Source organism: Pseudoduganella lurida, from assembly GCF_007830455.1.
In the GTDB taxonomy this organism is placed as follows: domain Bacteria; phylum Pseudomonadota; class Gammaproteobacteria; order Burkholderiales; family Burkholderiaceae_D; genus Rugamonas; species Rugamonas lurida.
Genome location: NZ_VLLB01000003.1, coordinates 514,551 through 572,022 on the forward strand (window position 1 = coordinate 514,551; position 57,472 = coordinate 572,022).

Annotated in this window: 46 protein-coding genes and 1 riboswitch (2 of these 47 only partly in view); of the genes, 20 read left to right on the plus strand and 26 right to left on the minus strand. The window is 67.1% G+C overall.

All coding sequences use genetic code 11. The annotated features are described in order from the left end of the window. From IP91_RS11765 to IP91_RS11790, 6 genes are all read right to left on the minus strand, one after another. Positions 1–108, minus strand: partial view of an ATP-binding protein gene (locus IP91_RS11765; RefSeq protein ID WP_199754575.1) — the 5' end (the start) only. It extends 2,085 nt beyond the left edge of the window; the window shows 108 of its 2,193 coding nt (coding positions 1–108); it begins with the start codon at positions 106–108; its stop codon lies beyond the left edge, outside the window. Then, entirely contained in the window at positions 105–698 is a 594-nt protein-coding gene (locus IP91_RS11770; RefSeq protein ID WP_145649145.1) for a biliverdin-producing heme oxygenase, read from the minus strand. Before IP91_RS11770 ends, IP91_RS11765 begins: the two co-directional genes overlap by 4 nt. Positions 699–714: 16 nt before the next feature. Further along, complete coding sequence (locus IP91_RS11775; RefSeq protein WP_145649146.1) at positions 715–1,707, minus strand: FHA domain-containing protein; 993 nt, start codon at positions 1,705–1,707, stop codon at positions 715–717. Further along, complete coding sequence (locus tag IP91_RS11780; protein WP_145649147.1) at positions 1,704–3,125, minus strand: S1 family peptidase; 1,422 nt, start codon at positions 3,123–3,125, stop codon at positions 1,704–1,706. The genes IP91_RS11775 and IP91_RS11780 overlap by 4 nt, the downstream gene beginning before the upstream one ends. A gap of 121 nt (positions 3,126–3,246) precedes the next feature. Next, positions 3,247–3,924 (minus strand): GTP cyclohydrolase II, encoded by a 678-nt coding sequence (gene ribA, locus IP91_RS11785; RefSeq protein WP_145649148.1) that lies wholly within the window; start codon positions 3,922–3,924, stop codon positions 3,247–3,249. Positions 3,925–4,060: 136 nt separating this feature from the next. After that, positions 4,061–4,762, minus strand: coding sequence for a pirin family protein (locus IP91_RS11790; RefSeq protein ID WP_145649149.1), 702 nt, complete (start codon positions 4,760–4,762; stop codon positions 4,061–4,063). Positions 4,763–4,896: 134 nt separating this feature from the next. Between IP91_RS11790 and IP91_RS11795 the strand changes: the two genes are divergently transcribed. Both IP91_RS11795 and IP91_RS11800 read left to right on the plus strand, forming a co-directional pair. Next, positions 4,897–5,817, plus strand: a complete 921-nt coding sequence (locus tag IP91_RS11795; protein ID WP_145649150.1) for a LysR substrate-binding domain-containing protein — start codon at positions 4,897–4,899, stop codon at positions 5,815–5,817. A gap of 252 nt (positions 5,818–6,069) precedes the next feature. Further along, on the plus strand, positions 6,070–6,972 hold the full coding sequence (locus IP91_RS11800; protein WP_145649151.1) for a DMT family transporter: 903 nt from the start codon (positions 6,070–6,072) through the stop codon (positions 6,970–6,972). 398 nt (positions 6,973–7,370) lie between these two features. On the opposite strand, the gene IP91_RS11805 is transcribed toward IP91_RS11800, so the two are convergent. After that, positions 7,371–7,727 (minus strand): KGG domain-containing protein, encoded by a 357-nt coding sequence (locus IP91_RS11805; protein ID WP_145649152.1) that lies wholly within the window; start codon positions 7,725–7,727, stop codon positions 7,371–7,373. A 298-nt stretch (positions 7,728–8,025) separates the two neighbouring features. Between IP91_RS11805 and IP91_RS11810 the strand changes: the two genes are divergently transcribed. Next, a complete protein-coding gene (locus tag IP91_RS11810) occupies positions 8,026–8,415 on the plus strand; it encodes a PPC domain-containing DNA-binding protein (protein ID WP_145649302.1) in 390 nt (129 codons plus the stop codon). A 62-nt stretch (positions 8,416–8,477) separates the two neighbouring features. Here the strand turns inward: IP91_RS11810 and IP91_RS11815 are convergent, their stop codons facing one another. Continuing rightward, complete coding sequence (locus IP91_RS11815) at positions 8,478–8,693, minus strand: DUF3820 family protein (protein ID WP_145649153.1); 216 nt, start codon at positions 8,691–8,693, stop codon at positions 8,478–8,480. Between the two features lie 109 nt (positions 8,694–8,802). Here IP91_RS11815 and IP91_RS11820 point away from each other — a divergent pair, with 109 nt between their 5' ends. Beyond that, positions 8,803–10,008 carry an MFS transporter gene (locus IP91_RS11820; RefSeq protein ID WP_145649154.1) on the plus strand — a complete coding sequence of 402 codons (1,206 nt, stop codon included), beginning with the start codon at positions 8,803–8,805 and terminating at the stop codon, positions 10,006–10,008. 3 nt (positions 10,009–10,011) lie between these two features. On the opposite strand, the gene IP91_RS11825 is transcribed toward IP91_RS11820, so the two are convergent. Both IP91_RS11825 and dgt read right to left on the minus strand, forming a co-directional pair. After that, positions 10,012–11,067 carry an acyl-CoA dehydrogenase family protein gene (locus IP91_RS11825; RefSeq protein WP_145649155.1) on the minus strand — a complete coding sequence of 352 codons (1,056 nt, stop codon included), beginning with the start codon at positions 11,065–11,067 and terminating at the stop codon, positions 10,012–10,014. Beyond that, on the minus strand, positions 11,060–12,274 hold the full coding sequence (gene dgt, locus IP91_RS11830) for a dGTP triphosphohydrolase (protein WP_145649156.1): 1,215 nt from the start codon (positions 12,272–12,274) through the stop codon (positions 11,060–11,062). The genes IP91_RS11825 and dgt overlap by 8 nt, the downstream gene beginning before the upstream one ends. A gap of 90 nt (positions 12,275–12,364) precedes the next feature. Between dgt and IP91_RS11835 the strand changes: the two genes are divergently transcribed. Further along, positions 12,365–13,840: a sodium:solute symporter gene (locus IP91_RS11835; protein ID WP_145649157.1), complete on the plus strand. Its 1,476-nt coding sequence runs from the start codon at positions 12,365–12,367 to the stop codon at positions 13,838–13,840. A 36-nt stretch (positions 13,841–13,876) separates the two neighbouring features. Further along, positions 13,877–15,766, plus strand: a complete 1,890-nt coding sequence (sppA, locus tag IP91_RS11840) for a signal peptide peptidase SppA (RefSeq protein WP_145649158.1) — start codon at positions 13,877–13,879, stop codon at positions 15,764–15,766. A gap of 270 nt (positions 15,767–16,036) precedes the next feature. Here sppA and IP91_RS11845 read toward each other — a convergent pair whose 3' ends face one another. Together IP91_RS11845 and IP91_RS11850 are read right to left on the minus strand one after the other, a co-directional pair. Beyond that, the gene (locus IP91_RS11845) at positions 16,037–17,548 is read right to left on the minus strand and encodes a tetratricopeptide repeat protein (protein ID WP_145649159.1); all 1,512 of its coding nucleotides are present in this window, start codon (positions 17,546–17,548) and stop codon (positions 16,037–16,039) included. 96 nt (positions 17,549–17,644) lie between these two features. After that, positions 17,645–19,036, minus strand: a complete 1,392-nt coding sequence (locus IP91_RS11850) for an MFS transporter (protein WP_199754576.1) — start codon at positions 19,034–19,036, stop codon at positions 17,645–17,647. A gap of 463 nt (positions 19,037–19,499) precedes the next feature. Here IP91_RS11850 and IP91_RS11855 point away from each other — a divergent pair, with 463 nt between their 5' ends. The 4 genes from IP91_RS11855 to IP91_RS11870 are packed head-to-tail and all read left to right on the plus strand — an operon-like array spanning position 19,500 to position 28,841. After that, positions 19,500–21,053 carry an efflux RND transporter periplasmic adaptor subunit gene (locus IP91_RS11855; RefSeq protein WP_145649160.1) on the plus strand — a complete coding sequence of 518 codons (1,554 nt, stop codon included), beginning with the start codon at positions 19,500–19,502 and terminating at the stop codon, positions 21,051–21,053. Further along, positions 21,050–24,172: an efflux RND transporter permease subunit gene (locus tag IP91_RS11860; protein ID WP_145649161.1), complete on the plus strand. Its 3,123-nt coding sequence runs from the start codon at positions 21,050–21,052 to the stop codon at positions 24,170–24,172. The genes IP91_RS11855 and IP91_RS11860 overlap by 4 nt, the downstream gene beginning before the upstream one ends. Beyond that, on the plus strand, positions 24,169–27,426 hold the full coding sequence (locus IP91_RS11865) for an efflux RND transporter permease subunit (protein ID WP_145649162.1): 3,258 nt from the start codon (positions 24,169–24,171) through the stop codon (positions 27,424–27,426). The genes IP91_RS11860 and IP91_RS11865 overlap by 4 nt, the downstream gene beginning before the upstream one ends. A gap of 8 nt (positions 27,427–27,434) precedes the next feature. Then, positions 27,435–28,841, plus strand: a complete 1,407-nt coding sequence (locus IP91_RS11870) for an efflux transporter outer membrane subunit (protein WP_229474274.1) — start codon at positions 27,435–27,437, stop codon at positions 28,839–28,841. 81 nt (positions 28,842–28,922) lie between these two features. Here the strand turns inward: IP91_RS11870 and IP91_RS11875 are convergent, their stop codons facing one another. The 3 genes from IP91_RS11875 to IP91_RS11885 are packed head-to-tail and all read right to left on the minus strand — an operon-like array spanning position 28,923 to position 30,568. Beyond that, on the minus strand, positions 28,923–29,642 hold the full coding sequence (locus IP91_RS11875) for a siderophore-interacting protein (RefSeq protein ID WP_145649164.1): 720 nt from the start codon (positions 29,640–29,642) through the stop codon (positions 28,923–28,925). A 19-nt stretch (positions 29,643–29,661) separates the two neighbouring features. Continuing rightward, positions 29,662–30,015, minus strand: coding sequence for a hypothetical protein (locus tag IP91_RS11880; protein WP_145649305.1), 354 nt, complete (start codon positions 30,013–30,015; stop codon positions 29,662–29,664). 10 nt (positions 30,016–30,025) lie between these two features. Continuing rightward, positions 30,026–30,568 carry an RNA polymerase sigma factor gene (locus IP91_RS11885; RefSeq protein ID WP_145649165.1) on the minus strand — a complete coding sequence of 181 codons (543 nt, stop codon included), beginning with the start codon at positions 30,566–30,568 and terminating at the stop codon, positions 30,026–30,028. A gap of 248 nt (positions 30,569–30,816) precedes the next feature. On the opposite strand from IP91_RS11885, the gene IP91_RS11890 reads away from it, so the two are divergent. Then, entirely contained in the window at positions 30,817–32,979 is a 2,163-nt protein-coding gene (locus IP91_RS11890) for a S46 family peptidase (protein ID WP_371860615.1), read from the plus strand. 230 nt (positions 32,980–33,209) lie between these two features. Here the strand turns inward: IP91_RS11890 and IP91_RS11895 are convergent, their stop codons facing one another. Both IP91_RS11895 and IP91_RS11900 read right to left on the minus strand, forming a co-directional pair. Next, on the minus strand, positions 33,210–33,629 hold the full coding sequence (locus IP91_RS11895) for a DUF1810 domain-containing protein (protein ID WP_145649166.1): 420 nt from the start codon (positions 33,627–33,629) through the stop codon (positions 33,210–33,212). 78 nt (positions 33,630–33,707) lie between these two features. Beyond that, positions 33,708–35,675: an alpha/beta hydrolase family protein gene (locus IP91_RS11900; RefSeq protein WP_158643129.1), complete on the minus strand. Its 1,968-nt coding sequence runs from the start codon at positions 35,673–35,675 to the stop codon at positions 33,708–33,710. Between the two features lie 161 nt (positions 35,676–35,836). Between IP91_RS11900 and pnuC the strand changes: the two genes are divergently transcribed. Next, a complete protein-coding gene (gene pnuC, locus IP91_RS11905; protein WP_145649168.1) occupies positions 35,837–36,460 on the plus strand; it encodes a nicotinamide riboside transporter PnuC in 624 nt (207 codons plus the stop codon). Then, complete coding sequence (locus IP91_RS11910; RefSeq protein WP_229474283.1) at positions 36,457–36,984, plus strand: AAA family ATPase; 528 nt, start codon at positions 36,457–36,459, stop codon at positions 36,982–36,984. The genes pnuC and IP91_RS11910 overlap by 4 nt, the downstream gene beginning before the upstream one ends. A gap of 99 nt (positions 36,985–37,083) precedes the next feature. Here IP91_RS11910 and IP91_RS11915 read toward each other — a convergent pair whose 3' ends face one another. Continuing rightward, on the minus strand, positions 37,084–39,168 hold the full coding sequence (locus IP91_RS11915) for a TonB-dependent siderophore receptor (RefSeq protein WP_145649170.1): 2,085 nt from the start codon (positions 39,166–39,168) through the stop codon (positions 37,084–37,086). An 81-nt stretch (positions 39,169–39,249) separates the two neighbouring features. Further along, positions 39,250–39,357, minus strand: a riboswitch (TPP riboswitch). A 148-nt stretch (positions 39,358–39,505) separates the two neighbouring features. Between IP91_RS11915 and IP91_RS11920 the strand changes: the two genes are divergently transcribed. The 4 genes from IP91_RS11920 to IP91_RS11935 all read left to right on the plus strand — a co-directional run bounded on the left by IP91_RS11920 (position 39,506) and on the right by IP91_RS11935 (position 42,635). Beyond that, the gene (locus IP91_RS11920) at positions 39,506–39,859 is read left to right on the plus strand and encodes a ferritin family protein (protein WP_229474285.1); all 354 of its coding nucleotides are present in this window, start codon (positions 39,506–39,508) and stop codon (positions 39,857–39,859) included. A gap of 95 nt (positions 39,860–39,954) precedes the next feature. Next, entirely contained in the window at positions 39,955–40,410 is a 456-nt protein-coding gene (locus IP91_RS11925) for an Imm26 family immunity protein (protein ID WP_145649171.1), read from the plus strand. A gap of 240 nt (positions 40,411–40,650) precedes the next feature. After that, a complete protein-coding gene (locus tag IP91_RS11930) occupies positions 40,651–41,064 on the plus strand; it encodes a GFA family protein (RefSeq protein WP_145649172.1) in 414 nt (137 codons plus the stop codon). A 122-nt stretch (positions 41,065–41,186) separates the two neighbouring features. Then, on the plus strand, positions 41,187–42,635 hold the full coding sequence (locus IP91_RS11935) for an HD-GYP domain-containing protein (protein WP_145649173.1): 1,449 nt from the start codon (positions 41,187–41,189) through the stop codon (positions 42,633–42,635). Here IP91_RS11935 and IP91_RS11940 read toward each other — a convergent pair. Further along, positions 42,620–43,108, minus strand: a complete 489-nt coding sequence (locus tag IP91_RS11940) for a VOC family protein (protein WP_145649174.1) — start codon at positions 43,106–43,108, stop codon at positions 42,620–42,622. The genes IP91_RS11935 and IP91_RS11940 overlap by 16 nt on opposite strands. 36 nt (positions 43,109–43,144) lie before the next feature. Further along, positions 43,145–43,969 (minus strand): DODA-type extradiol aromatic ring-opening family dioxygenase, encoded by an 825-nt coding sequence (locus tag IP91_RS11945; RefSeq protein ID WP_229474287.1) that lies wholly within the window; start codon positions 43,967–43,969, stop codon positions 43,145–43,147. Between the two features lie 266 nt (positions 43,970–44,235). Here IP91_RS11945 and IP91_RS11950 point away from each other — a divergent pair, with 266 nt between their 5' ends. Both IP91_RS11950 and IP91_RS11955 read left to right on the plus strand, forming a co-directional pair. Continuing rightward, a complete protein-coding gene (locus IP91_RS11950) occupies positions 44,236–46,602 on the plus strand; it encodes a TonB-dependent receptor (RefSeq protein WP_145649175.1) in 2,367 nt (788 codons plus the stop codon). Positions 46,603–46,683: 81 nt separating this feature from the next. Beyond that, the gene (locus IP91_RS11955; RefSeq protein ID WP_145649176.1) at positions 46,684–48,264 is read left to right on the plus strand and encodes a carboxylesterase/lipase family protein; all 1,581 of its coding nucleotides are present in this window, start codon (positions 46,684–46,686) and stop codon (positions 48,262–48,264) included. Between the two features lie 554 nt (positions 48,265–48,818). On the opposite strand, the gene IP91_RS11960 is transcribed toward IP91_RS11955, so the two are convergent. The 5 genes from IP91_RS11960 to IP91_RS11985 all read right to left on the minus strand — a co-directional run bounded on the left by IP91_RS11960 (position 48,819) and on the right by IP91_RS11985 (position 55,423). Beyond that, positions 48,819–49,691 carry a hypothetical protein gene (locus IP91_RS11960; protein ID WP_145649177.1) on the minus strand — a complete coding sequence of 291 codons (873 nt, stop codon included), beginning with the start codon at positions 49,689–49,691 and terminating at the stop codon, positions 48,819–48,821. A 677-nt stretch (positions 49,692–50,368) separates the two neighbouring features. Continuing rightward, positions 50,369–51,571, minus strand: a complete 1,203-nt coding sequence (locus IP91_RS11970) for a multidrug effflux MFS transporter (RefSeq protein ID WP_229474289.1) — start codon at positions 51,569–51,571, stop codon at positions 50,369–50,371. Between the two features lie 499 nt (positions 51,572–52,070). Further along, a complete protein-coding gene (locus IP91_RS11975; RefSeq protein ID WP_145649179.1) occupies positions 52,071–52,904 on the minus strand; it encodes an oxidoreductase in 834 nt (277 codons plus the stop codon). 28 nt (positions 52,905–52,932) lie between these two features. Next, positions 52,933–54,465, minus strand: a complete 1,533-nt coding sequence (locus IP91_RS11980) for an ABC transporter substrate-binding protein (RefSeq protein ID WP_145649180.1) — start codon at positions 54,463–54,465, stop codon at positions 52,933–52,935. A gap of 76 nt (positions 54,466–54,541) precedes the next feature. Further along, positions 54,542–55,423, minus strand: a complete 882-nt coding sequence (locus IP91_RS11985) for a TauD/TfdA dioxygenase family protein (RefSeq protein WP_145649181.1) — start codon at positions 55,421–55,423, stop codon at positions 54,542–54,544. A gap of 498 nt (positions 55,424–55,921) precedes the next feature. On the opposite strand from IP91_RS11985, the gene IP91_RS11995 reads away from it, so the two are divergent. Beyond that, positions 55,922–56,890 carry a helix-turn-helix domain-containing protein gene (locus tag IP91_RS11995; protein WP_145649183.1) on the plus strand — a complete coding sequence of 323 codons (969 nt, stop codon included), beginning with the start codon at positions 55,922–55,924 and terminating at the stop codon, positions 56,888–56,890. Between the two features lie 141 nt (positions 56,891–57,031). Here IP91_RS11995 and IP91_RS12000 read toward each other — a convergent pair whose 3' ends face one another. Beyond that, on the minus strand, positions 57,032–57,472 hold the 3' portion of the coding sequence (locus IP91_RS12000; RefSeq protein WP_145649184.1) for an aromatic ring-hydroxylating oxygenase subunit alpha. It continues 771 nt past the right edge of the window; only the last 441 of its 1,212 coding nucleotides appear in the window; its start codon lies off the right edge, out of view; its stop codon occupies positions 57,032–57,034.

Below are 57,472 nucleotides of genomic sequence, written 5' to 3' on the forward strand. Positions count from 1 at the left end.
CGCGCCATGCGGCTGCACCAGGCCGGGGATGTGGATCGGTTCGTCCGCGCAGTTGTCCAGGCCGACCGGGCCGGCCGTGTCCTGCGGGGTGATGGTGCCCGCGCTCATGCCGCGGCCCGTTCCGGCGCGGCGGCGCGGCGCAGGTCCAGCAGGCTGTCGAATGCGTCGCACGCACCCTGGCAGGCTTGCGCGATGGCTGCCTCGTCCTGCACGTTCGCGCGCAGCAGGCGCATGAACTGCTGCCAGCGCGGGCCGGGCGGCACGCCGTTCGCATGCAGGTAGCGCAGCGGATGGGGGGCCAGCTGCGCATGCAGGCGGCGGTGCAGCACGGCGCCGCCAAGGCGCGAACCTTCGATCACGTAAGCGACGCCCCAGCGGTAGGCGGATGCACCGGAACCCTGCCACGCGGCCGCCTGCGCGAGCGGCGCGGCTGCCGGCGGGAGGTCGGCGAGGTCGGCATCGATGGATGGCAGGTGGGGATCGGCGGCCAGCAGCGCCGGATCCTGCGGACCGTCGGTGAAACCGGCCTCCCACGCCTCGATCGGCGCCAGCCAGCTGCGCAGCAGCGCCAGGTGCTCGCGGTAATCCGCCAGCGTGACCGCGGGGCGGGCCAGGGGCATGCCCTGGTCCAGTTCCGCATGCCGGTCCGCCGTGGCGATGCGCAGGGCGGCGAGGATGTCCGTGGGGTCGATGGTCATCGTGACATTGTACAGGTCACTTGACCTCCCCGTCGTCCGCTTCGTCGTCGTCGTTGCCGTCGGTGCCACGCTGCCGGTCCGCATCGGCGCGCTCCTGCAGGCGTGCCGCACCGCCCATGAAATCGTCCACGCTGTGATCGGTGCTGGCGCGCAGCGATGGCGGCAGCAGCACGGCCATGTAGGGCTCGTCAGCCACGTGGCCCTTCAGTTCCAGGTTGCTCATCAAAACCAGCCCCGTGCCCAGGCCCAGCAGCACGCCGCAGCCGGCCAGCATGCGGCGCGGCCGCAGGTGTGGCCGGATGGTGCGGACATGGAAGTACACCATGCCGCACACGATCAGCAGCACGACCAGGTTGCCGTAGCGCGTGAAGATCTCGGCCGACCAGGCATAGGCCAGCACCGTCGACAGCACGCGCCAGGCGCCGATGGCGATCAGGCCGGCGCCCAGGATGAACAGGTGGCGGCCCATGCGCGCATGGCTGCCGAACAGGCGGTTGACGAGCGCCCAGATACCGCTCCACGCCAGGCCCGCGGCCAGGCCGGAAGCGATCGTCAGCAGATAGCGGATGGCCTGGAACGAGGCGGTGTCCGTCAGCGCCTCCTCGACGCCGATGAACAGCGCCACCAGCGCCATGCCGGCCAGCGCCGGTGCGCCGCCTTCCCACGCATGCATGGTGGTGTCGGTGAGCTCCGGCGCGACGGGGAAGCCCGCATCGCGCACGCGCAGCCGGGTGTGGCCGAGGCGCACGACGGTGCTGCCGTCCAGTGCTGCCGTCTGCTCCCGCCGGCCATGCAGCACGATGCCGTTCTGGCTGCCCAGGTCGCGCAGTTGCAGGGCGCCGTCCGCATCGGCTTCCAGCACCGCGTGGTGCGGCGCCGCGTGGGCGTCGTCGAGCACGAAGTCATTGTCGTAGGCGCGCCCGATCGTCACGGGCAGCGTGGCGCAGCGCTGGCGCGCGATCACGTCGCCATTGCGCGCCAGGATCTCGATGAAGTAGTGCGCCGTCATTTGGCGTCGCCCGTGCGCGCCAGCGCTTCGAGGAAGGCGCGTGCCGAGCGCATGCCGTTGTCGTACGAGACGCCGCGCGCATCGAGCCGGCTTTGCAGGTTCATCAGGCTGTCGTCCGTGCTGGCCGTGAGCAGGGAGAAGTCGTACAGGCCGGCGAACTTGCGGTAGGCGCGCACGCACAGCACGGCGCGCATCGACAGCGTGCCGTTCTTCACGAACTGCTCGGTGCACTGGGGCGCCGTCATGCGCGTGTCCTTGTAGCTGCCGAACGACTCGTTCCGGAACGAGTCGGAAGACAGCCGCGCGAACCGCACCGCATCGAGGCCGGTGCTGCGCAGGAACTGGTGGCGGATCGCCACCTGGCCCGTCTGCAGCGCATTCGACACGAACACGGCGGATTCCATCGAGCACGCGGTGGTGTCGACGGCGTATGGCTTCTTCTCGCGCGTGGCCTGGGCGCTCGACTCGCCCCAGCAGCGCATCTGTTCCGTCTCGCGCACCGGCACTTCGTAGGGGCCCATCGCCTTCTGCGTGAGGGGGCCTGCAAGCAGCTGGTCCACCATCGCCTTCTGGTGCGCCAGCAGCTGGCGCGTGACGACGGCCGTGAAGTCCTTCGGCGCTGCGGCGCGCGCTGCCGCCACCTGCTGCAGCAGCTGCTGCGCATAGCGGATCGGCACGAGGAAGCTGACCAGTTCTCCGTCCAGTCGCTTCGACACATTCACGCCGGCCACTTCGCCGTCCGCCGTCACGCTCGGGCCGCCGCTCATGCCCGCGTTGATGGGGCCCGTGAACATCAGCTGGTCGTAGAAGCTGCGCGTGATGACGCCGTTGTAGGCGCCCTCGGAAATGGCGAAGCCCAGGTCGAGTGGATTGCCCAGCGAGTACAGGTACTGGCCCTGCGTGAGCCCGGCATCGCCTTCCGGCAGCTTGAAGAAGCCGGTGCCGTAGCGGTTGACGCGCACCACGGCCAGGTCGTGCAGGACGTCGACGGCCAGCAGCTCGATATTGCCGCGCTGGCCGGCCGTGTCGACCCATTCGCCCGTGTAGGTCTCCGGGTCGAGCGCGAACTGCGAGACCACGTGGTAGTTCGTCAGCACCAGGTTCGAGGTGCCGACCAGGAAGCCGGAGCCGACCGAGGACTGGGTGCGGCCGGCCTTGAGCAGCGAGCGCACCTGCAGCAGGTCGCCCTTGGCGGCGGCGTACACTTTCTGGGCGGCGGAGGAGGGCGGCTTGAGGGGCGCTTCGCCTTCGGGCCGCTGCGCGGGTGCCGTGGTGGCGGCTGGCTTGCCCTGCTGCTGGTCCGGCAGTTTCGCTGCCGGCGGGGCGGCGGGCGGAGCAGCCGGCGGCGCGGCGGCGGCGGCGCCGCAGGTCAACGACAATCCAAGTTGTACGGAAGTGGCAAGCCGGCGCAGTTTCATGCAGTCCTTCGATTCAGCGGTACTGTGGTCCGGCGGACAGTGTACCTCAGGAATTGCGGGCTGCAAGGGGCGGCGGGCGTGGCCGTTACGTTTGCTTACGCTTGCGAAGACGGGGGAATCGTTACTGCTCGCCGTCGCTGGTGGCGGTGGCCACGACGGGCGTCATCATGTGGCCCAGCTTGAGCGCCTTGGTGTTCAGGTAGTGCTGGTTGAAGACGTTGCGGTTCACCAGCAGCGGCACGCGGTCCGCCACGGGGATGCCGAGCTTTTCCATCGCGGCGATCTTGCGCGGGTTGTTCGTCATCAGGCGCAGGCTCTGCACGCCGAACTGGTGCAGCATCGGCGCCACCAGTTCATAGTTGCGCTGGTCCGGCTTGAAGCCCAGCTGCTCGTTGGCCTGCACCGTATCGGCACCGGCCTCCTGCAATCGGTAGGCGCGCATCTTGTTCAGGAGGCCGATGCCGCGGCCTTCCTGGCGCAGGTACAGCAGCACGCCGCGGCCCTCGGCGGCGATGCGCTGCAGCGCGCCTTCCAGCTGGGCGCCGCAGTCGCAGCGCTGCGAGAACAGCACGTCGCCCGTCAGGCACTCGCTGTGCACGCGCGCCAGCACCGGTGCGCCGTCGCCGATCTCGCCCAGCACCATCGCCAGGTGCTCCTTGCCGGTCGAATGCTCGACGAACGCGTGCAGCGTGAACTCCGCCCACGGGGTGGGCAGCGCGCACGAGGTCACGTATTCGAGATCATCGGCGGCCGAGGTGGTCTCCAATGCGGTGGCGGGAATTTCTGCGGCGGGCTGCATGACAGTGTTCTTTCTAATAACCGAAGCCCCTCATGATAGCAAATATTGCGCTTTCGGCCCGGGGCCTCCAACGGCCGAGCCTGTGTCCACCCTGGGGTCAGACCCCGACATGGACACAGGCTCGGCCATGGCGCAGTTACTGCGGCAGGTCGAAGACCAGCACTTCGGCGGCTTCGGCATTGGTCAGCGCGACCTGCGTTTCGCGGCTCAGCTTCAGGGCGTCGCCACCTTTCAGCGGGGTGCCGTTGACGCTCACCGTGCCGCGGATCACGTGGACATAGGCCAGGCGCTCCTCATCGAGCACATGGGTGGCGCTGTCGCCTTCGTTCAGCAGCGTGGCGTAGATCGCCGCGTCCTGGTGGATGGTGACGGAGCCATCGCGGCCATCCTGCGACGCGACCAGCCGCAGCTTGCCCTGTTTCGAGGCGGGCGAGAAGTGCTTTTCCTCGTAGCCCGGCGCGATGCCGGCGGCCGATGGCTGGATCCAGATCTGCAGGAAGTGCACGCGCTCGGTGTCCGAGTGGTTGAACTCGCTGTGGCGCACGCCGGTGCCGGCCGTCATGCGCTGCACGTCGCCATAGCGCAGGACGGAGCCGTTGCCCATGCTGTCCTTGTGCTCCAGCGCGCCTTCCAGCACATACGAGATGATCTCCATGTCGCGGTGGCCGTGCGTGCCGAAACCCTGGCCCGGCATCACCTTGTCCTCGTTGATCACCAGGAGCGGGCCGAAGCCGGTGTGGCGCGGGTCGTGGTAATGACCGAACGAGAAGGTGTGGCGGGAATCGAGCCAGCCATGGTTGGCAACACCGCGTTCTTCGCTGCGACGGACTTCTTGCATGATAAGCTCCTTTGATTGTTGGCGATTTCGAACACCGGGTTTTGATGTTCGCGTCTCGGATGAAAAGAGTATAGGCCCCTGTTCGCCAATCAAAAAACGGAAAATTTACCCTTCAATTATCGAAAACTTCGACAATGCTCAGACTTAGCCTGGAAGCCCTGCAGATCGTGGATGCCATCGACCGCCGCGGCTCGTTTTCCGCCGCCGGCAAGGAGCTGCACCGCGTGCCCTCGACCATCTCGTACACCGTCGGCAAGCTGGAGGACGATCTCGGCGTGCAGGTCTTCGAACGCAACGGCCCCCGTGTCGAACTGACGAAGGCCGGCCGCGAGCTGCTGAAGGAAGGCCGCTACCTGCTCAAGGCGGCGCAGGACCTGGAGCACCGCGTGCGGCGCGTCGCCTCGGGCTGGGAAACGGAGCTGGCCCTCGGCCACGACTCCATGTTTTCCAGCATCGCCTTTGCGGACGACATCCGTGCCTTCTACGACGTCGCGCAGCAGACCCGCCTGCGCATCGTGCGCGAGGCGCTGTCCGGCACCTGGGAAGCGCTGCTGGACCGGCGCGCCGACCTGGTGATCGGCGCGCCGGGCGACGGTCCGGCCGGCGGCGGCTACGTCTCCGAGCCGATCGGCACCTTGCGCTGGATCTTCGCGGTGGCGCCATCGCACCCGCTGGCCGCCATCGACCGCCGCCTGGGACGGGCCGACCTGCAGCAGCACCGCGCCGTGGCGATGGCCGATTCGGCACGCCAGAGCGCCCCGCGCACCGTCGGCCTGCTGCTGGGGCAGGATGTGCTGACCGTGCCGGACATGGCCGCCAAGATGCAGTACCAGATAGCCGGCCTGGGCTTCGGCTTCCTGCCCGAACCGGGCGCGCGCGCCGCGATCGCCGCCGGCCTGCTGGTCGAGAAGGAGGTCGACGAGCCGAAGCCGGACGAGACCTTCCACCTGGCCTGGCGCACGGGCGAGACGGGCGCCGCGCTGCAGTGGTGGCTGGCGCGCCTGCGGCAGCATCCGCCGTTCGAGCAGCTGTGCCGGCATATGTCGGGCAGCTAACCAGTGGCTCCAGCCAAGCGGCCATCCGTGGCCCTTCAAAGGAGCCATCCGGTAGCCCAGAATGTGCCCACCAACCACCAGGGACGCCATGCACTTTCTTACACACCAGCCCGTGTCAACTTCGGGGTCAGGCACCAGACAGGACACGGACCCGGCAATGGGGCGCGCCATAGTCGTGGCCGGGCCCGTGTCAACTTGCGTGACTGACCCCGAAGTTGACACGACCTCGGCCGTCATCGCGGGAGCGCGGCCATGAAGCGCAGCGACGGCATGCAGCTGGTGCTGGTGGCGGCCGTGTGGGGCGCGTCGTACCTGTTCATCCGCATCGCGGCGCCGGCGTTCGGGCCGGTGGCGATGGCCGGGGCGCGGGCGCTGCTGGCGGCGGCAATGATGGCGCCCCTGCTGCTGTGGCGCGGCCTGGTGGGCGAGACGCTGCGGCACTGGAAGGGCATCACGCTGGTGGGCGTGACGAACGTGACGCTGCCATTCCTGCTGTTCAATTACGCCGCGCTCGTCATTCCGGCCGGGCTGTCGGCGATCCTGGCCTCGACCACGCCGCTGTTTGCCGCACTGGTGGGGGTGATGTGGCTGGGTGAACGTCTCACCATGGGGCGCATGGCGGGACTGGCGATCGGCTTCGGTGGCGTGGTGCTGCTGGTGGCGGACAAGATCCACCTGCAGCAGGGTGCACTCTGGCCGACGCTGGCCGCGGCCTGGGCCTGCCTGTGTGCCACGCTGCTGTACGGCTTCACGGGCAATTTCACGCGCCGCTACCTGGCGGCCGTGTCGCCGGTCGCCGTGGCGGCGGGCAGCCAGGTGGTGGCCGCGGTACTGCTGTTCGTACCGATGCTGCTGGCCTGGCCGGACGCGCCGCCCTCCACGCGCGCCTGGTCCGCGCTGCTGGCGCTGTGCGCGCTATGCACCACCTTCATCTACGTGGTGTTCTACGGCCTGATCGCGCGGCTGGGCGCCAGCCGGGCCATGAGTTCGCTGTTCCTGATTCCCCCGTTCGGCGTGCTGTGGGGCGGCCTGTTCCTGGGCGAACGATTCACGCTGCGGATGGGCGCCAGCTGCGCCGTGATCCTGCTGGGCTGCGCGCTCACCACGGGGCTGCTGCGGCTGCGCACGCCGGGGAGCGTGAAGCTCGAGACGTGACAGGCGCCGCCGCCCAGTGTGTGGAGTCTGCCCCGACTTACCAGCCTCCGGTGACAGCGCCAATGACAGGCGCCGTCACCATTGCGTGTGGAATCGCCGCGCTCCGTCATCCCTAGCGGCATTCCACAGCCTCCGGTGACAGCGCCAATGACAGGCGCCGTCACCATTGCGTGTGGAATCGCCGCAGTCCGTCATCCCTAACGCGCGGCATTCCACTGCCGCCGGTGACATCGCTCCCCGCTCCGGAGTTTGCGGCCTAGCTGCCCAGGCCCGAAGCCGGGCCTCCAGGATATGCTACAGCGCCTGGTGACCACGCCAATGAAAAGCCGCCCTTGCGAGCGGCTGATGGTGGAAGTTGCCTGCCTCCGGCACTGGCGCCGGCATCGGGTCACGTGCGCCTAGCGCTTGTCGTCGTTCTTGTGGCTCTGGCGGCCGGCCTGCGCGTGCTGTTCGGGCGTGCCGCCACGCGTACCCGCCGTGCCACCCTGATTGGCCTGGTTGCCCTGGCCGCCAGCGCCGCCGGAACCCTGGGCACCGCTCTGGCGGTTCCCGTCGTTCTTGTGGCTCATGCTGCCGGCCCGGCGTGCTTCCTCGGACGTGAATTCATGGGCGTTGCCCGAGGCATGGGCCGCCCGTCCCCCTTCGGAAGCGATTTCGCGCTGGCGCTGCGGGTCCATCGATGCGAAGCCGCGGTTGCTGGTATCGCCGCTCTGCTTGCTGCCCTTGCCGCCACCGCCTTGATTGGATGATGCCATGGTGATCTCCTGTGAATGAACATTGCACATCCTTTAAAAAACCTGTTCTCACGCCGGAAATGGCATGCAAGTCAAGTAAAGGAATGCCCATCTTAGGCCGATCGGCTGGACCTTTTTATAAGAACTGAGGAGAGAGCTTTGTAGGACAAACGCTCACCCAAAAGTAACACGACAGTAGCGCCATCTTACAATTCTTCATTCTGCGTTGCCCTGCAAACGCAGAGCGTTCCCGGCCGACACAAGGGTAAAATCGACTTCCTCCATTCCTACAAATTTTTCCGCCGAGGTCACCATGACGATGCAAGCCTTCCCCCTCCGCCTGCTGCCGGGCGACGACCTGCGCGGCGCCATCGAAACCGCGCTGGCGGGGCAGGACGCCGCCTTCGTGCTGCAGGGCATCGGCTCGCTGTCGGTGGTGCGCCTGCGCTTCGCCGGCCGGCCGCAGGCGGACGAATTCCGGGGCGACTACGAGATCCTGACGATTGCCGGCTCCGTCTCGGCAGACGGCGCGCACCTGCACATGTCCGTCTCGGATGCGGACGGATTGGTGCTGGGCGGCCACGTGGCGCCGGGCTGCATCGTGCGCACGACGGCAGAGCTGCTGGCCGCCACGCTACCCGGCCACGCGTTCACCAGAGAGCACGACCCCGCGACCGGCTATCCCGAGCTGGCGATCCGGGCCCGCTAGCACGCGTTCACCCGAGAGCACGGCGCCGCTAACGGCGATCCCGAACGGGCGATCCGGGCCCGCTAGCGCCGGGCGCGCAGCGGATCGAGCAGGCCGCGCAGGTTGTTGTGGTCGAGCTCGTACATCAGGGCCAGCAACGCACCCAGTTCGCCGCGCGGGAATCCTTCGCGCGCCATCCAGCCCAGGTAGTGGCCGGGCAGGTCGGCCAGCTTGCGGCCCTTGTATTTACCGTAGGGCATGTCGAGGAGGAGGAGTTTGCCGAGTGCTTCGCTGTTCATGATCGGTGATGATTGTTGCGGTGGAGTCAAAGATCTTCTGCCTGAGGACGGCTTTTTCCGGGCATCGACTTCCCGGATACTGCACCGCTCGACTTTAACAGGAGCAGCCATGCCCATCGCCCTGCTGGCGCTGACGATCAGCGCCTTCGCCATCGGCACCACCGAATTCGTCATCGTCGGCCTGCTGCCGACCATTGCCGCCGACCTGCAGGTTACGCTGCCATCCGCCGGCCTGCTCGTCAGCCTGTACGCCCTCGGCGTGGCGGTCGGCGCGCCCGTGCTGACGGCGCTGACCGGCAGGGTGCCCCGCAAGCTGCTGCTGCTGGCACTGATGGTGCTGTTCACTGCCGGGAACCTGCTGGCCTGGCAGGCGCCCGGCTACACCTCGCTGATCGCGGCGCGCATCCTCACGGGGCTCGCACACGGCGTGTTCTTCTCGATCGGCTCCACCATCGCCACCTCGCTGGTGCCGAAGGAGAAGGCGGCCAGCGCCATCGCCATCATGTTCACCGGCCTGACGGTGGCGCTGGTGACGGGCGTCCCGCTCGGCACCTTCATCGGCCAGCACTTCGGCTGGCGCGAAACGTTCCTGGCCGTGTCCGCGCTCGGTGTGATCGCCTTCCTGGGCAGCCTGCTGTTCGTGCCGAAGACGATTCCCCATGCCCCGCCGGCATCGCTGCTGGCGCAATTGCAGGTGCTCGGCCAGCCGCGGCTGCTGCTGGTGTATGCGATGACGGCCGTCGGCTACGGCGGCTCGTTCACCGCCTTCACGTTCCTGGCGCCGATCCTGCAGCGCGTGTCCGGCTTCGGCGAGAGCGCCATCGGCCTCGTGATGCTGGTGTACGGCGTGTCCGTCGCAGTAGGGAATATCTGGGGCGGCCGGCTGGCCGACCGCCGTGGTCCCATCGCCGCGCTGAAGATCATCTTCCTGGGCCTGGCCGCCGTGCTGGTGACACTCACGTTCACCGCGCCGCATCCGTGGCTGGTGGTGCTCACGGTGCTGCTGTGGGGCGCGGTCGCCTTCGGCAACGTGGCGGGCCTGCAGGTGTACGTGGTGCAGCAGGCGGAGCACTACACGCCCCGCGCGGTGGACGTGGCGTCCGGCCTGAACATCGCCGCGTTCAACCTCGGCATCGCCGGCGGCGCCTGGGGCGGCGGCGCCATCGTCGAGCATCTGGGCCTGGTGCACACGGGCTGGATCGGCGGCCTGGTGGTGCTGGGCGCGTACGGCCTGACGGCCTTCAGCGGCCGGCTCGACCGCCTCGACCCACGGCCTGCCACGGCAGCGAAGCCGGTGCACGTGGTGGCGCACTGAGGCTCAGTCCGGCAACAGCAGCAGGTGCTGGGTGGCCGTGTGAAAGTCGCGCCACACGCGGTTGATGGCCGTGTCGTCGCGCGCCGCCTGCAGTCCGCAGTAAGGATACAGGCAATCGACGGCGGCGCGGCAGGTAGCGACGAGTCTTAGCGAAGTGTCCTTCAGCGCCGCCGCATCGGGCGGCGTTTCGCACAGCACGTCCTCCCAGCCCTGGTCGAGGGCGGCGTAGAACGCGGCACGGTCTGTGGCCAGCGTGGTCTGCAGATTCTCCACCAACCTTGCGACAGAGGCTACCTCGATCACGGGCACACCGGTGCTGTGCTGGCGCCGTTGCGCCATCAGCGGCAGCGCCAGCGCGACGAAGCGGCCGGCCATGCCGAGCAGGTTCGCGGCCAGCGTCACATACGCGAGCGCCATGAACGGAAAGCGGTACAGCGGTCCGTCCGCCGTGGCGTGCGCCGCATCGATGGCGAAGCCGTGGCTGGCCGGCACGCGCGCACCATGCAAGTGGTAAGCATGCGAGGCGGAGGCGCGCATGCCGGTCGTCCCCCACGAGGCTTCGTGCGTGACCAGCGCAGCCGGCACGATGAAGGCGCGGATGCTTGGCTGGCCTTCGTCATCGCGCAGCACTTCGCCATCCGCGCGCAGGATGGCGTTGAGCGTGAAATGCGTGGCCATCGGCGCACCGCTGGCGTACTCCCAGCGGCCCGTGATCGCGAAGCCGTCATCCTGCACATTGGCGTAACCGGTCGGGGCGCCGCTGCCGGCGATGCAGACATTCGGCGTGGCCAGGATCTCGCGGGCCAGGGCCGGATCGAGGAAGCCGGCAAACCAGCCGGCGCCGGCGCACAGCGTGACGACCCAGCCCAGGCTGCCGTCCGCCGCGGCGATGCGTTCTTCCAGCCGCACGACTTCCGGCAGCGGCAGCTCGCCACCCCCGACGGCGCGGGGCGCCAGCATGCGCAGCCAGTCCTGCTGGTGCACCAGCGCCTGATGCGAGGGATGCAGCCAGCCCGCCGCATCGGCCGCGGCCAACGCTCCTTCGTCGAGCTCAATCATAGATGCGTTCCAGGCTGCCCTTGCCGAAGTATTTTTCGTATTCGGCCGCCGCGTTCACGTCCATCATGCCGGCGATATAGTCCAGCACCAGCCGTTCGCGCGGGTCCTGCAGGCAGCGCAGTTCCGGCGGCAGCAGCACATTGTCGCGGTTGTAGCGGCGGTCCGTGAGCACCTCGAACAGGCCGCGGATGATTTTCTCGCCCCGTTTTTCGTACAGCTGCACATCCTTCTTGCGCAGGATCGCCTTCCACAGCAGGCTTTTCAGGCCGGTGGCCAGCGATGCCATCGACCGGTAGCCCAGCTGCGGCCCGAACTTGCCGTCGACCACATCGATGTCGCGGCACAGTTCGTGGACGATCTGCGACGTCATCTCCTTGCGCAGCACGATCGAGTACTCCTCCGAGCTGGCCTGCGCTTCCGACTTCAGCGCCTCCTCGTGCGCGCCGTGCGCGATGCGCGAGAACGGCTCGAAGGCGGCGGCGAACTCGCGGCTGATGCGGAACTCGTGCAGGATCTCGCCCCAGGTGATGATGCCGAAGCTCATTGCGTCTTCCAGGTCGTGCGCCGCGTACGCGATCTCGTCGGACAGGTCCATGATCTGCGCGTCGATGCTCTTGCGGGACGTGATGCCGTGCCGGTCCAGTTCCGCCGTCAGGAAGGCGTAATCGTCGTCGTACAGGAATTTCTTCGGATTCTGGTCGCGGCGGTAGAAATACTTGGTGATGCCGGCCAGCGTGCGCACCGTCAGGTTCAGGCCCGCGTACGCGTGATGCTTTTTTTCCAGTGTGCGCAGGATGCGGAATGCCTGCGCATTGCCCTCGAAGCCGCCGAACTGCGTACCCAGTTCATCGAGGATGCGCTCGCCGTGGTGGCCGAAGGGCGGATTGCCCAGGTCGTGCGCCAGCGCGCTCGTCTCGGCCACCACGCTGCGCTCCAGGCCCAGGTCTGCCGCGATGGAGCGGGCGATCTGCGCCACTTCCAGGCTGTGCGTCAGGCGGTTGCGGTTGAAGTTGCTGGCATCGACGCCCAGCAGCTGCATCTTGCCCTGCAGCCGGCGGAACGACGAGGAATACAGCACGCGCGCGTAATCGCGCATGCATTCCTCGCGGCCCTCGCGGCCGTCCTGCTGCGCGTGGACGCGGTATTCGAGCGGCAGCACCAGCGCTTCCTGCGCGCGGGCGAACTCTTTGGTGGTGGCGGAGTACATGATGGGATTCCCTGTGGACGGTGCGATTCTAGCCGACCCGCGCCGCTGAGAGTATATTGCTGCCGGATTCAACTTCGCACCGGATGCACCATGTCGCCAGCCTTGCTTTTCTTCGTCGTCTTTGCCTACTTCGGGCTGCTGCTCGCCGTGGCGTGGGGCACCTCCCGCAATGCGGACAATGCCAGCTTCTTCATCGGGAACAAGCGCTCGAACTGGGTGCTGGTGGCGTTCGGCATGATCGGCACCACGCTCTCCGGCGTCACCTTCATCAGCGTGCCCGGCGCGGTGGGACAGAACGGCTTCGGCTACCTGCAGATCACCATCGGCTACGTGCTGGGCTACCTGGCGGTGACATATGTACTGCTGCCGCTGTATTACCGGCTGCAGCTCACGTCCATCTACCATTACCTGGACGTGCGCCTGGGCCGCCGTTCCTACCAGAGCGGCGCGACGTTCTTCCTCCTCTCGCGCACGCTGGGCGCCACCGCGCGGCTGTACCTGGTCGTGAACATCCTGCAGGCGACCATCCTGGACCGCCTCGGCATGCCGTTCTGGGTCACCAATTGCATCATCCTGCTGATGATCGCGCTGTACACCTACGAGGGCGGCGTGAAGACGATCGTCTGGACCGACACGCTGCAGACCACCGGCATGCTGCTGGGCCTGGGCACCTGCGTGTGGTTCCTGCTGCACACGCTGGGGCTCTCCGTGCCGGACAGCCTGGCGCAGATGGAGTCGGCCGGCCTGGCGCGGGTCTTCGACTTCAATGTCGACAGCCCCGGCTACCTGTGGAAGCAGATCGTGGCCGGCGCCTTCATCACCATCGCCATGACGGGCATGGACCAGGAATCGATGCAGAAGAATATCTCCGTGCGTACGCTGGCCGGGGCGCAGAAGAACATGCTGCTGCTGACGTTCATCCTCGTCTTCGTGCTGGCACTGTTCCTGTTCCTGGGTGGCCTGCTGCACCTGTACGCGGCCCAGGCCGGCATCACGGCCACGGGCGACAAGCTGTTCCCCACGATCGTCGTCGAGCACCTGCCGGCGGCGATGCAGCTGATCTTCTTCATCGCGCTGGTGTCGGCCCTGTTTCCCAGTGCGGATGGCGCCATCACGGCGCTCACGTCCTCCGTCTGCATCGACCTGCTGGGCGTGCAGCGGCGTGCGCTTCCCGAGGCGCAGCAGGTGCGCTGGCGCCACCGCGTGCACCTGGCGTTCTGCGCGCTGTTCCTGCTGCTGGTGATGGTGTTCAAGTGGATCGACAGCCCCAGCATGATCGGCGTGATCCTGAAGCTGGCCGGCTACACCTACGGCCCGCTGCTCGGCCTGTTCGCCTTCGGCCTCGTCACGCGCCGCGCCGTGAAGGATGGCTGGGTGCCGTGCATCGCGGTGGCCGGCCCGGTGCTGTGCGCGCTGCTGGAGCACTGGCAGGGGCTGTTCTTCGGCAGCTACCGGCTGGGCCTGGAGCTGCTGGTGGTGAACGGCCTGTTCGTGTTCATCGGGTTGTGGCTGGTCTCCACGCCGCAACAGCATGGCAGCGGAGCCGCCGCGGCGCCCGCGCTCTGATACAGTCTCGGTATTCATATTGACAAGGAGTAGCTTGTGTCGCGATCCGCTTTTTCCTATGTGCGCGGCGGCTTCGGCCGGGTGTGGCGCTTCATCGATGGAAGCCGCCGTGCCGTCATGAACCTGATCTTCCTGGCGATCGTGATCGCGCTGCTGGTGGCGATCTTCGGCGGCGGCGTCAAGCCGCTGGGCGAGAAGACGATGCTGGTGCTGAACCTGCGCGGCCAGCTGGTCGAACAGACGCCGGGCGGCGCCAAGCTGGCCGCGCTGGCCAATATCGGCGACGAGGACGGCCGCCGCTTCGTGCAGCTGCGCGACGTGCTGAAGGTGCTGGACAATGCCGGCCGCGATCCGCAGATCGGCGGCGCCGTGCTGCTGCTCGACGAGCTCGATGGCGGCGGGCCGGCCATGCAGCGCGAGATCGCCGGTGCGCTGGACCGCTTCCGCGCCACCGGCAAGAAAGTGGTGGCCTGGGGTTCCAGCTACAACCAGCGCCAGTACCAGATCGCCGCGCACGCCAGCGAGGTGTACCTGCACCCGATGGGCGGCGTGATGCTGGATGGTTACGGCAAGTACCGCACTTACTACCGGGATGCGCTGGACAAGCTGGGCGTGACTGTCAACCTGCTGCGCGTGGGTACCTTCAAGAGCGCCGCCGAACCGTTCATCGCCAACGGCCCGTCGCCCGCCGCGCTGGAGGCCGAGGCCTACCTGAACAACGACCTGTGGCAGCGCTACCTGACGGATGTGGAGACGGTCCGCAAGCTCCCCGCCGGGACTATCGCGCGCGGCATCGACAACCTGCCGGCGCTGATGCAGCAGAACGGTGGCGACCTGGCCAGGCTGGCCGTCGGCATCAAGCTCGTGGATGGCCTGAAGACGCGCGACGAGATCCGCACGCTGATGATGAAGCGCGGTTCGCTGGACACGGAAGGCAAGTCGTTCCGCCAGGTGAGCTATGACGAGTACCTGGCGCGGCTGCGCCCCGCGCTGACGGGCGATGCGATCGGCGTCGTGATGGCGGTCGGCGAGATCGGCGACGGCGTCGCGGCCCCCGGCTCGATCGGCGGCCTGTCGACGTCGAACCTGATCCGCATGGCGCGCGAGGACAGCAGCATCAAGGCCATCGTGCTGCGCGTCGATTCGCCCGGCGGCAGCGCGTTCGGTTCGGAGCTGATCCGCCGCGAGCTGGAACTCACGCGCGCGGCCGGCAAGCCCGTCGTCGTCTCGATGGGCAACCTGGCGGCATCGGGTGGCTACTGGATCTCGATGGCCTCCGACGAGGTGATCGCCGATCCGTCCACGATCACGGGTTCGATCGGCGTGTTCGCGCTGATCCCGACCGTCGACAAGGCGCTCGACAAGGTGGGCATCCACAGCGGCGGCGCACCGACCACGTGGCTGGGCGATGCAGGCGACCCAACGCGCCCGCTCGATCCGCGCTTCGCGCAGGTGATGCAGTCGTCGATCGACCACGTGTACGGCGAGTTCACGCGCAAGGCCGCGCAGGCCCGCAAGACCACGCCGGAGAAGATCGATGCGGTGGCGCAGGGCCGCGTCTGGACCGGTGCGCAGGCGCAGGAACGGGGACTGGTCGACACCTTGGGCAGCTTCGGCGACGCGCTGCGCGCCGCCGCCCGCCGCGGCAAGCTGGGCACCGATGCGCGCGTGGTCTACATCGAACGCGAATCGTCCAAGTTCGACAAGCTGATCGAATTCTTCGGCGGCTCGACTGCGATGGCCTCGATCGACGCGATGGTCGACAAGGCCGTGGCACGCCAGGCAAAGGCGGTGCTGGCACCGACCGGCATTCCGCTCGGCGTGGCGGGGCAGGTGGTTGGCGAGATCAACTGGCTGAACGAGATGGCCGCGCAAAGGAAGCCGTTCACGGTCCTCACGCACTGCATGTGTACCCCGGCGGAATAAGCTGCCGACGGCCCTTCGCTGGTGTCTGGCATCTTCCTCGGCCAGTCCTTTGCCGGCATCGTTGGCTGTGCCGGAGGAAGGGGTCAGTCACCGGTTTGTTGCGAGAGGAATCGCCTCTTCAAGCGCCTCGAGCGGCAGGCCAACACCGGTGTCTGGCACCTTCCTCGGGAACAGCCTGCGGTCTCGATAAAGACCGGGCGAGGAGGGTGCCAGAAGCCAGGCCTTCACCGGCGGTGGTGCCGAATGCAAGACGGGGCGGCGCGGTCCACACTACTTCGTTAGTGCCGTCCTCGCCGCCGGCTTCAGGATCGCATCGGCCTTTGCCAGGTCCTCCTTCGACAGCCGCGGCGCTACTTCCTTCAGTGCGGCGCCGGCATTCGGATGGCCGCTGGCCTGGGCGAGGCTGTACCACACGTAGGCCATCGACAGGTCCTTCGGGCCGCCTTCGCCGGTGCTGGTCATCACGGCCAGGTTGAACATCGCATCCCGCTGGCCGCCCATCGCGGCGGCGTTGAACAGTTTGCGCGCGGTGGCCGGGTTCTTCTCGACGATTTCGCCCGTATAGAAGTAGGTGGCCAGCGCGTTCTGCGCGGCCGGCACGCCTTTCACGGCGGCGTCCTTGTAGAAGGCGATGGCGCGCTGCTGGTCCGGTGCCACGCTTTCGCCCAGGTCGTACATCCTGCCCGCCGCATACTGCGCGCCCGCGTGACCCTGTTTTGCCGCGGCGGCGAACCAGGCGCCGGCCAGCTTCAGGTCCTTCGTCACGCCATCCTCGCCCGTGTAGTAGGCCCTGCCCAGCTGGTACATGGCCGGCACGTACCCGGCCTCCGCGGCTTCCTTCAGGTACTTCACCGCCTTCGATGGATTCCGCTCGCCGGCAAAGCCGGACAGGTAGCCCAGGCCCAGCATGCTGGTGGCGGGCACGTAGCCGGCGTCCGCTGCGAGCTCGTAGAATTCGCGGGCGGCGCGGGCATCCTTGCGCACGCCGGCGCCGGCCAGGTGCAGTTTTGCCAGCAGCATCGCCGCCTCGGCGCGTTCGCTCATGGCCGATGGATCGCGCGGATCGAACTTCATCCGGTCGCTCGGCGAGAAGCGTGCATCGGTGACCTTGCGCAGCCAGGTGACGGCCTGCGTGGTGTCGGCCGGCGTGCCCAGTCCCTGCAGCGTCATCTTGCCGATCATCAGGGCGGAGATGTCGTAGCCCAGCTTGTTGTAGTTCTCCCTGAACTTCGCCATCGCCTCCTTGTAATCGCCCTTTTCGTAGGCGGCGATGGCCTGGTCGAGCGTCTTGTCCTTGCGCGCGATGTAGTTGCGGCCGGCGGCGAAGGCACGGTCGGCACCGGAGCACTTGACGGCGGGCGCCATCGGATCGACAGCAGCCGTCTCCGCGGGGGCGCCGGTGCCCGGCATGGTGTTGTAGGCACCCGACTCGGCGTCGCCATAGGGAGACGAGTCGCGCAGCACTTCGGGGCCGGGCGCGCCGGCGCTGGCGATGGGGTTGGCGCCATCTGCCCGCAGGTTGAAGTCGCGCATGTAGTTCAGCACGATGTCGTCCTCGTTCGGGTTATAGGCCGACATGAAGTTGCAGGACGAGGCGTACTTGCGTCCCAGGACCCTGCTCCTGGCGGCGAGGAATTCGCTGGCATCGGCGGCCTGGCGCTTGCCAGAGACGGTGACCGATGGCGTGGCGGCCTGGGCTTCCTGCTGCTGCGCGCTGGCGGGCTGCAACAGCAGGAGCGCGGGCAGGACCAGCGTTCCGGCGATACGGTTCAATGCGAGCATGGCGTCTCCTGATTGCCCTGGTACTAAAATTCTAGTTATATCCGGGCAATGTATCAGGAATGTGTGCGCATCGAAAAAATCAGCGCGGTGAGTGCTTCAGAACGCCGGCTGCGCGACGGCCAGCCGCGAGAAGCTGGCGATGCTGGCCACGGCCGCGAAGGCGGCGCCGGCGGCCAGCGCATAACTGGCGCCATGTGCGCTCGACGCGGTGAAGCAGTAGGCCACGAGTGCCGCACCGCCGCCCTGGCCCAGCAGCCGCGAGATGGCCACCACGCCGCTGGCGCCGCCGGCCCGTCCCGGTGGGGCGCTCGTCATGATCGCCTTCAGGTTGGGGGCCTGGAAGAAGCCGAAGCCCATGCCGCACAGCGCCATGCGCCAGCCGATGTCGAACGCATCGGCGGCGAGGGGCAGCTTCAGCATCGCCACCATGCCGGCCGACAGCAGCGCCAGCCCGATGCCGCCCAGCAGGCCGGGGGCGTAGCGGTCGGACAGGCGTCCCGCCACGGGCGCCATGATCGCCACCATTACGGCCCATGGCGTCATCAGGAAGCCCGTCTCGATGGGCGAGCGGCCCAGCGTCGTCTCGAAATAGAATGGCAGCGACACGAAGGCCAGCGATTGCGTTGCGAAGGTGCAGATCGACGTGAGCGACGACAGCGCGAAGAGGGGACGGCGGAACAGGTCCACCGGCAGCAGCGGCGCCGGGTGGCCGGCCTCGCGCCGCAGCAGCAGCGCGAACAGCACGGCTGCGGCTAGGGCCTCCGGCACCAGGCGCTCCCAGCTCTCCAGGTGGGCGCAATCGCCCAGGAACAGGATCAGCAGCGCAAACGCGCCCACGTTGTACAGGCTCGCAAGCCGGTCGATGCGGTGGCCGGACAGCTTCGTCGCCGGCAGGAAGCGCCGCGCCACGAAGAAGGCGAAGATGCCGGGGATGACGTTGATCCCGAACAGCCATTCCCAGGAGGCCGACGCCAGGATCAGCGAGGCCGTCGTCGGCCCGATGGCAAACGCCACCGCCACGACGAGGGAGTTGAAGCCGAAGCCCCGTCCGATCATCTTGGCCGGGAACACCGCGCGCAGCAGGGCCGTGTTCACGCCCATCAGCGCCGCGCCGCCCACGCCCTGCAGCAGCCGCGCCGCGATCAGGCTGGGCAGCGACCACGCCAGCGCGCAGCCCAGCGATGCAATCGTAAACAGGGCCAGTCCCCACACGGCCACGCGCTTGTAGCCGACGACTTCGCCCAGCGCCGCCAGCGGCAGCAGCGTGGCCACCATCGCCAGCTGGTAGACGTTGATGATCCACACCGACTCGGCCGGCGTCGCGTGCAACTGCGCCGCGATGCCCGGCAGCGCTGTGTTCGCGATCGCCGTGTCCAGCGACGCCATGCCCACGCCGAGCGCGATCGCCAGCATCGCCCAGCCCCGCGGCCCCGGCGGCAGGCCGTCCTGTTGTTCGAGTTCCTGCGGCGTCATGGGGACTTTCGTCATGCAAAACCGGAATTATAGGTCGCCCCCGCAATCCGCGCCTACGGCCGAGCTCGTGTCACCCTGTGGGGTCAGGCGTAGTGACACGCACTCAGCCGTAGCCAGAAAGCGGCGCGAAAAGCCAATGAAAACAATGTGTTGTGAATCCACCCAGCGCTAGTGATCAGCTCGTGTCACTACGCCTGACCCCATGGTGGGACACGAGCTCGGCTGTGGCGATGAGTGCGAGGGCGAAGGAAATTTGTAGCGAGTTTGTATCGGGCAGGGTGATCGAGCGGGGCAACGGGATGCGCCGTGGGCCGCGCCAGTTCAGGCGGTACGGACCGCCGGCGCGGTCGTGGGCGCACGTAACCTATTGTTTCTGCCTGTAAAAGCAGGCAAACCGGCACCGGTCGTGCATTTCGCTGTGATAGAGTCGTTTTGATAAAAATCGTTACTCTATTGAACAAAATATAAGGACCAAGCGATGACATCGCCAGTAGCGCCCCCGACTTCGCCCTCCAAGCCCCGCCGCCGTACCCGTCTCATCGGAACCGTCATTGCCCTTCTTGCCATGGTCGCCCTCGGCTGGCTGGCCTGGCACCTGACGCACCGTCCCGCCGCGGAAGGAGCTGGCGGACCCGGCATGGGCGGCCCCGGCGGACCGGGCGGTCCTGGCGGTGGCGGCGGTCCCGGCGGTCCGGGCGGCGGCCGGCGCGGTGCGACGACGGTCGGCGTGGCCACGGCGGAAACGGCGAACCTGCCCGTCACGCTCGATGCGCTCGGCACCGTCACGGCGGCGGCAACGACCACCGTGCGTCCGCAGGTCTCGGGCATCCTGCAGAAGGTGCTGTTCAAGGAAGGGCAGCTGGTCAAGGCCGGCCAGGTGCTGGCGCAGATCGATCCGCGCCAGTTCGAGATGGCGCTGCTGCAGGCCACCGGCCAGCGGCAACGCGACGAGGCGCAACTGGAGAACGCCCGCCTCACGCTGGAACGCTACCGCACGCTGCTCACGCAGGACTCGATCGCCCGCCAGGATGTCGACACGCAGGCCGCGCTGGTCAAGCAGCTGGAAGGCACCGTGATGACGGACCGCGCGGCCGAAGGCACGGCGCGCCTGAACCTGGGTTACACGAAAGTAGTGGCGCCGATTACCGGCCGCGTGGGCCTGCGCGTGGTCGACGTGGGCAACCTCGTCACCTCGGGTGATACCAACGGCCTGGCGGTCATCACGCAGCAGTCGCCGATCGACGTCGAATTCGCCATCCCGCAGGACCGCGTGCCGGACATCATGGGCCGCGTGGCCACCGGCGCCTCGCTTGCCGCGCAGGCCTACGACCGCACCCGCACCGATGTACTGGCGACCGGCCGCTTCGCCGCGCTGGACAACCAGGTCGACACGGCCACCGGCACCGTGATGGCCAAGGCCCGCTTCGACAACGACAGGATGACGCTGTTCCCCAGCCAGTTCGTCAACGTGCGCCTGGAAATGCGCACCATCCAGAATGCCGTGCTGGTGCCGGTCACGGCCCTCCGCCATGGCAGCACGGGCGACTTCGTCTGGGTACTGAACAACGACCGCACCGTGTCGATGCGCACGGTCACGCGCGGCCAGGCGACGGTCGACAAGGTGCAGATCGCCACCGGCCTGAAGGTGGGCGAGAAGGTCATCACGGAAGGCGCCGACCGCCTGAAGGATGGCGCGGCCGTCGTCCTGCCGGGCGACAAGCCGAAGGCGGGCGGCCAGGGCGCACGCGGCCAGCACAGGCGGGGACAGGCCGGCCAGGGCGCCAGCGATTCCGCCACCGCGCAAAGCGGTCCGCCGACCGGTGCGAACACCGCGCCGGCCGCAACCCCCGATGTCGCACCGGGCGCCGTTGCCACCGACGCGTCGAAGATGCGCCGCCACCGCACGGATGGCAGCACGCCGGAACGCGAGATGCCTGAAGGCGGCGGCCACAGCGCGCCAAGCGCCGCCGATGGCCGCAGCACCGCGCCGGGCGTGGGTCGCACCACCGAACAGCCGGCAGCCGCACGATGAGTCCATCGACACCATTCATCCGCCGCCCCGTCGCCACGTCGCTGCTGATGCTGGCGATCGTGCTGGCGGGCCTGGTGGGCTTCAAGCTGCTGCCGCTGTCCGCATTGCCGCAAGTCGATTTCCCCACCATCCAGGTGCAGACGCTGTATCCAGGCGCCAGTCCGGAAGTGATGGCGCAGACGGTGACCGCGCCGCTGGAACGCCAGTTCGGCCAGATGTCCGGCCTGCAGCGCATGAGCTCCACCAGCGCCGCCGGCGTCTCCATCATCACGCTGCAGTTCGGCCTGGGCCAGACGCTCGACGTGGCCGAGCAGGAAGTGCAGGCCGCGATCAACGCGGGCGGCTCGCTGCTGCCCACGGATCTGCCGGCGCCGCCCGTCTACGCCAAGGTCAATCCGGCCGATGCGCCCGTGCTGACGCTGGCCATCACGTCCGACACGATGCCGCTGACGGAAGTGCAGAACATCGTCAACACGCGCCTGGCCCTGAAGATCAGCCAGGTCACCGGCGTGGGCCTGGTCTCCCTCTCGGGTGGCCAGCGGCCCGCCGTGCGCATCCAGGCCGACACGCTGGCACTGGCCAGCTACGGCCTCGGTCTCGACACGCTGCGCACCGCCATCACGAACGCCAACGCCAACAGCGCCAAGGGCTCGTTCGACGGCCCTACGCGCTCGTTCACCATCAACGCGAACGACCAGTTGCTGACCGCCGCCGATTACCAGAGCCTGATCGTCGCCTACAAGAACGGCGCACCGGTGCGTCTCACCGACGTGGCGAAGGTCGTCGACAGCGCCGAGAACATCAAGCTGGGCGCCTGGGCCAACATGAAGCCGGCCATCATCCTGAACGTGCAGCGCCAGCCGGGCGCCAACGTGATCGCCACGGTGGACGCCATCAAGGCACGCCTGCCCGAGCTGCAGGCCGGCCTGCCCAGCGCGCTGCGCGTCGACGTGCTGAGCGACCGCACCACCGGCATCCGCGCTTCCGTCGAACACGTGGAGATCGAACTGGTGCTGGCCGTGCTGATGGTGGTGCTGGTGATCTTCCTGTTCCTGCACGATGTGCGGGCGACCGTCATCGCCAGCCTGTCCGTGCCGATCTCGCTGATCGGCACCTGCGGCGTGATGTACCTGATGGGCTACAGCCTGAACAACCTGTCGCTGATGGCGCTCACGATCGCCACCGGCTTCGTGGTCGACGATGCGATCGTCATGATCGAGAACATCGCGCGCTATATCGAGGAGGGCGAAACGCCGATGGCTGCCGCGCTGAAGGGCGCCAGCCAGATCGGCTTCACCATCATCTCGCTGACCGTGTCGCTGATCGCCGTGCTGATCCCGCTGCTGTTCATGGGCGACGTGGTGGGGCGCCTGTTCCGCGAATTCGCCGTCACGCTGTCGATCACGATCCTGATCTCCGCCGTGGTGTCGCTGACGCTGGTGCCGATGATGTCCGGCCGCTGGCTCAAGTCGCACCATGACGACAAGCCGAACAGCTTCGGCGGCCGGGTGCAGCACTTCTTCGACTGGGTGATCGGCCACTACGACCGCTCGCTGCAGTGGGTGCTGCTGCGCCAGGGGCTGACGCTGGTCGTCGCATTGGCCACGCTGGTGCTGACCGCCGTGCTGTACATGCTGATCCCGAAAGGCTTGTTCCCCACGCAGGACACGGGCCAGCTGCAGGCCCGCATCGAAACGGCGCAGGCCGTATCGTACGACCGCATGGCCGAGCTGCAGCAGCAGGCGGCGCGCGAGATCCTGAAGGATCCGGACGTGCAGTCGCTCAGCTCCCTCGTCGGCGTGGATGCGGCCAACAACACGATGCTCCACACGGGCAGCATGCTGATCAACCTGAAGCACGATCGCGGCGACCAGCCGGAGATCATGGAGCGGCTGCGGCAGCGCGTCGCCAACGTCGCCGGCGTGCGCATCTACCTGCAGCCGACCCAGGACCTGACGATCGATGCGGAGACGGGTCCCACGCAGTTCCGCGTATCGATCGAAGGCGCCGACACGGCCACCGTCACCGAGTGGGCCAACAAGCTGGCCACGCAGATGGCGAAGAAGGCGCAGCTGCGCAACGTGGTATCCGATGCCGGGGCCACCGGTGCCGCAGCCTACGTCAATATCGACCGCGACACTGCTTCTCGTTTATCCATCACGGCGTCGGCCATCGACGATGCGCTGTACAGCGCATTCGGCCAGCGCATCGTCTCCACCATCTTCACGGAGACCAACCAGTACCGCGTGATCCTCGAATCGGCCCCGGGCCTGCTGACCACGCCGCAGTCGCTGGGCGACCTGCAGATCCGCACCGGCGGCGGCAGGCCCACGCCGCTGTCGGCCGTCGCCGAGATCGTCGAGAAGCCGGCGCCGCTGCAGATCACGCACGTGGCGCAGTATCCGGCCACCACGCTCGGCTTCGATACGGCCGATGGCGTGTCGCTGGGCCGCGCCGTGGAATCGATCCGCGAGGCGGCAGACGAGATCAAGCTGCCCGGTGCCGTCACGCTGACCTTCCTCGGTGCGGCGGGCGCCTACCAGGCGTCGCTGACCAACCAGCTGTGGCTGATCCTGGCAGCGGTGGTCTGCGTGTACATCGTGCTGGGCGTGCTGTATGAAAGCTATATCCATCCGCTGACGATCCTGTCCACGCTGCCCTCGGCCGGCGTCGGCGCGCTGCTGGCGCTGATGGTGTTCGGCCAGGACCTGGGCGTGATCGGCATCATCGGCATCATCCTTCTCATTGGTATCGTGAAGAAGAACGCCATCATGATGATCGACTTCGCCATCGAGGCCGAACGCGATGGCGGCAAGCCGCCGCAGGAAGCGATCCACCAGGCGGCGCTGCTGCGCTTCCGGCCGATCCTGATGACGACCTTGGCGGCGCTGTTTGCCGCCGTGCCGCTGATGCTGGGCTTCGGCGAGGGCGCCGAGCTGCGCCGGCCGCTGGGCCTGGCCATCTTCGGCGGCCTGCTGGTAAGTCAGCTGCTGACGCTGTACACGACGCCGGTGATCTATCTCGCCTTCGACCGCCTGGGTCAGCGCTTCGGCAGGAAACCTGACCAGCGCGCAGGCGACCAGGATCCACGTCACAGCGCCGACGGAGCCGTGTCGTGAACCTGTCCGAACCGTTCGTCCGCCGTCCCATCGCCACCGTCCTGCTGACGATCGGCCTGGCGCTGGCCGGCATTGCCGCGTTCTTCGTGCTGCCCGTGTCGCCGCTGCCGCAGGTCGATTTCCCCGCCATCTCGGTGAGCGCCAGCCTGCCGGGCGCCAGTCCCGACACGATGGCCAGCAGCGTCGCCACGCCGCTGGAGCGAAGGCTGGGCGTGATCGCCGGCGTCAACGAGATGACGTCCAGCTCGTCCAGCGGCTCGGCGCGCGTCAACCTGCAGTTCGACCTGAACCGCAATATCGATGCGGCCGCGCGCGAAGTGCAGGCGGCCATCAATGCCTCGCGCGCCGACCTGCCGGCCACGCTGAAGAGCAATCCGACCTACCGCAAGATGAATCCGTCCGATGCGCCAGTGATCATCCTGGCGCTCACGTCGCCCACCCGCACGCCGGGCCAGGTGTACGAGGCCGTGTCGAACATCGTGTCGCAGAAGCTGGCGCAGGTGAAGGGCGTGGGCGACGTGGAGATCGGCGGCGGCTCGCTGCCCGCCGTGCGCGTGGAGCTGCTGCCCTACCAGCTGAACCAGTACGGCGTGTCGACGGAAGACGTGCGCGCCGCCATCCAGGCCACCAACGCCAACCGGCCGCGCGGCGCGCTGGAAGGCGAAGGGCGCCGCCTGCAGATCTACTCGGCGCCGAGCACGGCGACGGGCGGGCGCAGCGCCGCCGACTACCGCGACCTGGTGGTCGCCTGGCGCAACAACGCCGCGATCCGCCTGCGCGACGTGGCCACCGTGGAGGACGGGCCGGAAAACAAGAACACGCTCGGCCTGTTCAATGGCCAGCCGGCCGTGATCGTGCTGATCACGCGCCAGCCGGGCGCCAACATCATCGAGACGGTGGACAGCGTGCGCGCGCTGCTGCCGCAACTGCGCGAGCAGCTGCCGCAGGACATCACGGTCTCCGTCGCCTCGGATAGCACCAACTCGATCCGCTCGTCGCTGCACGAGATCGAGGCCACGCTGGTGATCTCCGTGGTCCTGGTGGTGCTGGTGGTCAGCGCGTTCCTGCGCAGCGCCGTCGCCACGATCATCCCGGCGATCGCCACCATCGTCTCGCTGCTGGGCACCTTCGGCGTGATGTATATGTTGGGCTTCTCGCTGAACAACCTGTCGCTGATGGCGCTGACGGTGGCCACCGGCTTCGTGGTCGACGATGCCATTGTTGTGCTGGAAAACACGGCGCGCCACGTGGAGGAGGGCATGGACCGCTTCAAGGCCGCGCTGCTGGGCGCCCGCGAAGTGGGCTTCACCGTGCTGTCGATCAGCCTGTCGCTGGTGGCCGTGTTCATTCCGCTGCTGTTCATGGGCGGCCAGGTGGGCCGGCTGTTCCGCGAGTTCGCCGTCACGCTGTCGGCCGCCGTGATGATCTCGCTCGTCATCTCGCTGACCACCACGCCGATGATGTGCGCCTGGCTGCTCAAGTCCGAAAAGGACCGCAAGCCGCCCGGCCGCATCTCGCGCGCGTTCGAACGCTCGTTCCTGTGGATGCAGCGGGTCTACGAGCACGCGCTGGACTGGGCGCTGCACAGCGTCTGGCTGGTGATGCTGATCCTCGTGTTCGTCATTGGCCTGAACGTGTTCCTGTTCGCCGCCGCGCCGAAGGGCTTCTTCCCGCAGCAGGACACGGGCCAGATCCAGGGCGGCATGCGGGCCGACCAGAGCATTTCGTTCCAGGCCATGCAGCAGAAGCTGCGGCAACTGGTGGACATCATCCGCAAGGATCCGGCAGTCGACACCGTCGTCGGCTTCACGGGCGGCTCGCGGGCCGGTGGCGGCTTCATGTTCGTCAACCTGAAGCCGGCGTCGGAACGCACCGAGGCCGGGCAGGCCGTGATCGCGCGCCTGCGGCCGCAGCTGGCCAAGGTGACGGGCGTGTCGCTGTTCCTCAATCCCGTGCAGGACCTGCGCATGGGAGGGCGGTCCAGCAATTCCACTTACCAGTACACGCTCAAGAGCGATAACCGGGCGGACCTGAAGAACTGGGCGTCGAAGCTGGCGGACGCGATGAAGAACCAGGTGGAACTCACCGACATCGACACGGACCAGCAGGACAACGGCGTCGAGACGTTCGTGACGATCGACAAGGAGACGGCATCGCGGCTGGGCATGAGCGTGAAGGATGTCGACAACGCGCTGTACAACGCCTTCGGCCAGCGCCAGGTCGCCACGATCTACGATGAGCTGAACCAGTACAAGGTGGTGATGGAAGTGGCGCAGCAATATGCGCAGAGCCCGGAAGCGCTGCGCGACGTGTACGTGCCGAGCAAGGCGGCCGGCACGGTGAGCACAAGCACGAGCACGAGCGGCACCGACGTGAGCACGACCGCCGGCGGCACCAACGCGTCCACCAACAATGCGCAGGGCCAGCGCGACACGTCCACGGGTGCCGCGCTGTCCACGGCGGCGGCGCCGATGGTGCCCCTGTCCGGCATCGCCAGCTTTGCCGAGAGTTCCACGCCCACCTCCGTCAACCACGAGGATGGCGAGCTGTCGACGACGATCTCGTTCAACCTGGCCGAAGGCGTGAGCCTGGGCGAAGGGCAGGCCGCCGTGAAGCAGGCCGAAGCCGACATCGCCATGCCGAACAATGTGCGCGGCAGCTACGCGGGCCAGGCCAAGCAGGCGGAGGAATCGAACAAGCAGCAGCCTCTGCTGATCCTGGCCGCCATCGTCGTCATCTACATCGTGCTGGGCATCCTGTACGAAAGCCTGGTGCACCCGGTGACGGTGCTCTCGACCCTGCCGTCGGCCGGCGTGGGCGCCGTGCTGGCGCTGCTGCTGTTCCGCATGGAGTTTTCCATCATCGCCCTGATCGGCGTGTTCCTGCTGATCGGGATCGTGAAGAAGAACGCCATCCTGATCATCGACTTCGCGCTGGAAGCGGAGCGGGCACGGGGCATCTCCGCCATCGAGGCGGTGCGCGAGGCCTGCCTGCTGCGCTTCCGCCCGATCCTGATGACGACGCTGGCCGCCGCGCTCGGTGCGCTGCCGCTGGCGATCGGTTTCGGCGAAGGCTCGGAACTGCGCCAGCCGCTGGGCATCGCCATCATCGGCGGCCTGGTGGCCAGCCAGCTGCTGACATTGCTGACCACGCCGGTCGTCTACATCCTGATGGACAAGCTGCGTTCGCGCGGCGCCGAAGAACAACAACTGAGCCGCACCCATGCCGGGGACGCGGCCGTGACCACGCCATGAAACGATCGATGAACTTACGCTACAACGTCTTTGCATTAGCTGCCATCGCCGCCCTGAGCGCCGGCTGCGCGGTCGGCCCGAAGTATGAAGTGCCCACGTCCGCCGCCAATACGGTGCCGGCCACGTTCAAGGAGCAGCAGGGCTGGACCCAGGCGGCGCCGGCCGATGCGCTGGAGCGGGGGCCGTGGTGGACGCTGTTCGGCGACCCCGTGCTCGACGAGCTGGCCGCCAGCATCGAGGTGAACAACCAGAACGTGGCGCTGGCCGCCGCCCAGTATGCGCAGGCGCGCGCCGTGGTCGCCGAGCAGCGCGCATCGCTGTTCCCGACCGTGAGCCTGGACGGTAGCGGCACCCGCTCCGGCGGCCGCGGCACGGGCCAGACGGCCAACAACTACCGCGTCGATATCGGCGGCAGCTGGGAACCGGACATCTGGGGCCGGCTGCGCGCCGGCGTGACGGGCGCGCAGGCCAGTGCCCAGGCCAGTGCCGCGGAACTGGCGTCGGCGCGGCTGTCCGCGCAGGGCGAGCTGGTGGCCAACTACATCGGCCTGCGCCAGGCGGACGTGGAAAAGCAGATCTACGATACGACGACGGAAGGCTACGAGCGCGTGCTGCAGATCACGCAGAACCGCTTCGATGCCGGCGTCACCGCGCGCTCCGACCTGCTGCAGGCGCAGACGCAGCTGGCCAGTGCCCGCGCCGACCAGCTGACGGCGATCCGCCAGCGCGCCGTGTACGAACACGCCATCGCCGTCCTGCTGGGCAAGGCGCCATCGGAATTCTCGCTGGCGCCGGCACCGTGGACGGTGACCGTGCCGGAAGTACCGCTGGGCGTGCCGTCCACGCTGCTGCAGCGCCGGCCCGACATCGCCGCGGCGGAGCGCCGCGTGGCCGTCGCCAACGAGAACATCGGCATCGCCCGCGCCGCCTATTTTCCTTCGCTGAACCTGTCCGCCTCCTACGGCTACGGCAGCAGCTCGGTGGGCGGCCTGTTCAACGCATCGAACAACCTGTGGTCGCTCGGTCTGTCCGCTGCGCAGACGCTCTTCGATGCCGGCGCCATCGCCGCCCGTGTCGAGCAGACGAAGGCGGCGCGGGACGCCACCATCGCCCAGTACCGCCAGACGGTACTGAACGCCTTCGCCGACGTGGAAGACCAGCTGGCCGCCACCCGCGCGCTGGCCGCACAGCAGGAACTGCGCCGCCAGGCCTCGGAAGCGGCCGACCAGGTCGAACAGCAGATGATCAACCGTTATCGGGCCGGGCAGGTGAACTACACCGAGGTCGTAAACGCGCAGGTGACGGCGCTGTCGGCGCGCCGCGCGCTGATCCAGGTGCAGGCGGACCGGCAGACCACCGCGGTAGCTCTGATACAGTCGCTGGGTGGCGGCTGGAGCGCGGGCGGGCTGCAGTAGAAAGGGAGTAGAAAGGGGATAGGCACCCATTTTCGGGCAACACACGTGTTGCTCGAAAATAGGTGCCTGTCCCCGATGCCGTCAATCCATCCCGCGCTTGCCCGGCGCCCAATATGCCTTGGCATGCCGCCGCCCGCCATGCAGGCCATGCTGGCGCAGCGCGCGTCCCATCTGCTGGATCGAGCCGGCCTGGCCGGTCAGGATGATGCCGGCGTTCGCATGCGCTTCCAGCAGCGTCGCCATGCGCGATTGCAGCCCGGCCAGATGGCCGCCGTCGGCGCGCCGCACGCCAATCACCGCATCGCCGATACCCAGCCGATCGCACACCGGCCGCACTGCCGTGTCGTCCGACACCTCCAGCAGCGCGTGGACCTCCTCCTGCGCATCCTTGCGCAGCGCTGCGACAAGGCCCAGCGACGTCTCGTCGCCGAACACGACCAGGGGGCCGTCCTCCGGCGCGATCGAGCGGCGCGGCCCGGACACGATGCAATCGTCGCCCTTGCGCAGCGCCCGGGCCCACTGCGTTCCCGGCCCTTCGCCATGCAGGTACACGAGGATGCGCGTGCGCCCATAGGTGGCATCCCAGTCCATCGGCGTGTAGGTGCGCTGGGTCCAGCCGCCCAGCTGGACCTGGATCTTGTCGCCCGGTGTCCATGCCGCATTGCGCAGCGCGTCGCCGCCCAGCGTGACGAGGCGGAAGGCCGGGCCGGCTTCCTCGATGCCGGTGATCTTCGCGCGCCGCGTGAACAGCTTGAGGAGCGCCGATTCGAGCAGGCCGGCGCGGGGTGGGGTGTCGTTCATGTTTCGTCTCCGGTGGTGGTCAGAGGTCGGGATTCGTCGGCCGGGCTTCGGCATCGCCGCGGCGCGCACGGCGGCCCCAGTGACCCCGGACGTGTTCCTTGAACGCCGCACGCTCCTCGGCACTCATGCGTTCCCAGCGCCGGTGGTGCTTCCAGCGGCCATGGCCGCCGCCGCCGAACAGGATCTTGCACAGTGCCAGCAGCGCCAGGGCGTGCCAGTAGCCGATCACCTTCGCGCCGTCGAACAGGGCCGGCATCAGCCAGTTCCACAGCACCATCACCAGCCACACGACGGCGGCCAGCAGGGCGATCCAGACGATCGCTTTCAACAGGATTCTCGCAGCGCCGTGGCGCCGCTTGGAGTGGGTCTTCATCGTGGTGCTTTCAGTCGTCGTCATCGTAAAAAGGTTGCAGGCGGGCGCGCAGGTGCAGCACGGCGCGCCGCTTCCAGCCCAGCAGCGTGTTGACCTTGATGCCATCGCGCTCGGCCAGTTCGTTGAAGCTCAGGCCCTCCAGTTCATGCGCGATGAAGACATCGCGTTCGTTGGCGGGCAGTTCCTCCAGCGCGGCGACGATCGCGTCCAGCAGCACCGCCCGCGTGTAGGCCGCTTCCGGACCGTCGTCGGAGGAGGGCAGGGCGTGATCGAGGAAGCTCTCGTCGGCGGCATCGATCATGGCTTCCGGCAGCGCTTCCTCGCGCTTCTTGCGCACCCGGTCGATGATGCGGTTCTGCGCCACCCGCGCCAGCCAGGCGCCCACCTGCTCGATCGGTTCGGGCAGGCTGCAGGCGCGCACGAACTCGTGCAGCACGTCCTGCAGGATGTCCTCCGCATCGCCCGGATCGGGTACGCGGCGGCGGATGAAACCGAACAGGCGCTTGCGTTCGCGCGCGACGGTCTCGGTGATGCCTGGTCTGTGGTCTGTCATCAGGGGCGGGAATGGTTTCTCGGAAGGGGACAGGCGCCCATTGTCGGGCAACCCCTGTGTTGCCCGAAAATAGGTGGCTGTCCCCGATGTTGTCGTGTCCATGCAAGGTAAGACGGATCACGCGCCGGAATATTGTGACGAAATCCCGTCCGCAGGCAAAAACCGCCTTCCGGTGCGCGCACAAAGGCATTTCCAGGCCGTGGGCGCGGTTATATACTTGCGTCGCTTTTCACAACCGAGGACATACCTTGTTCAAACAACTCGCACTGCCGGCCACCCTGCTGGCCGCGCTGTCCGGCATGACCGGTGCCGCACACGGCGACGAAGGCCAGTGGCAACCCCACCAGCTGCCGCAACTGAAGGCTGAACTGAAGCGCATCGGCATCCGCATTCCCGCCGAACAGCTGGCCGACCTGTCGAAGAAGCCCATGAGCGCCATGGTGTCGCTGGGCGGCTGCTCGGCGTCGTTCGTGTCGCCCGATGGCCTGGTCGTGACCAACCACCACTGCGCCTACGGGGCGATCCAGCGCAATTCGAGCGCGGAGAAGAACTACATCGTCAATGGCTTCCTGGCCAGGACCCGTGCAGAGGAACTGCCCGGCGGTCCGAGCACGCTGGTGTACGTGACCGACAAGGTGGAAAACGTCACGGACCGCGTGCTGAAGGGCCTCGACAACGTGGGCGGCAAGGCGCGCCACGAACAGATCGAGAGCCGCGTGAAGGCGCTGGTGGCCGAGTGCGAGACGGACAAGTCCTACCGCTGCGCCGTGCCCGCGTTCCATCGCGGCCTGGAGTACTACCGCATCCGCCAGATGATGATCCGCGACGTGCGCCTGGTGTATGCGCCGGCGGACATGATCGGCAACTACGGCGGCGACATCGACAACTACGAATGGCCGCGCCACACGGGCGACTACTCCTTCCTGCGCGCCTACGTGGGCAAGGACGGCCGTCCCGCCGATCCGTCGCCGGACAACGTGCCGTACAAGTCGAAGGACTTCCTGGTGCTGTCCGCAGAAGGCCTGAAGGCGGGCGATCCGATCCTGGTGGCCGGCTACCCGGGCCGCACCAGCCGCTACAAGCTGCCGAGCGAGATCCGCTTCGCGCGCGACACGTCGTATCCGGCCGCCGTCGCCGAATTCCAGGCGGACCTGGACACGATTGCCGCAGCCACCAAGGGAAGCAAGAACGACGAAGTGCGCTACGCCTCCGTGGTGAAGTCGATCAACAACCGCATGAAGAAGACGCAGGGCCTGCTGGACGGCTTCGCGCGCAAGGACATCGCCGCCATCAAGGACGTGCAGGATGCCGAGTTCCGCGCCTGGTATAAAACGAGCTCGACCCGGTCACAACCGAACGTGTCGGCCGCCATGCTGGCCGAGCTGGATGCCGCGATCGCCGCCGACATGGCGCTGGAGCAGCAGACCTTCGCCTGGAACGTGGCCACCAACTCGGACCTGTTCAAGTCCGCGCGCTCGCTGTACCGGCTGGCGCTGGAGCGCAAGAAGCCCGATGCGCAGCGCGAGTCCGGCTTCCAGGACCGCGACCTGGCGATGATCAAGGCGCGGCTGACGCGCCTGGAGCAATCGTACGTGGGCGGTGTCGACCAGGCCCGCTTCACGGCCGGCCTGCAGCGCTACGCGAAGCTGCCGGCGGCCTTCCATCCGCAGGGACTCGACGCGCTGCTGCCGAAGGCGGCGGACGTGCCGGCCCTGTACCAGCGCAGCAGGCTGGGCGACACGGCCACGCGCCTGGCGCTGCTGGACGCCGATGCGGCCACGCTGGAACGGTCGGACGATCCGTTCATCCGCCTGGCCGTGCAACTGAACGATTTTGCGCTGGCGCTGGAAGAGCGCTCGAAGGAATCGGAAGGCAACCTGGAAAAGGTGATCCCGCAGTACATGAGCGCCGTCATCGCATGGAAGAAGTCGCAGGGCAAGCCGGTCTACCCGGACGCCAACTCCACGCTGCGCGTCACGTTCGGCACGGTGGACGCCTACTCGCCGAAGGACGGCATCTCGAAAGGCCCGTTCACGACCGTGGAAGGCATCGTCGAGAAACACACCGGCAAGGACCCGTTCGATGCGCCGGCGAAGCTGCTGGAGGCGATCAAGGCCAAGCGCTACGGCCAGTTCAAGGATCCCGTGCTGGGCACGGTGCCGGTGGACTTCCTGTCCAGCGCCGACACCACCGGCGGCAACTCCGGCTCGGCCATCGTCAACAGCCGCGGCGACCTGGTGGGCCTGAACTTCGATTCGACCTATGAATCGATCACCAAGGACTGGTACTTCGACACGGCCATCACGCGCGCCATCCACCTGGACATCCGCTACATGCTGTGGGTGATGAAGGAAGTCGACCATGCCGACAACCTGCTGCAGGAAATGACGATCCGCTACCCGAAGAAGTAATCCGCTACGGTCGAGGCCGTGTCACATGGGGTCAGGCACCGTGACACGGGCTCTGCAGTGAATTCCTGTCCTGGTGCCTGGCACCGTGACTCGGGCTCTGCAGTGAATTCCTGTCCTGGTGCCTGGCACCGTGACACAGGCTCAGCAGTGAATTCTGTCCTGGTGCCTGGCACCGTGACTCGGGCGCTGCAGTGAATCCGAAGCCGCCGTCCGCGAGGAGGGCGGCTTTTTTACTGGTGCAGCAGGTCGAGCGTGGCCTGGTCGGGCAGGCCGTCGTAGAAGCTGTCCAGCGCGGCGGAGAAGAGGGTGCCGTCAGCGGCGGCCGCCGCGAACAGCGTCATCGACGAGCGGAACTTCAGCGCATCGACGTGACCGAGGATCACGCTGGCCGGCGTGCCGGCATGCTCGTTGACGAGCGCCGTGCATTCGCGCAGCCGGCTCCCCAGCAGCGGGTGGGCCAGGTAGGCGCGCGCTTCGCCCAGCGACGCCACGCCGTAGAAGCGGCTGGCCTCCGAGCGGCCCAGGGCAGCGAGCTGCGGGAAGATGAACCACATCCAGTGGCTGGCCTTGTGGCCGGCGCGCAGTTCGCGCAGGACATTGCCGTAGACGCCCTGCTGGGCGGTGATGAAGCGGTCGAGATCGAATTGCATGGCGGCTCCGTTTGCTCGGATAGTCGTGCATGCAGTGTATACGGCGCTGGTTCGCACCACCGCGCCTCGGTCGGCGCGCTAGCTGCCCGCCGGTTTTCCCATATGTTTTGCCAGGAAGGCTTCCAGCCGACGGTAGACCTCGGCCTGGTTTTCCGTATCGTAGAAGCCATGCCATTCGTAATCGACGTAGTACCACTCGGGCGGACGGCCGGCCTTTGTCAGCGCATCGCGCATGCGAAACGCGTGTTCTTTCGGCGCGATCCGGTCCTTGCCACCATGGATCAGCAGCACGGGCGTGCGGATCGCATCGGCATGCAGCGCGGGCGAGATGCGGTCCAGCTCCGCCACATCGTCGCCGACCTGGCGGCGCACCGCAGCGGCGACGCCCTTGCTGCGTTTCACATCGGGCTCGTCCTTGAAGAGCTTCAGGTCATACACGCCGGCATATCCCGCCACGCACTTGACCAGAGCCGGTTCGCGCTCAGCCAGCGTCAGTGCGGCATAGCCGCCGAAGCTGGCACCGAACACGCACACCCTGTCGGCATCGACATTGGATTGGTCGATAGCCCAGCGCACGCCATCGACCAGGTCGTCGATGATCCTGTCATGCCACTGGCGGTAGCCGGCCTGCCGGAACGCTTCGCCCCGGTTGCCGGATCCCCGGAAATTCACCTGCAGCACAGCATAGCCGCGGCTGGCCAGAAACTGTGCATCAGCGTCGAAGTACCAGTTGTCGGCGATGCCGATCGGACCGCCATGCGGCACCAGCACAAGTGGCAGTTTGCCGGCTGGCGGCTTGCGCGGCAGCGTCAGGAACCCGCGCAACTGCAGGCCGTCGCGGGCGGTGAACGAAATGGGGCGGCGCGGTGCCATGTCGTCCGGCTCGATCGCGTCCATCGCGGCGAACAGCAGGTCGGCATTGCCGGTCTTGCGGTCGAACAGGTAGAACGCGCCGGGATCGCGGTCGCTGCGCACGCTGAACAGGATCTTGCCGCCGTCGCGCGTCACGTCGACGAAGCGCACCGTACTGCCCGGGAATTGCGCGGCAAGCTGCCGATGCAGAACGACGTCGGGATGGCTGTCCGGTTCCAGATAGCGTATCTGCGGCACGCCGACCGACGTGAATGCCACGATGGGCAGGTATGGACTCGTGCCGTACATGGGGGCGTCCAGCGCGCCATCCGGATCGCGGGCGACGACGCGGCGTGCGCCGCTGGCTAGGTTCTCGCGGATCAGTCCTGCCGGTTCACCGTCGACGGCGTGCCACGCCATGAATTCGGTGTCATCGGCGGAAAAGGCGAAGGGAGAAAGCCAGGTGCCGGTCTTCTCGCGCGGCACGCGCTGCCATGCGCTGCCATCGCCGTTGCGCCGCAGCAGTGCGAACTCTGCGTCGTCGTCACTACCTTTGGCAAACCTGGGTGTTCCGTCGTTCTGCAGCACGAACCGGGCGCCGGACAGCGGCACGCGGGCGACGGAACGCCGGTTGCCCTTGATGGCATCCACGTCCAGCAGTTCGCTGAAATCGGTCTGCCACAGATTGGACGACAGGAACACGCGGTTGTTCAATGCCGCTGGAATGTCCGCGATGTAGCCGCTGCCGTAATCGTCCTGGAAGCCACTAGTGCGGCCCGAGTTGGCGAAACGGTCCATGCCGTACAGGTATTCCTGCCGTTTCCCGTCATAGTCCAGCGCCAGCACCTCGCCATACGATGCCGGGATCTCCCGCGAGCCTTCTTCGCGCCCCTTTCGTACGACGACGCGTGTATTGCTGACCCAGTAATAGTCGAGCGGCACCTCGAATGCGGGCAGGCGCACCACGCTTTCGATCTTCAGGTTGGGAATGCTGTAGAACGTCAGCGTGGGCACTTCCCTCTTGCCGATCGGCATGCGGACGGTCACGGCAAGGTGCTTCCCGTCCGGGGAGAGGCGCGGCCACGAAAACTGTTCCTGCTTGACGAACGAAAGGAGCGGGACAGGGGCGCCGGGGGGCTGCGCCAGGGCGGTGCCGGCAAACAGGGTGGGCAGGAGGAAGAGAAGTCGTTTCATGGTGTCGTCAGTTTTGACCATTATTCCTTATTTAAATGATATTAACAATATGCAATAATTGGTGAGAATTGGCAGCAAGCGGAGGCCGCCGCTTCGACTGGCCAGCTGGTCTGTCCCGGCCCGCCATGGCATAATCCCCGGCTCTTCCGTCGGCTGTCCCCATGAACGAAACCCTCTCCCTGTTCGGCCTGTCCACCACGCCGCTCGAACTGCTGTCCTCGCTGCTGTCGGTGATTACCGTGTGGCTGAACATCCGCCAGAACCACTGGGGCTGGCTGTTCGCGATCCTGTCGTCCGCCCTGTTCGGCGCGCTGTTCTACCAGTCGAAGCTGTATGGCGACATGGGGCTGCAGGTGGTGTTCATCGTCGTCTCCTTCTGGGGCTGGTACCAGTGGCTCAGTGGCGACGACACGCACGACCGGCTGCCCGTCACGGAGCTGTCCTGGGCCGGCCGCGGCGTGGCGGCGCTGGGCTGGATCGCCGGCTTCATCGCGCTGGCCTGGTTCCTGATGATGTTCACCGATACCGACGTGCCGTTCACGGACGGCTTGCTGACGGCCGGCAGCCTGGTGGGCCAGCTGCTGCTGTCCCGCAAGAAGATCGAGAACTGGCATGTGTGGATCATCGTCGACGTGCTGTACGTGGCGCTGTACGTGCACAAGGGCCTGATCCTGACGGCGGTGCTGTACGGGATGTTCGTGGTGATGGCCGGGTTCGGCCTGGCCGCATGGCGCCGTTCGATGGACGGCCTGCACGAAGCCGATACCGCGATGGTGCTCAAGTGAGCCACCCGGCGCGCGGCCCGCTGCGCATCGCGATCGTGGGCAGCGCCTCCTCCGGCAAGACGACATTGGCGCAGGCGCTGGCGGAACGCTATGGGGATGTGTGGGTGCCGGAATACCTGCGCGAATTCGTCGACCTGCGCGGCCGCGTACCGGTGGAAGGGGACCAGTTGCACATCGCGGAAACGCAGGCCGCGCGCGAGGACCTGGCGGCGGCGCGTGCCAGCCGCTTCCTGTTCTGCGATACCACGCCCCTGATGACGGCCGTGTACAGCCGCCACTATTTCGGGCGCATCGCGCCGGGCCTCGCGCAGCTGGTGGCCGCGCGCCGCTACGACATGACGCTGGTCTGCGCGCCAGATGTGCCGTGGCAGCCGGACGGCCTGCAGCGCGAGCCGGAAGACCAGAGCGCCGCCGTCAACGCGCTGCTGTCGGCCGAACTGGCGGCGCGCGCGATCCCGCACGTGCGCATCCACGGCCCGCTCGCGCAGCGGCTGCAGCAGGTCGAGGACGTGCTGGGCCGCTGAGTACGGCCGAGTCCGTGTCCATGGGGTCAGGCACCGTGACACGAGCTGGACATTCGTGTCCTGGTGCCTGGCACCAGGACACGGGCTGGACAGGTGCCGTCAGAAGTCCAGCTGCGCCGACAGCCGGAACGTGCGCTCGGCGCCGGGGAACAGGTAGCCGCCCAGGTCCGGCGTGACGTCGCGCCAGTAGAACTTGTCGAGCACATTGCGCACCTGGGCGCGCACGACCAGCGGCATGCCGTTGACGCGCGCGGTGTACGCGCCGCCGAAGTTCAGCAGGTGGTACTTCGGCACGAACACGGTGTTCTCCTCGTCGAACGCCTTTTTCGAGGCGAACTGCCAGTCGCCGTTTACCTTCCATGCCGGCGACAGCACGTACTCGGCAAACACGGTCGAGCGCAGCGCCGGCACATTGGTCACGCGCTTGCCGTCGTAGATGCTCTGGCCAGTGCCGCTCTGCTCGGTGTGCAGCGCGGCCAGCGAGGCGCCCACCGTCAGGTCGCGCGTGGCCTTGCCCTGGGCAGCGAACTCGACGCCCCGGTGGCGTGCCTCGCCGTTGCGCACGTAGGTGTTGGCAGCGTCGATGTATTCCAGGCCCTTGTCGATCTGGAACAGCGCGGCGCTCAGGCTGATGCCGTTCACGACGGCCTTGGCGCCCACTTCCACCTGCTTCGATTTACCGGGCGCCAGCGCACGGTTCTCGTTGGTGGTTTCGATCGGCGCGATGCCGCCATGTTCCAGTCCCTGCGCGTACGAGGCATACACGGCCACGTCGCTGTTCGGGCTGAACACCAGCGCCACGTTCGGCAGCCAGAAGCCCGCGTTCGTCGGCGCCACATCCAGTTCGCTCCGTTTGACTTTCGCGTAGCGCGCGCCGGCGTGCAGCTTCACGGTGTCCGTCAGGCCCACGATGTCCTGCACGAAGGCGCCGCGCTCGTTGTCCTTGCGGCGCTCGAACGAGGGCTGGTCGGGCAGCGGCGAGGGCGCCACGGCCACGGGACGGTAGATGTTCGACACGCCCACATACTCGTACACATAGTCAGGCCAGCTTTCCTTGTTGCCGAAGTAGTCGATGCCGGCGGCCAGCTCGTGCGTCAGCGTGCCCGTCGCGAAGCGGCCCGTGACGACGGCGCGCGCGGCCAGCGGCTTCTTCTTCTCGCCCAGGCTGCGGTAGTCGTACACGTCGTAGTCGCCATTGCCGCAGAAGCCGGGGTACAGTTCCTGCGCCGAGCAGCCATACGGGAAGGCGGTGTAGTCATCGCGCCTGAATTCGTGGCGGTTGGCGCTCACGACTGCCTGCCAGTCGGCGTTGAAGCGGTACTGGAAGCGCGCGCCGAGATTGCTGCTGGTGGTCTCGACCGGCTTGCTCCAAGGCTGGTCGTTGAGCATCGTGTCGGCCGCCACATTGGGCAGCGTCACGCCATTGATCAACTGGTAGCCGGGCGCGGTGACCTGGGATTTCTTCTGGTAGTCGGCATCGACCTGCAGCAGCGCCTGCGGCGAGATCTGCCAGTCGAACGCGGCGGAGACGAAGTTGCGATGGCCGTCCGCGCCGTCGATATAGGAACGCAGGCGCTCGCCGGCGACATTGATGCGGTAGCCGAAGCGGCGGTCCTCGAAGCGGCCGCCCAGGTCCACGGCGCCGTACACCGTGCCGCGCTCGCGCACTTCCAGCAGCACCGAACGCAGCGTTTCGTTCGTTGGACGCTTCACCGTGTAGTCGACGATGCCGCCCGGCGCGGCCACGCCGGCCGTCAGTCCCGCCAGGCCCTTCAGTACCTGGATGGCTTCCTTGTTTTCCAGCGGGATCTGCGTGTCGCCCGAGATGGCCAGGCCGTCCTTGCGGTAGCTGCGCGCATTATCGAGCTTGAAGCCGCGGATCGAGAACTGCTCGGCATAGCCAACGGCATTGTAGGCGTCGCTGATGCTGGCGTCGTAGCGCGCGGCATCGGTGGTGGAGCGGATGTCCAGGTCCTGCATCTGCTCGCGCGTGATGACGCTGACGGAGGCCGGGGTCTGCAGCAGCGGCGCTTCCGAGAAGCCGGCCACGGAAGCGGATGGGGCGCTGCCACGCACGGCGGTGACGACGACTTCCGGCATCTGCGCCTGCGTTTGTCCATGCGCGGGGAATGCCTGCGCAATGGCCAGCGCGGCAGCGGAAACGACGAGGGTGTTCTTGTACATTGTTGTGCTCTTCGGTTGTGCTCTTCGATTTGCTCATGGACGGAGCAGCGAGGCAGCACAGCAGGCACGTGGGAGGGGTACGGCGGTGTCTTTGCGCTTTCCTTCGCTGGCATTATCCAGATCAGGTACGGAGGGTATCTCTCACCCGCGACGGCTTTGCAGCACGTGGCAGGACCCCTAGCGAAGCCGCAGCTTATCACATTTGCTTGCAAAGCCGTGCGCCACCGGCAGGGGCATTGCCGTTAGACTCGTGACTCTTGAGGAAACGCGCTCCAGCGACGACAATGACGCCTGACGCAGTTGACACTGCAATCGGCACAGCAGGAAGGAGGGTCATATGAGTCAGGAACACGGAACGCAGCAGCACGGGACCCACCAACACGGGACCCAGCAGCACGTCATCGAACCGCGCGAAAGCCTGAACGCGCAGGTGCTCGACATGCACCGCGCGCTGACGGCGCTGGCGGACAAGGTGGGCGCCCTGGACACCTTGAACCAGCGCGTGGAAGCCTGTACCGACCCGGAACTGAAGCTGGTGCTGGCCAGCCAGCGCGATACCACGCGCCGGCAGCTGGCCATGCTGCTCGAGTGGACGAGAAGGCGCGACCCGAAGCTGGACAAGGAACTGCGCGAGGCGCTGTTCAAGGCCGGCCCGATCGCCGCCCAGTACCACTACGACGAGAATATCTGACACGCGACGCACTGCCGATCCACGCGGCGGACGACGAAACTGAAACTGCGCGCGCGGCAGCTGCCTGCCGACGGGCGCGCCGATGGGAAGACTGGATGAAGCAACCGTATCACGAAGGAAGCTGGTTTGCCGTGCCGCTGATAAATGGCGGCTTTGCGACCGGGCTGGTGGCGCGCATGTCGCCGCAAGGGAAGATCATGCTGGCGTATCTGTTCGGGCCGAAGCGCGCGGCGATCCCGTCCCTGGCCGACGTGCAGTCGCTGGTGGCCGGCGATGCCGTCAAGGCGATCCGCACGGGCGACATGGCGCTGGCCAACGGCCGCTGGCCGGTGCTGGGCGATGCGCAGGATTTCGACCGCAACCGCTGGCCCGTGCCCGTGTTCATCCGCCGCTCGGATGCGCTGAAGCGCGCCTGGCAGGCCACGTACGCGGACGACCCGGCCAAGCCGGAGCGCGAGGTCTCCGTGCCTTACGAAACGGAGGGGCTGGAAAGCGATTCGCTGTACGGCTACGGTTCCACCGAACTGCTGCTCACGAAACTGCTGGAGTAGGGCGGCTCACGACACCCGGCAGCAATGAATCGGGCGTCGATCGACGTCGGGCCTCGATCAACATGGGGCCTCGGTCAACATCGGGCGTCGATCAACATGGGGCATCGGTCAACATCGGGCTTCGGTCAACATCGGGCGTCGATCAACATCGGGCTTCGGTCAACATCGGGCCCAGATCAACCTCGGGCCTCGGCTAACGTCGGGCCTCGATCGACATCGGGCGTCGACCAAGGAGGACACATGCACCAGGGTGGATGCTTCTGCGGCGCCGTGCGCTATACCGTGACCGGCGCCCCCTTCAACAGCACGCTGTGCCACTGCACCATGTGCCGCCGTGCCAGCGGCGCACCGGCGGTCGCCTGGTTTTCCGTCCCGCGCGAGGCGCTGCAGTTCGTGGCCGGCGGACCCGCCTATTACGCATCGAGCCCCGGCCACCGGCGCGGCTTCTGCGCAAGCTGCGGCACGCAATTGACCTTTGAAGATGCACAGTTCGCCGGGGAGCTCGACATCACCACCGCCAGCCTGGACGACCCGGAGCGCATCCCGCCGCACGACCATACGTACACCCACAGCCGGCTGGCCTGGCTGCAGCTGGCCGACAGCCTGCCGCGCTATCTGCGCACCCGCCGCGAAGGCGCCCGCGAGCTGCCGTAGAGTGGCTGATGTTGCTGCGAATCGTCAAATTTGTCATTTTCAAGCACAAAATGACGAGGCGACGTCAGCATATTCGTCAAATAGAGTAGAATGCTGTTTCCAAATAGCATTAAAACTTTCTCATGGCTCCATCGTTGGCTTCCCTCTCCGTCCCGGCCGGTCCCGGGGTGCTGTCCCTCTCTGAACTGATGAGCGCGTTCAGCTATGCGCTCGACCTGACCGAGGGGCAGCCGGAAGGCCACTGCATGCGCGCCTGCTGGATCGGCGTCCACGTCGGCCGCGAGGCGGGTCTCGGCATGGACGAACTGCGCGAGCTGTATTACACGATCCTGCTGAAGGACGCGGGCTGCAGCAGCAATGCCGCCCGCATCGCCGAGCTGTATCGTTCCGATGACCGCCAGTTCAAGCACGACTACAAGACCGTGGGCGACGGCCTGCCCGAAGTGCTGTCGTTCGTGTTCGCGCATGCCGGCGCGAAGGCACCGCTGGCAGGCCGCGTGCGCAGCATCATGCAGGTGATCGCCGGCGGCGAACGGGTCGCCAGTGAGCTGATCGGCACGCGCTGCCAGCGCGGCGCCGACATTGCCCGGCTGCTGCGCTTCCCGGAAAGCGTGGCGGAAGGCATCTACGGCCTGGACGAGCACTACAACGGCAAGGGCCGCCCGCACCGCGTGCGCGGCGAGGACATTCCGCTGTACTCGCGCATCGCGCTGCTGGCGCAGGTGGTGGACGTGTTCCACACCGCGGGCGGCCGCGAGGCTGCGGTGGCCGAGGTGGCGCGGCGCAGCGGGCGCTGGTTCGATCCGCGGCTCGTCGAAGCCTTCATGGCGGTCGCCGGGGACGGCGGCCTGTGGGACGGACTGGCCAGCCCCGCGCTGGAACGCGCCGTGGCCGATCTCGTGCAGGCCGAACGCGAGCTGCCGGTGGACGACGACTACCTGGACGATATCGCCGCCGCCTTCGGCCAGGTGGTCGATGCCAAGAGCCCGTTCACGAGCGGCCACAGTGCCCGCGTGGCGCAGTACACGGACCTGATCGCGCAGCATCTGGGCCTGCCCGACGAGCGCCGCCGCCTGCTGCGCCGCGCCGCGCTGCTGCACGACGTGGGCAAGCTGGGTGTCAGCAACAGCGTGCTGGACAAGCCCGCCGCGCTGGACCGCGACGAATGGGCCGCGGTGCAGATGCATGCGGTGTACAGCGAGCGGATCCTGGCGCGGGTGGGCGCGTTTGCCGAGCTGGCGACGATCGCCGGCGGCCACCACGAACGCCTGGACGGCGGCGGCTATCCGCGCGGGCTGACGGCGCCGCAGATTCCCCTCGAGACGCGCATCATCACCACGGCCGACATTTTCGATGCCATCACGGCCGAGCGGCCGTACCGCGGCGCGATTCCCGTGCCGCAGGCGCTGGAGATGATGGCGAAGACGGTCGGCACGGCGCTCGACGCCGACTGCTTCGCCGCGCTGCGCAAGGCGGTGGCCGGACAGGAAGCGCTGCAGGCGCTCCAGCCGGCCGGCACGCCTGCCGCCATCCCGGCGCCGCCCCGCCTGGGCGTTCACTCGCTCGTGTAGGAGCCCGGCACCACGGGCTGGTCGCCGCCTTTGCCCCACAACAGGATCTCGGTGCCCCATGGGTCGCGGAACGCGCTGTTGAAGCCGTTGAAGGTGCTCCAGTAATGGTCGCGCCACAGGATGGTGGCGCCCCGTTCTTCGGCAGCGGCCAGGATGCGGTCGGCCGTGTCGTCGCCGATCAGGATCCAGATGCGCGGCTTGCGGCCGTCCACACTCAGCCCGCGCGGCGCCACGCCTTCCGGCTGCGGATGGGGGCGGGCGTTGGCGGCATCGAAGATCCCCAGGTGCAGGTTGCCGATGGCGCTCTCGCTGCCGTCGCTGTTCCTGAAATTCCCGCCGGGGACCATGCGGTGGTACACGCCGGCCGGCTTCTCGTCGTTGCGCCAGCCGAACACCTCGGCATAGAAGCGGGCCGTGGCGGCCGGGTCGTCGCTCGGCATGTCGACGAAGATCAGGGTATTCGGTTTGGTCATCGGTTGTCGGGGTGAGGGGTGAAAAAAGCGGCTGGATCAGCCGAACTGGAAGGCGGAGATATCGGCCATCATCACGTTGCCGGTAAAGGGTTTGGTGCCGGGCGACGCGGCGCCGGCACCGGCGGCCACCATCAGCGGCAGCAGGTGTTCTTCGCGCGGATGCGAGGCCCGGCCTGCCGGCGCCTCGCTCCAGTGCTTCAAGGCCTGCCAGCGCGTCGCCGGTTCGGCCGCCACCACGTCCGTCAGCCACGCATCGAAGGCGGCCGAGGGCGCCCGCGCGGCTGGCGTGCGGAAGCCACGCATGTCGTGGTAACTCATGCCCGATCCCACGATCAGGATGCCTTCGTCGCGCAGCGCCGCCAGCGCGTGGCCCGCGGCCAGATGTTCTTCCGGATCGAGATCGGTCTTCAATGACAGCGTGACGACGGGGATGGTTGCTGCCGGATCGATCAGCAGGAACGGCACGAACACGCCGTGGTCGAAGCCGCGCGTGCTGTCCGTGGCTGCCGGCAGCCCGGCCGCCTGCAGCAGGCCGACGATGCGGTGCGCCAGTGCCGGTGCCCCGGGTGCCGGATAGCGCAGCTGGTACGTGTGCGCCGGGAAGCCGGTGTAGTCATAGATCATCGCCGGCTGTTCCGTCGTCGCGGCGGTGAAGACCTTTTCTTCCCAGTGGCCCGAGATGACGACGATGCCTTTCGGCTTGTGCGGCAGGCGCGCCTGCAGGCCGCGCAGGAAGGCCTCCAGGCCGTTCCACGTGTCGGCCGGACCGCCCATCAGCATCCAGTCCATGAAGAAGCAGGGCCCGCCACCGTGCGGGATGAAGAAGGTCGGCATCGTGGCCTGCGCTTGGTCGGCACTCATGTTGGCGTGGTTCCGTGAGGGTTTCGATGGGGCGAGTATCGGCGCGGCGCGCACGGCGGTCTTGGCTCAGCGCGCAGGAAAACTTGTCGCGCCCGTTTTGCCACGATCCCCTGCAACGGCAGGCCTTACGCTGTGGCGCGCGTGTCGCGGATACGCCATGAACACATTTCTTGTGCGCTGCAGTACAAGAATCCTGCCGCCTATCCGGGGCATCCTGAACTGGACGAGGCCAGCCGGCTTTGCGCTTTCAATTCAAGGGAGTGAAGATGTCCAGATCAAACAAGATGCCCGCCACGGGCACGCGCATCAACTGGCCGGGTGTGATGATGGCACTGGCCCTGGGAGCCCGGGCGGCCAGCGCGGCCGCCGCGCCCGCCGTTGCCGATACCGCCGTTACGGATGCCGTCGCTGCCGATGCCGTCGGTGCCGATGCCGCGGACCCGCAAGCGGCTGCCACGTCGGCTGCCGCCGTCACGCTGATCCCGCCGAACGAAGGCATCGAGAAGGTCATCGTCACGGCCGAGAAGCGCCGGGTCAACCTGCAGGAAACGCCGCTGGCCGTGACCGTCATTTCCAGCGACGCGCTGGACAAGGCCAACGTCGTCAACCTGGCCGGCCTGAACGGCCAGGTGCCCGGCCTGTCGATCGCGAAGAGCGGCGGCTATGAAACGGTCGTCACGGTGCGCGGCATTGGCTCGGAAACGCCGCAGGCGGCCTACCAGACGCAGCCCGGCGTGTCGCTGCACGTCGACGGCGTGTACATCGCCAACAGCATCTCGCTGGACCAGAGCCTGTTCGACCTCGATCACATCGAAGTGCTGCGCGGCCCGCAGGGCACCGTGTCCGGCATGGCGTCCACGGGGGGCACCATCAACCTCGTGAGCAAGCAGCCGGAGCTGGGCAAGTGGGGCGGCAGCGCCGATGTCACGGTCGGCAATTACCACACCACGCAGGCGCGCGGCGCCCTCAACGTGCCGCTCGGAGAAACGACGGCCATCCGCGCCTCGCTGCAGAAATACGATCACGACGGCTTTGCGCGCTCCACCTACGGCTTCGGCCTGGACGAGGCGCACGATGCCAGCGGCAAGCTGGCCTTCCTGTGGAAGCCCAATCCCGACTTCAGCGCCACGCTCACGGGCCAGTGGTACCGCGCCAACCAGAACGGCGCGGCGCAGAAGAACATCCTCGATCCGAATCCCGATCCGCGCACCCTCACGCAGGATTACCGCAGCCGCTTCAAGCTGGGCGCGGACCTGTACCACCTGAACCTGGAATACTCGCTGCCGTGGGCGACGCTCAAGTCCATCACCAGCTCGCAGCGGCTCGACCACAAGCAGCAGATGAACGGCTCGCGGCTGGACTACGCCACGCTGGGGCAGTACGACAACCTGGCGGCATGGAACACCAAGCTGAAAAACTACACGCAGGAGTTCTCCATCGCTTCGGTGCCCGGTGGCGCGGTGGACTGGACGGCCGGCGTGTTCGGCATGCGGCAGGACAGCAACCAGTACGTGATCGAATTCGGCGGCACCGACCCCAATCCCGACCTGACGCTGCCGCCGCGGCCGATCGTGGTGCGGCCGTATAACCTGTACTACTCCGAAGACACGACGGTGCGCCGCAAGTCGTGGGCCGCGTTCACGCAGGCCACCTGGCACGTGAGCGAGCAGCTGCGCCTGACGGCCGGCGCGCGCTACAACCACGATGCGAGCGAGGGCGGCACGCGCAACTGGCTGCAGTCCTCGGGTGGCAAGCCGACCGGCAAGCTGGAAGCGGACTACGACCTCACGAAGCAGAACATGGTGTACGCCAGCCTCACGCGTGGCTACAAGCCGGGCGGCATCAACAACAATCCCGGTTCGATCATGGTGTCGCACCACTTCCTGCCCGAATCGATCAACGCGTTCGAGGTGGGCTCGAAGAACCAGTTCCTGAACAACAAGCTGCGCCTGAACCTGGCGGCGTTCTACTACGACTACCGCAACCTGCAGTACCTGGCCAACGATCCGAATCCCTACCAGGGCGGCATCGCCAACGTGCCGAAGGTGCACACGAAAGGCCTGGAGGCGGAACTGTCCTACCTGGCACTGGAGAACCGCCTGCGCGTGAACGGCAACGTGACCTACCTGCGCGGCAAGGTGATCGGCGACTACTACACGCTGGACGCGGCGGGCATCCGGGCGGCCGTCGTCAACACGCCGGGCTGCGAGTCGTACTACACCAGCTATCCAACGCCGGCCTGCGCGGCGAACGTGGCCACCCAGGCGCAGAACCTGAACGGCAATTCCACGGCCAAGACGCCGAAGTGGCAGGGCTCCGTCAATGTCAGCTATGCGGTGCCGCTGGAGAGCGGGCTGCTGACGCCGCGCGTCGAGTACATCTACCGCGGTAAATTCATCTACCGCATGTTCAACAACAGCACGCTGGACCAGGTGCCGAACTATGGCCTGGTGAACCTGCATGTGGACTATTCGCCGCATGGCAGCGACTGGAGCTTCTCGATGGCCGCTTCGAACATCGGCAACAAGGACGGCATCAACTCGCGCTTCACCGACCCTTACGGCATCGGCCAGACCAGCAACGAGTACGTCGCCCCGCGCCAGATCACGGCGAAGGTCGCGTATTCGTTCTGAGCCGAGACGGTCCATCGGAGGCCGGCACACGCCGGCCTTTTTCGCTCCCGTTCCACCATCGCACCGTCACGAAAGCCAGCCATGCAAAGCACGAAGTCCCATCCTGTCAGCGCGGCCTGCTGCGCCTTGTTCTCCCTGCTTCTGGGCGGCGCGCTTCTGCCGGCCATGGCCGCGTCGGCATCGCCGGCATCGCATGCACCCTCGGCGCGCGTGACCGGCGGCAGCATTGCCGGCACCAGCACCAACGGCGTCGATGCCTTCCTCGGCATCCCTTATGCGGCGGCGCCGGTGGGTTCGCTGCGCTGGCGCGCGCCGCAGGCGGTGGTGCCATGGTCCGGCGTGCGCACCGCGCGGGCTTTCGGCAATGACTGCATGCAGGACAAGGCCAGCAACCCCCTCACGCCCGGGTACGTCAATGGCATGTCGGAGGACTGCCTGTACCTGAACGCATGGCATCCCCATGGCGCCACGCGGCCGCTGCCGGTCATGGTCTGGATCCATGGCGGCGCGTTCATCATGGGATCGGGTTCCCTGCCGGACTACGACGGCACGGCGCTGGCGCGCAAGGGCGTGCTGCTGGTCACGCTCAACTACCGGCTGGGCCGCTTCGGCACCTACGCGCATCCAACGCTCAGCGCGGAGCAGGGCGATGCGGGGCCGGTCGCGAACTACGGTCTGATGGACCAGATCGCGGCGCTGCGCTGGGTGCGCGCGAATGCCGCGGCGCTGGGCGGCGATCCTGAGAACGTGACCGTGTTCGGCGAATCGGCCGGTGCCACGTCGATCAATTTCCTGATGACGTCGCCGCTGGCGCGGGGCCTGTTCGACAAGGCCATCACGGAAAGCGGCGGTGCCGGCAATGCGATCCAGGCGCTGCGTGGTGGCCCCGCATCGGCCGAAGCGGCCGGCCTGGCCTGGGCGCGCGGCAAGGGTGTGGCCGATGGCGACGTGGCGGCGCTGCGTGCGCTGCCGGCGGCCACGGTGCTCGATGCCCCGGTGCGCACGGTGGCCGCGCCCGTGCTGGACGGGAAGCTGATCGTGCGCGACACCGCCACCGCATTCCGTCTCGGCGAAGCGGCGGCCATTCCCTACCTGACGGGCGCCAACGATTACGAGCAGAGCCTGATGCGCTGGCTGCCGGGGGCGGGCGATGCCATGCTGGCGAAGCTGGGCGGCGCCGGCGAGCCCATTCTGGCCGAGTATCTGCAGCCGGACGTGGCACGCGGGGATGCCGTGGGACGCATGTGGGGCGAGATGGCGATGGTGGAGCCGGCGCGGCGCCGCGCCCGGCAACTGGCGGCGCGGGGCGTGCCCGTCTGGCTGTACCGCTACAGCTACGTGCCCCAAGCGCTGCGTGCCACCGTGCCCGGCGCCGGCCATGACAACGAGATCGAGATGGTCTTCGCCACGCCATCGCACCGCTCGCGTGCCGGCTGGACAGCGCAGGATCAGGCGATGGCCGAGCGGGTCAGCGATTACTGGGTGGCGTTCGCACGCACCGGCAGTCCTGTTGTAGCGGCGGCGCCGGCATGGCCGCGGTTCGATGCCGAGGGCGATCGGCTGATGGAGTTTTCGAAGGCGGGTGCGCAGGTGGTGGGCGGGTTCGGTAAGGTGAGGCTGGATATGCTGGAAGCGGCTGCGGATGCCGGCCGGGCACCGTGACTGGCCGGGACACGAAGTCCACGACTGTGCTGCCGACAGCATCGGAAGCAAAGCACGCGGTGCAGGCGGCGGGTGGCCGGCGGTCGGCGCCGGGGCACGGCCGGCAGCGGCTCGCAGGTCTGGCTGGCAGGACGGGATTGCCGTCGCCGTCGCCGTCGCAGGCCTGGGCGATTGGTACGGACGGCCGCAGGACGGGATTGCCGTCGGGGGCGCTGGCTGGCGGGGATTCGTCTTTCCGATCGACGGGACAAGATCGCCGTCGGGGTTGCACGCTGGTGGCGGTTCGTCTGTGCGGTCGACGGGACCAGATTTCTGCGCAATTGCAGCCCGGACGATTGGTTCGGATGGTTTGCGCGACGAGATTGTCCGTCGGGCTCGCAGGCTGGTGGCGGTGCGTTTGTGCGGCCCGCGGGACGCAATTAGTTTGATCGTCGGCTGCGGTGCAAGTCGTGCGTTGCCGGCGGCGTAGGCGAACGGACGCGACGCCGCCCTCAACATGGGGGCGTGGGCCCGGCTGCGAAGTACGGGAAGTGCGTCAGGCGAAGGCATTCGGATTACTGACGGCTTTGCCCATCATGTTTCGCTGCACGTCGCCTGCGCCGGCGGCCGCGTGCAGATGTTTTTCGGCCTTCGTTATGTTTGCCATCCACCTTCATCTTTGTGACAGGTGGGCGGCTGGCTGCGCCGTTCGTGCGGCGCTGTGCCGCCTCTTGCTGTGGCCGGGGAGCCGCCGGGGATTGTTGCGGTCGCGGAGCCGCCGGGGATCGCTGCGGTCGGGGAGATGCCAGGGATTGCTGCGGGCGTGAAGCTGCCGGGGATTGCTGCGGTTGGGGAGACGCCGCAGATTGCTGCGGTTGAGGAGACGCCGCGGATTGCTGCGGCGGGGAAGCTGCCGGGGATTGCTGGCGGCCAGCCTGCTTGCCGCCACTGAGCAGTCGCTCGATCGCCCGTCGCCGCGCGGAACGGCAAACATCGGCGAGCAGCCATGCATCGCTGCCCGGCAGCCGCAGCCAGATGGCTTTCCATGCATTGCGGTTGCCACTGCCCCGCAGGTTTGCAAAACCCGATGGCGTCAACGCGCTTTCGCCGTGGCGTATCTCTGCCCCTTCCACCGTGGCGAAATAAGGCTGGCGCTGGAAACTGGCGCGCAGCCGGGTGCCGTGCGGGAGAAATAGCTCCTTCCATTGGTATCCCGCCTCGGTCGGGTCTTCCGTGCCGAAGGGCCCGCACTGCCCTGACTGCCCTGACTGCCCGGATTGTCCGGATTGCAGCTGCTCGTACGCCGAGGCGGGCCTCATGTAATTGCGAATCGCCTCGCAAACGAACGGTTCCAGAACCCAGGAATACGAATCGGGATTGCCTGTGAATTCGGCCAGCTCGGTCAGCAGCTCCTGGGGAAGGCGGACCGGGAACTCGTAGGAAGACATGGGGTGCTCTCCTCGAAAATGAGCTTTCACTACACGCTGCTACCTGTCTATAGATGATGCTAAGTCCTGCTACCGCTTACTAGAATCTCTGCAGCGCAGGGCAGATGGCACTAAGGGCGCTACTAAAGAAGACGTTGCGAAGGACGACGATCCCAGAGACGATCCAGAAATCATGAAGCCATATTTCTTAGAATCGGATATCGCCGTTTAGTTCCCACGTAGTGACAACTCCGGTGAAATATTGAGCTATATTGCGAGGGAGTAGTGGATAGGGCATTTTAGTAAAAACCCAAAAACGAGGAACCACCCCCTGTGTATGCCGTTGAACCGGGCCTTGGAAATCGGTGCCGGCAAGCTTCCAGGCGCTTCGCCTTCCGGTTCGCCGCAACGTTGTTGGGTGCACTCTGCTCGCTTGGCACTGCCTGGTACACTCGCCTGGCACACTCGGCTAGATGTGACCCGGCTAGATGCGATCCTGCTCGCTGCGACCCTGCTCGATGCAACGCTGCTCGCTGCGACCCTGCTCGATGCAACAATGCTCGATGCAACCTGGCTTCATGCAACCAGGCTCGGTGCAACCTGGCTTCATTTCACCCCGCCTGATACCGCGAATCAGAGTCCCTGGCGAACTCGTCGTTCAGGCAGGCAGGCAGGCCGCCGTGAGCTAACAGCCTTCATTACTCATGGTACGGAGCCAGTACCGCCGGTGTCCGCGCAGGCGCAGCCAGCCGCCAGCAGATCCAGCTGACCACCATCCCCGTGCCCATGCCGGCGGCCAGCAGGCACGCACTGTGGAACAGCAGCGGCGCGACGAATGCCGACACGAGCGCGAAGATCATCATCTGCACGAAGTTCTGCAGCGAGGCGGCCAGGCCGCGCATGTGCGGGTACAGCTCCAGCGTCTGGACCGTCATCGGCGGCAGCACGAGGGCCAGGCCGAAGGTATAGGCGAAGATCGGCAGCACGGCCCAGGGCACGCTGGCTTCGAAGTGCCAGGTGTACGCCAGGTTGGCCAGCACCGCGCACGCCATCAGGCCGAAGCCGCCGCGGATCATGGCTGCCGCGGAATGGCTGTGCGCCAGCCGGGCGCTGAGCGCGGAGCCGATCACGAACCCGCCGATCATCGGCACGAACAGCCAGCCGAACGCGGTGGCCGGCAGCTTCAGCACGCCCATCACGAAGCTGGCGGCCGAGGCGACATACAGCGCGAAGCTGCCGAACAGCGTGCCGATGGCCACGCTGCGCAGCACGAACGCGCGGTTGCGCAGCGCGGTGCCGAAGCGCTGCAGGATCGCGCCAGCGTGGAACGGGTGGCGTGCTGCCGGCGGCAGGCTTTCCGGCAGCAGCCGCGCGCAGGCCAGGAGGAGCAGCAGGCCGATGGCCAGCACGAACGCGAAGCTGGCGCGCCAGCCGGACAGCACCTGCAGCCAGCCGCCGATGACGGGCGCGATGGCCGGCGCCACGCCGAACACCATCATCACGTGGGCGAGCATGCGCTGCGCCGCCGGGCCCTGCAGGCTGTCGCGCACGATGGCCTGGCCCACCACCATGCCGGCACCGGCCGACAGGCCTTGCAGGCCTCGGAACAGCAGCAGCTGTCCGAAGGTCTGCGCCATTGCCGCACCGGCCGAGGCGGCGCAGAACAGCAGCAGCGAAAACAGGATGACGGGGCGCCGGCCGAACGAATCGGACAGCGTGCCGTAGAACAGCGTCATGAGCGCATAGGCGAACAGGTAGACGCTCAGCGTCTGCTGCACCATCAGCGGGCTGACGGCGAAGTGCTGCGCCAGGCCGGCGAACGAGGGCAGGTAGGTGTCGGTCGCGAACGGGCCGACCATCGCCAGGCCGGCCAGCAGCAGGGTGAGTATCCAGGGGCGCAAAGGTGTCCTTTACAGAGGCAGTGCAAAACAAGCCGCGCCTCGCCGGTGCTGGCGGCGGCGCCGTGGCGTGGGGCAGCGCAACATCGCAGAACGGCAAGGGCGCGCGGAAGGCCATCGACGTCGACGTGGCCAGCCAGCGGCCCACGCAGGCCTGCAGACTACGGAACGCGGAACGATGTCGACATCGACATCGGCATCGACATCGACGTGGCCAGCCACCCCACGCGGGCCTGCAGACCACGGAACGCGGAAGGCTGTCGACATCGACGTGGCCAGCCAGCGGCTCACGCCGGCCTGCAGACTACGGAATGCGAAAGGCCATCGACATTGAGGTAGCGAGCCAGCGGCCCACGCAGGCCTGCTGACTACGGAACGCGAAAGACTATCGACATCAAGGTAGCGAACCACTGGCCTGGGCCTGCCCGCAGACTGCCGGGCGCAAAAGGCTGTCGGCATCGACATCGACGTGGCCGGCCACCGGCCTGTGCTGGCCTGCAGACTACGGCGCGCGAAAGGCCGTCGACATCGACGTAGCGAGCCACTGGCCCATGCTCGCCTGGACCTGCGACTGCTTCTGGGTCGCATAGAACAGCGCATCGGCACCCAGCAGCAGCTGGCGCGGCGGCTCCTCGTGGTCGGCCATCTCCAGCACCACCCTGGCCACCTGGTCCGGATCGCCCGGTTCGTGGCCGGCGTGGCCGTTCATCACGCGTTCGGCGTCGCGCGCGGCACCCTCGTAGTCGCCGATGCGGCGCTGCGTTTTGAGCAGTGATCGGCCGGCATAATCGGTGCGCATGCCGCCCGGCTGGATGCTGATCACCTTGATGCCCAGCTCCGCCACTTCGTCCGCCATCGTCTGCATGATGCCTTCCAGCGCATGCTTGCTGCCGCAGTAGATGCCGGTGCCGGCCCAGGTGGCCACGCCGCTGACGGAGCTGATGTTGATGATGCGGCCGGCCTGGCGGCGGCGCATCGCGGGCAGCACGGCCTGCGCGGCGGCGAGCGGGCCGAACACGTTCACGTCGAACTGCGCGCGGGCTTCGGCAAGGCTGGTCTCCTCGACCGCGCCGCAGATGCCGTAGCCGGCGTTATTGACCAGCACGTCGATGCCGGCCGTTTGCGCTTCCACGCTGGCGACGGCCGCATGCAGCGCCGCCTCGTCGCGCACGTCGAGCACGAAGCCCAGTGCGCGGCCGGGGGCAATCGTTTCGAACGCGTCCAGCTGCGCGGCGCCCCGCACGGTGCCGGCCACGGTATCGCCGCGCGCCAGTGCCGCGGTGGCGATCGCCTTGCCCAGGCCGCCCGAAACGCCGGTGATGAACCAGGTTGTCATGGTGTCTTCCTTTATTGTGTGGTGCAGCTCAGGCCAGCTTCCAGGTGTTCGGCAGGACCCAGCCGTTCTTGTACGGCACATAGACCAGCGATTTCGCATGCACCACGCTCGAGACGCCCTGCAGCAGCGGCAGCGAATAGCCCTGTTCGACGGCCCAGGTTTCGAATTCCCTGTAGCCGGCCATGCGCTTCGCCTGGTCCATCTCGGCCAGCAGCGGTTCCAGGCGCGGCGTCACGTCCGCGCTGCGCCACACGGAGAACAGCACCTTCGGGTTCAGGTAGGCGCCGATCGACAGTTCCGGGTCGCCGGTGGCGTTGGTCCACATGAACAGCGCGGGGCCTTCCAGCTTGCCCACTTCCACCTTCGAAAAATACTGGGCCAGCTCGATCGTTTCCAGCGCGGCGTTGATGCCCACCTTCTGCCACATCTGCACGATGGCGCGCGCCATCTCGAAGTCGTTCGGGAACACGCCGCGGGTGGCGAAGAAGCGGAACGTCACCGGTTTCGCGGCGCTGTAGCCGGCCTTCGCCAGCAGCGCCTTGGCCGTATCGGGTGCATGCGCGAACGTGGCGCCCGGGTTGAACGACGGCGTGCCCGGTGCCGAGGCGCGGGCCAGCGGCGCGGCCACGCCGTTGAAGAAGGCCTTGCCCAGCGCGGCCTTGTCGATCGCATGGTGCATCGCCAGCCGCACGTTGCGGTCGGTGAGGGCGCCACTGTTGACCATGTGGATGAGGAAGCTGTCCACGGTCGGCGTCAGGGCCGTGTTGAGGCGCGGGTCGCGGGCCAGGCGCAGCGCGTCGCGGATCGGCAGGTTGGCCGCCAGTGCCAGCTGGCCGGACTGCACGCCGGAGACGCGCGTGGTGGGATCCTTCACGACCTGGATCGTCACGTTCGGCACCTTGGCCACGCCGCGCCAGTGTTTGTCGAACGCGGCCAGCACGATGCGCGAATCGCGCTGGTACTGCACCAGCTTGTAGGGGCCGGTGCCGATCGGCCTGGCCATGAAGCCGGCCATGCCCACTTTCTCGATGTACGCCTTGGGCAGGATGAATGCACCGGCATAGCCCAGGTACTGCGGCGCGCTGACGAAGCGCTGGGAGAGATGCACGACGGCCTTCGTCGGCGACGGCAGGTCGATGCGGGTGACGTTCTGCCAGATAGAGCCCAGTTGCAGCGTCTTGTCGGCGCGGGGCCGGTCGAAGAAGGTGTACTTGAAATCGGCGGACGTCATCCTGTCGCCATTGTGGAACAGCACGTCGTCGCGGAACTCCAGCTCCAGCGCGAGGCCCTTCTGGTCGGCCCAGCGCCAGGCCTTCACGAGGCCCGGCTGCAGCGTCGAATCGGCCGCGTATTCGAGCGGCTGGTCGAACAGGCATTTGTACAGGGGCATCTGCTGCGGCGCGATGCGGCTGGTCGGGTCCCAGTTGTACACATCGAACGGGAAGGCGACCGTGACGGCGGCCGGCGCCGGTGCCGCATCGGCAGCGCGGATGCCCCAGTGCGCGCCGAGCAGGCTGCCGATGCCGTACGTGCCGGTCTTGACGAAATTGCGACGATCCATAGGGCTCCTGATGTTCCTGATGTTGCGCTGATATTCCTGATGTTCCTGATGTTGCTGACGTGCGTGAAGGATGCGTTCAATACGGCCGGTCGCCCTTGACCCACAGCCGGTGCATCTCGCGGATGTATTTCTGGTCGTCGAACAGGGTGCCGGTGTGCATCGTGCAGCGGTTATCCCACATCAGCACGTCGCCGACCTGCCATTTGTGGCGGTACACGAACTGCTCCTGCGTGCCGTAGGCCACCAGCTCGTCGACCAGGGCCAGTGCCTCTTCGGTGGACAGGCCGGGAATGCCCTTCACGGTGCCGCTGCTGGGCCACAGCGCCTTGCGGCCGTTGGCGGGATGGGTGCGGATCAGCGGGTGCATCACGTCCGGGCTGTCGGCCAGCTGTTCCGGCGTGAGCTTGCGGCGGTTGAAGTCGCGCGTTTCCATGAAGTGCTGGTAGCTGTGGTGCACCTGCAGCGGATCGAGCTCGCGGCGGCGCTCTTCCGGCAGCGAGTCGTAGGCCGCCACCATGTCGGCCACCAGCGTGTCGGCGCCTTCCGGCGGCACCTCCACGGCGTACAGCATCGTGCACATCACCGGTTCCTGCTTGTACGAGTAATCCGTGTGCCAGCCCACGCCGTCGTTGTGGATGCCGATCGGCTTGCCGTCGCGGATGCGGTTCGACAGGCGGTACACGAACGGGTGGGTGGGGATCGTGTATTCCGTCAGCGTGTGCTTTTCCGGCTGGCCGAACTGGCTCACGAAGCGCACCAGCGCATCCGGGTCCATGGTCTGGCCGCGCAGCAGGATCGCGCCGTTCAGGTGGAATGCGGCGACGACGGCCGCCAGTTCGTCCTCGCTGGCGGTGGCGAGGTCGACGCCGAAGATCTCGGCGCCGAAATTGTTCTTCAGTTTGCGGGTTTCCAGGACGGGGAGCTTCAGTTCGGCGCTATGGGTGGCGGGTGCGTTCATACATTCTTTCGTGATGGGTGGGAGGGGCGTCCAGGGGGGCGAAATGCCCGGCTCAGAACGGCGTCAGCCACCAATAGGATTGCAATAAGCAACTTTCAAACCAGCTGATGGCGGGGCAGGGCAGGGTCACGGCTCACCTCTTTCATTGCGCGGCGCAAGGTCGCTGATCGTGCCGCCAGCTTACGGTGCCCGGCCGGGCGGCACTTGCCTGACGGCGTCCGGCATCTTGTGTTTTCGTGCGTGGCACCTATGCACCTATGCACCGATGCACCGATGCACCGATGCACCGATGCACCGATGCACCGATGCACCGATGCACCGATGCACCGATGACGGCCGGAAAGACTAATCGTGGTGAAGTCGTGCACGTTTTTCGGGCACGCAGTCGGGCTATCGCTAGCATTCGGGAAGCCTGTCGGCGGGCGGAAGCGTTTCGTCGTTTGGCCCGGATATTGCTTTTGCTAACGATGACTGTATCGATCACCAACGGGAGGCAGCATGCAAGCAGAAGCACTGAAGTCGTGGAAGTGGTCCAGCGACCAGATCGGTTCGACGGAGCGGGCCGATGCCTGGAGCGATACCTTGAACCGCATCTCGATGCCTGGCGCGCTGCTGCAGACGCAGCGCGAATTCCACGGCGATATCTGCAGCGTCGTGTCGCCTCTCGGCATCGAGTTCTCGCTGCTCGAAGCGTCGCCGCAGACGATTTCCGGCCGCTGCGAAAATTCCTCTGGTGCCGTGTGGCTGGCGCTGCTCCTGTCCGGCACCTATGAACTCAACGACGGCGGCCGATGTATCCCGCTGCAGTGCGGCGACATCATCTACGGGCCGGGCGGCCGCGACTCCACACTGGAAGTGACGGATGAATTCCGCCTGCTGTATGTGAATATTCCCGCGCCGCTGCTGCATCCGCGCCTGCTCAACCCCGTCACGCTGCAGCCTGGCGCGCTGCCCACGCAGGCCGGCGGCAACCGCGTGTTTGCCGCGATGCTGGCCTCGATCGCCGACAACCTGTCGGAGCTGACGGCCGTGCAGATGCGGCCCATCGAGATGTCGCTGTCCGAATTCATCATCGCCGGGCTGGCCGAGGAATCGTCGTTCCGCAGCTTCGGCAACGTGGCGCGCTCGGCGCATTTCCACCGCATCTGCCAGGCCATCGAGGCCGTGCTGGGCGATCCGGAGCTCTCGGTGCGCAGCATCGCCGAGAGCCAGAACGCCTCGTCGCGCTATGTGCAGAAGCTGTTCGAGGAAGCCGAGCTCAGTTTCGGCCAGTACGTGCGCCAGCGCCGCCTGGCTCAGTGCCGCAAGGACCTGGCCAGCGCGGCGCACCGCAACCTGTCGATCCTGGATATCTGCTTCCGCTGGGGCTTCAACGACGCGGCCCATTTCAGCCGCAGCTTCCGCGCCGAATTCGGCGTGACGCCGCGCGAATACCGCCAGAGCCAGCTGGGCCGGCGCCTGCAGTAGTCGATGGGCGAGGGAGAGGACGGCCCGCCGGGTGGCGGGCCGTCTAAGAAAAAACAGCGGAACAAACCGCGGAACAAACCGCGGGAAAAACCGCGGAAAAAACAGCGCGAAACGCAGCGCGCGCCGGGCGCGCCGCGGTGCTTACGCGACGGCGGTGATGGGAATGCTGCGCAGCGTGGCCGTTCGCTGGCCGTGTGCGGCGAGGTAGCGCTGCACCAGCCAGTGGTTGAACGACTGCTGCGCCTGTTCCTGCCAGGAGTAGCGGCCCCGCACGGCGTAGCGCGAGCGCAGGCCCACCTGCACCTGCTTGTCCACGTGCAGATCCTGGGCAACGATCTCGGAGACCGAGTTCAGCGTCATCTCCAGGCGCTTGTAGTACATCTTGTCCTTCATCGCGCCGGGCGCCATCAGCACGCCCTGGTCCATGATGTGCGTCTCGGCCGAATCGGCGCGCAGGATCATGAACAGGATCATGTCGGCATTGATCACCAGCGACAGCGTCGGTGGCAGGTTCACGAACAGCATGCGGTTGCGCTCCTCCTCCGTGAGCGCCGGGAAGATCGGGAACACGGTCTTCTGCGT

What these genes read in the sequence shown, in the direction of transcription:
- IP91_RS11770 (WP_145649145.1), bottom strand. Translation starts at nt 698, where the DNA reads ATGACCATCGACCCCACGGACATCCTCGCCGCCCTGCGCATCGCCACG.
- IP91_RS11775 (WP_145649146.1), bottom strand. Translation starts at nt 1,707, where the DNA reads ATGACGGCGCACTACTTCATCGAGATCCTGGCGCGCAATGGCGACGTG.
- IP91_RS11780 (WP_145649147.1), bottom strand. Translation starts at nt 3,125, where the DNA reads ATGAAACTGCGCCGGCTTGCCACTTCCGTACAACTTGGATTGTCGTTG.
- ribA (WP_145649148.1), bottom strand. Translation starts at nt 3,924, where the DNA reads ATGCAGCCCGCCGCAGAAATTCCCGCCACCGCATTGGAGACCACCTCG.
- IP91_RS11790 (WP_145649149.1), bottom strand. Translation starts at nt 4,762, where the DNA reads ATGCAAGAAGTCCGTCGCAGCGAAGAACGCGGTGTTGCCAACCATGGC.
- IP91_RS11795 (WP_145649150.1), top strand. Translation starts at nt 4,897, where the DNA reads ATGCTCAGACTTAGCCTGGAAGCCCTGCAGATCGTGGATGCCATCGAC.
- IP91_RS11800 (WP_145649151.1), top strand. Translation starts at nt 6,070, where the DNA reads ATGAAGCGCAGCGACGGCATGCAGCTGGTGCTGGTGGCGGCCGTGTGG.
- IP91_RS11805 (WP_145649152.1), bottom strand. Translation starts at nt 7,727, where the DNA reads ATGGCATCATCCAATCAAGGCGGTGGCGGCAAGGGCAGCAAGCAGAGC.
- IP91_RS11810 (WP_145649302.1), top strand. Translation starts at nt 8,026, where the DNA reads ATGCAAGCCTTCCCCCTCCGCCTGCTGCCGGGCGACGACCTGCGCGGC.
- IP91_RS11815 (WP_145649153.1), bottom strand. Translation starts at nt 8,693, where the DNA reads ATGAACAGCGAAGCACTCGGCAAACTCCTCCTCCTCGACATGCCCTAC.
- IP91_RS11820 (WP_145649154.1), top strand. Translation starts at nt 8,803, where the DNA reads ATGCCCATCGCCCTGCTGGCGCTGACGATCAGCGCCTTCGCCATCGGC.
- IP91_RS11825 (WP_145649155.1), bottom strand. Translation starts at nt 11,067, where the DNA reads ATGATTGAGCTCGACGAAGGAGCGTTGGCCGCGGCCGATGCGGCGGGC.
- dgt (WP_145649156.1), bottom strand. Translation starts at nt 12,274, where the DNA reads ATGTACTCCGCCACCACCAAAGAGTTCGCCCGCGCGCAGGAAGCGCTG.
- IP91_RS11835 (WP_145649157.1), top strand. Translation starts at nt 12,365, where the DNA reads ATGTCGCCAGCCTTGCTTTTCTTCGTCGTCTTTGCCTACTTCGGGCTG.
- IP91_RS11845 (WP_145649159.1), bottom strand. Translation starts at nt 17,548, where the DNA reads ATGCTCGCATTGAACCGTATCGCCGGAACGCTGGTCCTGCCCGCGCTC.
- IP91_RS11850 (WP_199754576.1), bottom strand. Translation starts at nt 19,036, where the DNA reads ATGACGAAAGTCCCCATGACGCCGCAGGAACTCGAACAACAGGACGGC.
- IP91_RS11855 (WP_145649160.1), top strand. Translation starts at nt 19,500, where the DNA reads ATGACATCGCCAGTAGCGCCCCCGACTTCGCCCTCCAAGCCCCGCCGC.
- IP91_RS11860 (WP_145649161.1), top strand. Translation starts at nt 21,050, where the DNA reads ATGAGTCCATCGACACCATTCATCCGCCGCCCCGTCGCCACGTCGCTG.
- IP91_RS11870 (WP_229474274.1), top strand. Translation starts at nt 27,435, where the DNA reads ATGAACTTACGCTACAACGTCTTTGCATTAGCTGCCATCGCCGCCCTG.
- IP91_RS11875 (WP_145649164.1), bottom strand. Translation starts at nt 29,642, where the DNA reads ATGAACGACACCCCACCCCGCGCCGGCCTGCTCGAATCGGCGCTCCTC.
- IP91_RS11880 (WP_145649305.1), bottom strand. Translation starts at nt 30,015, where the DNA reads ATGAAGACCCACTCCAAGCGGCGCCACGGCGCTGCGAGAATCCTGTTG.
- IP91_RS11885 (WP_145649165.1), bottom strand. Translation starts at nt 30,568, where the DNA reads ATGACAGACCACAGACCAGGCATCACCGAGACCGTCGCGCGCGAACGC.
- IP91_RS11895 (WP_145649166.1), bottom strand. Translation starts at nt 33,629, where the DNA reads ATGCAATTCGATCTCGACCGCTTCATCACCGCCCAGCAGGGCGTCTAC.
- IP91_RS11900 (WP_158643129.1), bottom strand. Translation starts at nt 35,675, where the DNA reads ATGAAACGACTTCTCTTCCTCCTGCCCACCCTGTTTGCCGGCACCGCC.
- pnuC (WP_145649168.1), top strand. Translation starts at nt 35,837, where the DNA reads ATGAACGAAACCCTCTCCCTGTTCGGCCTGTCCACCACGCCGCTCGAA.
- IP91_RS11915 (WP_145649170.1), bottom strand. Translation starts at nt 39,168, where the DNA reads ATGTACAAGAACACCCTCGTCGTTTCCGCTGCCGCGCTGGCCATTGCG.
- IP91_RS11920 (WP_229474285.1), top strand. Translation starts at nt 39,506, where the DNA reads ATGAGTCAGGAACACGGAACGCAGCAGCACGGGACCCACCAACACGGG.
- IP91_RS11925 (WP_145649171.1), top strand. Translation starts at nt 39,955, where the DNA reads ATGAAGCAACCGTATCACGAAGGAAGCTGGTTTGCCGTGCCGCTGATA.
- IP91_RS11930 (WP_145649172.1), top strand. Translation starts at nt 40,651, where the DNA reads ATGCACCAGGGTGGATGCTTCTGCGGCGCCGTGCGCTATACCGTGACC.
- IP91_RS11935 (WP_145649173.1), top strand. Translation starts at nt 41,187, where the DNA reads ATGGCTCCATCGTTGGCTTCCCTCTCCGTCCCGGCCGGTCCCGGGGTG.
- IP91_RS11940 (WP_145649174.1), bottom strand. Translation starts at nt 43,108, where the DNA reads ATGACCAAACCGAATACCCTGATCTTCGTCGACATGCCGAGCGACGAC.
- IP91_RS11945 (WP_229474287.1), bottom strand. Translation starts at nt 43,969, where the DNA reads ATGAGTGCCGACCAAGCGCAGGCCACGATGCCGACCTTCTTCATCCCG.
- IP91_RS11950 (WP_145649175.1), top strand. Translation starts at nt 44,236, where the DNA reads ATGTCCAGATCAAACAAGATGCCCGCCACGGGCACGCGCATCAACTGG.
- IP91_RS11955 (WP_145649176.1), top strand. Translation starts at nt 46,684, where the DNA reads ATGCAAAGCACGAAGTCCCATCCTGTCAGCGCGGCCTGCTGCGCCTTG.
- IP91_RS11960 (WP_145649177.1), bottom strand. Translation starts at nt 49,691, where the DNA reads ATGTCTTCCTACGAGTTCCCGGTCCGCCTTCCCCAGGAGCTGCTGACC.
- IP91_RS11975 (WP_145649179.1), bottom strand. Translation starts at nt 52,904, where the DNA reads ATGACAACCTGGTTCATCACCGGCGTTTCGGGCGGCCTGGGCAAGGCG.
- IP91_RS11980 (WP_145649180.1), bottom strand. Translation starts at nt 54,465, where the DNA reads ATGGATCGTCGCAATTTCGTCAAGACCGGCACGTACGGCATCGGCAGC.
- IP91_RS11985 (WP_145649181.1), bottom strand. Translation starts at nt 55,423, where the DNA reads ATGAACGCACCCGCCACCCATAGCGCCGAACTGAAGCTCCCCGTCCTG.
- IP91_RS11995 (WP_145649183.1), top strand. Translation starts at nt 55,922, where the DNA reads ATGCAAGCAGAAGCACTGAAGTCGTGGAAGTGGTCCAGCGACCAGATC.